The organism is Pseudomonas sp. R19M, assembly GCF_050312585.1.
Lineage (GTDB): Bacteria > Pseudomonadota > Gammaproteobacteria > Pseudomonadales > Pseudomonadaceae > Aquipseudomonas > Aquipseudomonas palleroniana.
Genome location: NZ_JBNPJV010000093.1, coordinates 56,113 through 113,783, shown reverse-complemented (window position 1 = coordinate 113,783; position 57,671 = coordinate 56,113). Strand labels below are relative to the sequence as shown.

44 protein-coding genes and 1 pseudogene (2 of these 45 only partly in view) are annotated in these 57,671 nt (G+C 61.4%); 21 read left to right on the top strand and 24 right to left on the bottom strand.

All coding sequences use genetic code 11. The annotated features are described in order from the left end of the window. Nucleotides 1-252 carry the 3' portion of an autotransporter outer membrane beta-barrel domain-containing protein gene (locus ACQRBT_RS24050; protein WP_060757075.1) on the top strand. Its footprint begins 2,013 nt before the window's first position, so the window shows 252 of its 2,265 coding nt (coding positions 2,014-2,265); the start codon falls outside the window, past its left edge; it ends in the stop codon at nt 250-252. A 63-nt stretch (nt 253-315) separates the two neighbouring features. Here ACQRBT_RS24050 and ACQRBT_RS24045 read toward each other — a convergent pair whose 3' ends face one another. From ACQRBT_RS24045 to ACQRBT_RS24030, 4 genes are all read right to left on the bottom strand, one after another. Next, complete coding sequence (locus ACQRBT_RS24045; protein WP_060757074.1) at nt 316-777, bottom strand: hypothetical protein; 462 nt, start codon at nt 775-777, stop codon at nt 316-318. A 264-nt stretch (nt 778-1,041) separates the two neighbouring features. Further along, nucleotides 1,042-1,683 (bottom strand): DUF1345 domain-containing protein, encoded by a 642-nt coding sequence (locus tag ACQRBT_RS24040; RefSeq protein ID WP_060757073.1) that lies wholly within the window; start codon nt 1,681-1,683, stop codon nt 1,042-1,044. Nucleotides 1,684-1,720: 37 nt separating this feature from the next. After that, nucleotides 1,721-4,819, bottom strand: coding sequence for a multidrug efflux RND transporter permease subunit (locus ACQRBT_RS24035; protein ID WP_412046828.1), 3,099 nt, complete (start codon nt 4,817-4,819; stop codon nt 1,721-1,723). A gap of 6 nt (nt 4,820-4,825) precedes the next feature. After that, nucleotides 4,826-6,376, bottom strand: a complete 1,551-nt coding sequence (locus tag ACQRBT_RS24030; RefSeq protein ID WP_412046829.1) for an efflux RND transporter periplasmic adaptor subunit — start codon at nt 6,374-6,376, stop codon at nt 4,826-4,828. Here ACQRBT_RS24030 and ACQRBT_RS24025 point away from each other — a divergent pair. The 4 genes from ACQRBT_RS24025 (at nt 6,269) to ACQRBT_RS24010 (ending at nt 9,961) form a co-directional block, all read left to right on the top strand. Then, on the top strand, nt 6,269-6,970 hold the full coding sequence (locus tag ACQRBT_RS24025; RefSeq protein ID WP_104993489.1) for a response regulator transcription factor: 702 nt from the start codon (nt 6,269-6,271) through the stop codon (nt 6,968-6,970). The genes ACQRBT_RS24030 and ACQRBT_RS24025 overlap by 108 nt on opposite strands. A 3-nt stretch (nt 6,971-6,973) precedes the next feature. After that, nucleotides 6,974-8,278, top strand: a complete 1,305-nt coding sequence (locus ACQRBT_RS24020; protein WP_090371414.1) for an ATP-binding protein — start codon at nt 6,974-6,976, stop codon at nt 8,276-8,278. A 35-nt stretch (nt 8,279-8,313) separates the two neighbouring features. Next, nucleotides 8,314-9,084, top strand: coding sequence for a class I SAM-dependent methyltransferase (locus ACQRBT_RS24015; protein ID WP_412046830.1), 771 nt, complete (start codon nt 8,314-8,316; stop codon nt 9,082-9,084). Nucleotides 9,085-9,175: 91 nt separating this feature from the next. Next, nucleotides 9,176-9,961: a sulfite exporter TauE/SafE family protein gene (locus ACQRBT_RS24010; protein ID WP_412046831.1), complete on the top strand. Its 786-nt coding sequence runs from the start codon at nt 9,176-9,178 to the stop codon at nt 9,959-9,961. Between the two features lie 88 nt (nt 9,962-10,049). Here the strand turns inward: ACQRBT_RS24010 and ACQRBT_RS24005 are convergent, their stop codons facing one another. Beyond that, a complete protein-coding gene (locus ACQRBT_RS24005) occupies nt 10,050-11,294 on the bottom strand; it encodes an acyl-CoA dehydrogenase family protein (protein ID WP_412046832.1) in 1,245 nt (414 codons plus the stop codon). A gap of 266 nt (nt 11,295-11,560) precedes the next feature. Between ACQRBT_RS24005 and sfnG the strand changes: the two genes are divergently transcribed. Beyond that, nucleotides 11,561-12,646: a dimethylsulfone monooxygenase SfnG gene (sfnG, locus tag ACQRBT_RS24000; RefSeq protein ID WP_161550238.1), complete on the top strand. Its 1,086-nt coding sequence runs from the start codon at nt 11,561-11,563 to the stop codon at nt 12,644-12,646. Here the strand turns inward: sfnG and ACQRBT_RS23995 are convergent. Next, nucleotides 12,642-13,091, bottom strand: a pseudogene (locus ACQRBT_RS23995) (GNAT family N-acetyltransferase); the annotation flags it as partial. The gene sfnG and the pseudogene ACQRBT_RS23995 sit on opposite strands and share 5 nt — an antisense overlap. 94 nt (nt 13,092-13,185) lie before the next feature. Here ACQRBT_RS23995 and ACQRBT_RS23990 point away from each other — a divergent pair. Then, complete coding sequence (locus tag ACQRBT_RS23990; protein WP_090371404.1) at nt 13,186-14,772, top strand: RimK family protein; 1,587 nt, start codon at nt 13,186-13,188, stop codon at nt 14,770-14,772. A 127-nt stretch (nt 14,773-14,899) separates the two neighbouring features. Here ACQRBT_RS23990 and map read toward each other — a convergent pair whose 3' ends face one another. Then, the gene (gene map, locus ACQRBT_RS23985) at nt 14,900-15,655 is read right to left on the bottom strand and encodes a type I methionyl aminopeptidase (RefSeq protein WP_060757062.1); all 756 of its coding nucleotides are present in this window, start codon (nt 15,653-15,655) and stop codon (nt 14,900-14,902) included. Beyond that, on the bottom strand, nt 15,655-15,855 hold the full coding sequence (locus ACQRBT_RS23980; RefSeq protein ID WP_060757061.1) for a ParD-like family protein: 201 nt from the start codon (nt 15,853-15,855) through the stop codon (nt 15,655-15,657). Before ACQRBT_RS23980 ends, map begins: the two co-directional genes overlap by 1 nt. Before the next feature lie 272 nt (nt 15,856-16,127). Here ACQRBT_RS23980 and ilvA point away from each other — a divergent pair, with 272 nt between their 5' ends. Both ilvA and ACQRBT_RS23970 read left to right on the top strand, forming a co-directional pair. Continuing rightward, a complete protein-coding gene (gene ilvA / locus ACQRBT_RS23975) occupies nt 16,128-17,150 on the top strand; it encodes a threonine ammonia-lyase, biosynthetic (protein ID WP_081087100.1) in 1,023 nt (340 codons plus the stop codon). A 250-nt stretch (nt 17,151-17,400) separates the two neighbouring features. Then, the gene (locus tag ACQRBT_RS23970; protein ID WP_060757060.1) at nt 17,401-17,670 is read left to right on the top strand and encodes a DUF1652 domain-containing protein; all 270 of its coding nucleotides are present in this window, start codon (nt 17,401-17,403) and stop codon (nt 17,668-17,670) included. 123 nt (nt 17,671-17,793) lie between these two features. Here ACQRBT_RS23970 and ACQRBT_RS23965 read toward each other — a convergent pair whose 3' ends face one another. From ACQRBT_RS23965 to ACQRBT_RS23920, 10 genes are all read right to left on the bottom strand, one after another. Beyond that, nucleotides 17,794-18,075, bottom strand: coding sequence for a DUF2790 domain-containing protein (locus ACQRBT_RS23965; RefSeq protein WP_060757059.1), 282 nt, complete (start codon nt 18,073-18,075; stop codon nt 17,794-17,796). A gap of 83 nt (nt 18,076-18,158) precedes the next feature. Then, nucleotides 18,159-19,100 carry a carbohydrate kinase family protein gene (locus tag ACQRBT_RS23960; protein ID WP_060757058.1) on the bottom strand — a complete coding sequence of 314 codons (942 nt, stop codon included), beginning with the start codon at nt 19,098-19,100 and terminating at the stop codon, nt 18,159-18,161. Nucleotides 19,101-19,112: 12 nt separating this feature from the next. After that, a complete protein-coding gene (xylB, locus tag ACQRBT_RS23955) occupies nt 19,113-20,594 on the bottom strand; it encodes a xylulokinase (protein ID WP_060757057.1) in 1,482 nt (493 codons plus the stop codon). Between the two features lie 135 nt (nt 20,595-20,729). Beyond that, nucleotides 20,730-22,211, bottom strand: coding sequence for a mannitol dehydrogenase family protein (locus tag ACQRBT_RS23950; protein WP_205343684.1), 1,482 nt, complete (start codon nt 22,209-22,211; stop codon nt 20,730-20,732). 16 nt (nt 22,212-22,227) lie between these two features. Further along, on the bottom strand, nt 22,228-23,331 hold the full coding sequence (locus tag ACQRBT_RS23945) for an ABC transporter ATP-binding protein (RefSeq protein WP_060757055.1): 1,104 nt from the start codon (nt 23,329-23,331) through the stop codon (nt 22,228-22,230). 37 nt (nt 23,332-23,368) lie between these two features. Next, on the bottom strand, nt 23,369-24,199 hold the full coding sequence (locus ACQRBT_RS23940; protein WP_060757054.1) for a carbohydrate ABC transporter permease: 831 nt from the start codon (nt 24,197-24,199) through the stop codon (nt 23,369-23,371). A 10-nt stretch (nt 24,200-24,209) separates the two neighbouring features. After that, on the bottom strand, nt 24,210-25,100 hold the full coding sequence (locus ACQRBT_RS23935) for a carbohydrate ABC transporter permease (protein WP_060757053.1): 891 nt from the start codon (nt 25,098-25,100) through the stop codon (nt 24,210-24,212). Between the two features lie 92 nt (nt 25,101-25,192). After that, nucleotides 25,193-26,476, bottom strand: a complete 1,284-nt coding sequence (locus tag ACQRBT_RS23930) for an ABC transporter substrate-binding protein (RefSeq protein ID WP_372241730.1) — start codon at nt 26,474-26,476, stop codon at nt 25,193-25,195. 216 nt (nt 26,477-26,692) lie between these two features. Further along, nucleotides 26,693-27,598, bottom strand: a complete 906-nt coding sequence (locus ACQRBT_RS23925) for an AraC family transcriptional regulator (protein WP_060757051.1) — start codon at nt 27,596-27,598, stop codon at nt 26,693-26,695. A gap of 72 nt (nt 27,599-27,670) precedes the next feature. Continuing rightward, entirely contained in the window at nt 27,671-28,960 is a 1,290-nt protein-coding gene (locus ACQRBT_RS23920) for a glycosyltransferase (RefSeq protein WP_412046833.1), read from the bottom strand. A gap of 156 nt (nt 28,961-29,116) precedes the next feature. Here ACQRBT_RS23920 and tpx point away from each other — a divergent pair, with 156 nt between their 5' ends. From tpx to ACQRBT_RS23885, 7 genes are all read left to right on the top strand, one after another. After that, nucleotides 29,117-29,617: a thiol peroxidase gene (gene tpx / locus ACQRBT_RS23915; protein WP_090371392.1), complete on the top strand. Its 501-nt coding sequence runs from the start codon at nt 29,117-29,119 to the stop codon at nt 29,615-29,617. A 231-nt stretch (nt 29,618-29,848) separates the two neighbouring features. Continuing rightward, the gene (locus ACQRBT_RS23910; RefSeq protein ID WP_412046834.1) at nt 29,849-31,156 is read left to right on the top strand and encodes an MdtA/MuxA family multidrug efflux RND transporter periplasmic adaptor subunit; all 1,308 of its coding nucleotides are present in this window, start codon (nt 29,849-29,851) and stop codon (nt 31,154-31,156) included. Continuing rightward, complete coding sequence (locus ACQRBT_RS23905; protein WP_412046835.1) at nt 31,153-34,254, top strand: MdtB/MuxB family multidrug efflux RND transporter permease subunit; 3,102 nt, start codon at nt 31,153-31,155, stop codon at nt 34,252-34,254. Before ACQRBT_RS23910 ends, ACQRBT_RS23905 begins: the two co-directional genes overlap by 4 nt. Then, nucleotides 34,251-37,358: an efflux RND transporter permease subunit gene (locus tag ACQRBT_RS23900; RefSeq protein WP_060757046.1), complete on the top strand. Its 3,108-nt coding sequence runs from the start codon at nt 34,251-34,253 to the stop codon at nt 37,356-37,358. The genes ACQRBT_RS23905 and ACQRBT_RS23900 overlap by 4 nt, the downstream gene beginning before the upstream one ends. Next, nucleotides 37,355-38,830: an efflux transporter outer membrane subunit gene (locus tag ACQRBT_RS23895; protein ID WP_060757045.1), complete on the top strand. Its 1,476-nt coding sequence runs from the start codon at nt 37,355-37,357 to the stop codon at nt 38,828-38,830. Before ACQRBT_RS23900 ends, ACQRBT_RS23895 begins: the two co-directional genes overlap by 4 nt. 287 nt (nt 38,831-39,117) lie before the next feature. Continuing rightward, on the top strand, nt 39,118-41,214 hold the full coding sequence (locus ACQRBT_RS23890; RefSeq protein ID WP_244383684.1) for a putative bifunctional diguanylate cyclase/phosphodiesterase: 2,097 nt from the start codon (nt 39,118-39,120) through the stop codon (nt 41,212-41,214). Between the two features lie 53 nt (nt 41,215-41,267). Beyond that, nucleotides 41,268-42,014, top strand: a complete 747-nt coding sequence (locus tag ACQRBT_RS23885; protein WP_412046836.1) for an SDR family oxidoreductase — start codon at nt 41,268-41,270, stop codon at nt 42,012-42,014. A 12-nt stretch (nt 42,015-42,026) separates the two neighbouring features. On the opposite strand, the gene ACQRBT_RS23880 is transcribed toward ACQRBT_RS23885, so the two are convergent. The 4 genes from ACQRBT_RS23880 to ACQRBT_RS23865 all read right to left on the bottom strand — a co-directional run bounded on the left by ACQRBT_RS23880 (nt 42,027) and on the right by ACQRBT_RS23865 (nt 46,111). Further along, the gene (locus ACQRBT_RS23880; protein ID WP_412046837.1) at nt 42,027-42,491 is read right to left on the bottom strand and encodes a hypothetical protein; all 465 of its coding nucleotides are present in this window, start codon (nt 42,489-42,491) and stop codon (nt 42,027-42,029) included. 93 nt (nt 42,492-42,584) lie between these two features. After that, nucleotides 42,585-43,994, bottom strand: a complete 1,410-nt coding sequence (gene mapR, locus ACQRBT_RS23875; RefSeq protein ID WP_412046838.1) for a GntR family transcriptional regulator MpaR — start codon at nt 43,992-43,994, stop codon at nt 42,585-42,587. A gap of 282 nt (nt 43,995-44,276) precedes the next feature. Next, nucleotides 44,277-45,686 carry a cytochrome c oxidase accessory protein CcoG gene (gene ccoG, locus ACQRBT_RS23870; protein WP_161550226.1) on the bottom strand — a complete coding sequence of 470 codons (1,410 nt, stop codon included), beginning with the start codon at nt 45,684-45,686 and terminating at the stop codon, nt 44,277-44,279. 185 nt (nt 45,687-45,871) lie between these two features. Next, entirely contained in the window at nt 45,872-46,111 is a 240-nt protein-coding gene (locus tag ACQRBT_RS23865) for a DUF3203 family protein (RefSeq protein WP_060757040.1), read from the bottom strand. 122 nt (nt 46,112-46,233) lie between these two features. On the opposite strand from ACQRBT_RS23865, the gene ACQRBT_RS23860 reads away from it, so the two are divergent. Then, a complete protein-coding gene (locus ACQRBT_RS23860) occupies nt 46,234-46,728 on the top strand; it encodes an MgtC/SapB family protein (protein WP_090371370.1) in 495 nt (164 codons plus the stop codon). On the opposite strand, the gene ACQRBT_RS23855 is transcribed toward ACQRBT_RS23860, so the two are convergent. Next, complete coding sequence (locus tag ACQRBT_RS23855) at nt 46,706-46,882, bottom strand: hypothetical protein (RefSeq protein ID WP_412046839.1); 177 nt, start codon at nt 46,880-46,882, stop codon at nt 46,706-46,708. The genes ACQRBT_RS23860 and ACQRBT_RS23855 overlap by 23 nt on opposite strands. Nucleotides 46,883-47,090: 208 nt before the next feature. Between ACQRBT_RS23855 and ACQRBT_RS23850 the strand changes: the two genes are divergently transcribed. Genes ACQRBT_RS23850 through ACQRBT_RS23835 form a run of 4 tightly spaced genes read left to right on the top strand, consistent with a single transcriptional unit; the run spans nt 47,091 to nt 55,950 of the window. After that, nucleotides 47,091-49,079, top strand: a complete 1,989-nt coding sequence (locus tag ACQRBT_RS23850; RefSeq protein ID WP_412046840.1) for an alpha-1,4-glucan--maltose-1-phosphate maltosyltransferase — start codon at nt 47,091-47,093, stop codon at nt 49,077-49,079. A gap of 47 nt (nt 49,080-49,126) precedes the next feature. Then, a complete protein-coding gene (gene treS, locus ACQRBT_RS23845; RefSeq protein ID WP_412046841.1) occupies nt 49,127-52,483 on the top strand; it encodes a maltose alpha-D-glucosyltransferase in 3,357 nt (1,118 codons plus the stop codon). Then, nucleotides 52,480-54,717 carry a 1,4-alpha-glucan branching protein GlgB gene (gene glgB / locus ACQRBT_RS23840; RefSeq protein WP_412046842.1) on the top strand — a complete coding sequence of 746 codons (2,238 nt, stop codon included), beginning with the start codon at nt 52,480-52,482 and terminating at the stop codon, nt 54,715-54,717. The genes treS and glgB overlap by 4 nt, the downstream gene beginning before the upstream one ends. Before the next feature lie 51 nt (nt 54,718-54,768). Continuing rightward, a complete protein-coding gene (locus ACQRBT_RS23835; RefSeq protein ID WP_104993508.1) occupies nt 54,769-55,950 on the top strand; it encodes a GGDEF domain-containing protein in 1,182 nt (393 codons plus the stop codon). Nucleotides 55,951-55,953: 3 nt separating this feature from the next. Here ACQRBT_RS23835 and ACQRBT_RS23830 read toward each other — a convergent pair whose 3' ends face one another. Further along, on the bottom strand, nt 55,954-57,671 hold the 3' portion of the coding sequence (locus ACQRBT_RS23830; RefSeq protein WP_412046843.1) for a GAF domain-containing protein. The gene runs 469 nt beyond the window's last position; only the last 1,718 of its 2,187 coding nucleotides appear in the window; its start codon lies beyond the right edge, outside the window; its stop codon occupies nt 55,954-55,956.

Sequence of the window (57,671 nt, the reverse complement as noted above, 5' to 3'; positions counted from 1 at the left end):
CTCGACAGCGGCAGTGTGCTACAGCCTTATTTACGGGCAGCGATGGTGCATGAGTTTGCCAATAACAATAAGGTTTCGGTCAATAACAATGTGTTCAACAACGATCTGTCCGGTTCCCGAGCAGAATTCGGTGCGGGTGTGGCTGTGAAGTTGTCGCAGAACCTTCAATTGCATGCCGATCTTGAGCACAGCAGCGGCGGTAAGGTTGAGCAGCCTTGGGGCGCCAACGTGGGGGTTCGTTACACCTGGTAATTACACGCTATGCAAAAACGCCCGTATCGAGAGATACGGGCGTTTTTGCATGTGGCATGACCATCAACTGGTCAGGTTGAAGTCGACTTCGACCAAATGTGGATTTCCGTTGGCATCGGCATCGGTAGTAGCATGCAATGTACCTCTGATTTTAATGACACCCGGGGCCAGCCCCATGATGATCAAATCGCCTTTAATGCCACTGACCGTATAGTGTGCCGTGGGCGATTTTACCGAGTACCAGACTTCAACGCTGGTAAATTCCTGCTCCTCCAATTTGATTACCTTGCCGACTTCAATACTATCGGGCACCTGAATAAATAGTTCTTTGATGGTGGCCGCGTTATCGGCATGCCGGGCATTGACTCTAAAGACCGCCAGCTCGTAATTGCGGGATAGGGTGGTGGTCTGAAAATGAACGGGAGCGGAATCGATACGTGCGTCGAAGGTACCCGACGCATTGATTCGTTTTGGGCCCAATGCCTTTTGTTGCTCGGGGGTTAAAATTTGCGCTTGTACAGTCATGATCGCTTCTCCATCGCGGGTGGTTGTGCGAATAACAGAGGCATCAGCGGCTCTGTCTGAAGCATGTAATAGCAGAGTGTCTAACCTGTAAACTGTCAGAAATAACAGTATACGTAGACCGTAATGTATGAGCGTTTCTCGACGGATCAAATAGTCTAAGTACACATTTTTAATTCGTTTGAGTACTAACTCAAACCGCTTCTGGCAGGTTCACATGGGGATACTCGGCCCAGTCCAACTCAGCGTCTAAAAGCAGGTGCGGTGTCAGCCGAACAGCCCGGCGGCGATATTGATCGAGAACCCCAGAATCGCCGTATTGAACAGAAACCCGATCAACGATTGCCCCAGCACCACCTTGCGCAGGCTGCGCGTGGCCACGCCCACATCGGATGTCTGCACCGCCACGCCGATGGTGAAGGAGAAATACAGGAAGTCCCAATAGTTCGGCGTGAGCAGCCCTTCGGCAAAGCGCAGTGCCGGTTCCTTGCCCTCCCAGGTGTAATAGAGGCGAGCGTAGTGCACGCTGAAAATCACCCCGATCAACAACCACGAGCCGATGACCGTCAACCCGGTGAAGCCGTAATGCAACAGGCGCTCGGTGGGGGCCAGGTCTTTACTGCCGATCAGCTCGAACGTGATGGCGGCGAGGCTGGCGATGGCCGCGATGCAGACCATGAACAGCACCAGGCCGGCGTTTTCATCCTCGATTTCCGCGATGCGTTTTACATCCTGCGCCTTGGCGCGGATGGTCAGCCACAGCATCAGGACCAGATAGGTCCACACGCCGGCGTTCCAGCCGATGAGGATTTTGCCCAGGAGGGTGTCGGACGGTGCCAGGATGCCCACCGCAATGCCCATTACAGCGGCGGTAGAGAGGCGAGGGTGGGTGCGGGCTAGAAAGGGCATAGGTGCTCACAACTCAGGGGTTGTGAGCACCATAGCATCACTCGGTCTTATGGCGCTTGCGCACCAACTTCATGACCACCACAAAGAACACCGGCACAAACACCACCGCCAATGTCGCCGTGATCATTCCGCCGATCACCCCCGTACCAATCGCCTGCTGGCTCGCCGAACTGGCACCGGTGGCAATCGCCAGCGGCACCACGCCGAGAATGAACGCCAGCGACGTCATGATGATCGGCCGCAGGCGCAACCGCGCAGCCTTCAAGGTGGCGTCGATCAGATCGTCGCCCTGCTGGTACAGGTCCTTGGCGAACTCGATGATCAAGATCGCGTTCTTCGCCGACAGGCCGATGATGGTGATCAGGCCCACCTTGAAGAACACATCGTTGGGCATGCCCCGCAAGGCCACGGCCACGACCGCGCCAAGCACACCCAGCGGCACCACCAGCAATACCGAGGTCGGGATCGACCAGCTTTCGTACAGCGCCGCCAGGCACAGGAACACGATCAGCAGCGACAGACCAAGCAACAGCGGCGCCTGGGAGCCGGACAAGCGCTCCTGCAACGACAGCCCCGTCCATTCCTGGCCCAGGCCCGCCGGCAGTTGGCTGACCAGGCGCTGGATCTCTTGCATGGCCTCGCCGGTACTGTGACCCGGCGCCGGTTCACCACTGATGGCGATGGCCGGGTAGCCGTTGTAGCGCGTCAACTGCGTCGGGCCCTGAGTCCATTTGGCTTCGACAAACGCCGACAGGGGCACCATCTTCCCGGCGTTGTTGCGTACGTTGATCTTCATCAAGTCCGCCACCTGGCTGCGCTGGTCGCCTTCGGCCTGCACCACCACCCGCTGCATGCGGCCCTGGTTGGGGAAGTCGTTGATATAGGCCGAGCCGACGGCCGAGGACAACACATTACCCACATCGGCGAACGAAACGCCTAGGGCGTTGGCTCGCTTGCGGTCTACCTGCAACTGCACTTGAGGCGCTTCGGCCAGGGCGCTTTCGCGTACGTTGGCCAGGATCGGGCTTTTTTCCGCCGCCGCCAGCAGCTCGGTGCGGGCTGCCATCAAGCCGGCATGGCCGACGCCACCGCGGTCCTGCAAACGGAACTCGAAACCGCTGGAGGTGCCCAGGCCATCGACCGGCGGGGGCAGGATCGCGTAGGCAACGGCGTCCTTGAGTTCGGTGAAGGCCATGTTGGCGCGCTCGGCAATCGATGCGGCAGCGTCATCGCTGCCACGTTCCGACCAATCCTTGAGCGTGGTAAACGCCAACGCCGCGTTCTGCCCGGAACCGGAGAAACTGAAACCCATGATCATGGTGGTATCACCCACCCCAGGTTCTTCGGCGTTGTGCGCTTCGATCTGCTCGGCCACCTGCACCGTGCGGTTCTTGCTCGCACCCGGCGGCAGTTGGATATCGGTGATGGTGTAGCCCTGGTCTTCCACCGGCAGGAACGAGGAGGGCAGGCGGCTGAACATCCACCCCAGGCCCACCAGCAATACCACGTAGATCAACAAATAGCGGCCGCTGCGCTTGAGCGCATAGGCCACCCAGCCTTCGTAGCGGTCGGTGAGGTTTTCAAAGCGACGGTTGAACCAGCCGAAAAAACCGCCCTTGGCGTGGTGTTCGCCCTTGGCAATCGGCTTGAGCAGGGTCGCGCACAAGGCGGGTGTCAAGGTCAGGGCCAGAAACGCCGAGAACAGGATCGAGGTGGCCATCGACAGCGAGAATTGCTGGTAGATCACCCCCACCGAACCCGGCATGAACGCCATCGGCAGGAACACCGCGACCAGCACCAGAGTGATGCCGACAATCGCGCCGGTGATCTGGCCCATGGCCTTGCGCGTTGCCTCCTTGGGCGACAGGCCCTCGGTGGCCATGATGCGCTCGACGTTCTCGACCACCACAATCGCATCGTCCACCAGGATGCCGATGGCCAGTACCATGCCGAACATGGTCAGCACGTTGATCGAGAACCCCAGCAACAGCATGGTCGCAAAAGTGCCCATCAAGGCAATCGGCACCACCAGGGTCGGGATCAAGGTGTAGCGCACGTTCTGCAGGAACAGGAACATCACCGCAAACACCAGCGCCATGGCTTCCAGCAGGGTGTAGACCACCTTGGTGATCGAGACCTTGACGAACGGCGAGGTGTCGTACGGGATCTTGTATTCCACGTTGGCCGGGAAGTAACGCGACAGCTCATCCATCTTCGCCCGCACCAGGGTCGCGGTGTTCAGGGCATTGGCGCCGGGTGACAGCTGCACACTGACCGCGGTGGACGGCTTGCCGTTCAGGCGGGTGGAAAACTGGTATTCCTGGCTGCCGATTTCCACCCGCGCCACATCACCGATGCGCACGGTGGAGCCGTCCGGGTTGGCTTTAAGCACGATGTCGGCGAATTCCGCCGGCGTCGACAGCTGGCCCTTGACCAGGATCGCTGCGGTGATTTCCTGGGTCCTGGTCCCCGGCAAATCGCCCAGGCTGCCCGCCGAAACCTGCGCGTTCTGCGCGCTGATCGCGGCGTTGACGTCGGCCGGCGTGAGGTTGAAGCCGATCAACTTCTGCGGGTCGATCCAGATCCGCATGGCGCGCTCGGCACCATACAGTTGGGCCTTGCCCACACCGTCCAGGCGCTTGAGTTCGTTCATCACGTTGCGCGCCAGGTAATCGCTGAGCGCCACGTCGTCGAGCTTGCCGTCGTTGGACGTCAGGGTCACCAGCAGCAGGAAGCCTGCGGAAACTTTCTCCACCTGCAAGCCTTGCTGGGTCACCGCCTGCGGCAGGCGCGATTCCACCGCCTTGAGACGGTTCTGCACGTCTACCTGGGCCATTTCCGGGTTGGTGCCCGGTTGGAAGGTCGCGGTGATCGTCGCCGAGCCGAGGCTGCTCTGGGATTCGAAGTACAGCAGGTGGTCGGCGCCGTTGAGCTCCTGCTCGATCAGGCTGACCACGCTTTCGTCCAGGGTCTGGGCCGAGGCGCCCGGGTACACCGCGTAGATTTCCACCTTCGGCGGTGCGACGTTGGGGTACTGCGCCACCGGCAACTGCGGGATGGCGATTGCGCCGGCCAGCAGGATGAACAGGGCGACCACCCAGGCGAAGATCGGGCGGTCAATAAAGAACTGCGGCATGGCGGGTTATTCCTTTACGAGACGGCCCGAGGCAGGGCTGTCATCCACTTCGACTTTTTCACCGGGGCGCGCATGTTGCAGCCCTTCGACGACGATGCGGTCGCCGGGCTTGAGGCCACTGCTGACGACCCAGCGGTCCTCGATCACGGCGCCCAACTCCACGGGTTGCTGGCTGACGGTCTGTTCGGCATCCAACAGCAGCACCATCGGTATGCCGGCGCTGTCACGGGTAATGGCGCGTTGCGGCACGCTGATACCTTGCTTGTCGACGGCCTGTTCCAGGCGCACCCGTACAAAGCTGCCGGGCAGCAGGTCGAGGTTCGGGTTGGGGAACTCACTGCGCAGGGTGATCTGCCCGGTGCCCGGGTCGACGCTGATGTCGGTAAACAGCAATTTGCCCGGCAACGGGTACGGGCTGCCGTCATCCTGGATCAGTGTGGCCTTGGCCTGGTCCTGGCCGACCTGCTTCAGACTGCCGGCGCGGAAGGCGCGGCGCAGGTCATTCAGCTCGCGGGTGGACTGCGTCAGGTCGGCGTGGATCGGGTCCAGTTGCTGGATGATCGCCAGTGGCGTGGCTTCGTTCTGGCCGACCAGTGCGCCTTCGGTCACCAATGCGCGGCCAATACGCCCGGAAATCGGCGCGGTCACGGTGGCGTAGCCCAGGTTCAGCCGGGCGCGTTCGACGGCCGCCTTGTTAGCGGCGACTTCGGCATTGGTCTGGCGCAGGTTGGCGCGGGCATTGTCGTAGTCCTGGGCGCTGATGGCGTTGCCGTCGACCAACTGGCTGTAGCGCTGTTCCTGCAAGCGAGCCTGGAAGGCATTGGCCTCGGCTTTGCTCAGGTTGGCCTGGGCACTGTCCAGGTCAGCCTTGAACGGTGCCGGATCGATGCGAAACAGCACGTCGCCCTGTTTGACGTCATGACCCTCCTTGAACACCCGTTGCATCACCACGCCGGCCACTCGCGCACGCACCTCGGCAATTCGCGGGGCGGCGATGCGCCCGCTCAACTCGCTGGTAATGGAGAGGGGCTTGGCCTGCAGGGTTTCGATGCGGACTTTGGCCAGGGGCATTTCCGGCGCTTCGTCCGCCGAGTTGCCGCAAGCGCTGAGGGCCAGCGTCAGGGCCAGCAGGCAAAACGGCGCAAACAGATTCTTCGACATGCTCTTATCCCAATAATGACGGCTGCATCCTAAGGTCACCTGCGCCGTGGTGCTGTGAAGCTGTGTAGCGTGTCTGTGAAGAAATGTAAGGTGCGGCGCGCTGGGCGCCGCGGGCGTATATCCTTGCACAACCTTGCCGGCACGGGAGATCCGATGTGGGAGGGGGCTTGCTCCCGATAGCGGTGTATCAGCTGAAATAGGCTGCGCTGAACCACTGCTATCGGGAGCAAGCCCCCTCCCACATGGGATTTTTGTTCGACCAATACTGTATTTTCTGGAAACACCTTTATGCCCAACATCCTTCTGGTGGAAGACGACGCCGCACTCTCGGAACTGATTGCCAGCTATCTGGAACGCAACGGCTACCACGTCAGCGTGCTCAGCCGGGGCGATCATGTACGCGAACGTGCACGTCTCAACCCGCCGGACCTGGTGATTCTCGACCTGATGCTGCCCGGCCTCGACGGCTTGCAAGTGTGCCGTCTGCTGCGCGCCGACTCGGCGGGCCTGCCGATCCTGATGCTGACCGCCCGCGACGACAGCCACGACCAGGTGCTGGGCCTGGAAATGGGCGCCGACGACTACGTCACCAAACCCTGCGAGCCGCGTGTACTGCTTGCCCGTGTGCGTACCTTGCTGCGCCGCAGCAGCCTGTCCGAACCGCAGATGGCCAATGACCAGATCATCATGGGCAACCTGTGCATCGACCTGTCCGAACGCACGGTGACCTGGCGCGAGCAGCCGGTGGAGCTGTCCAGCGGTGAATACAACCTGCTGGTGGTACTGGCCCGGCATGCCGGCGAAGTGCTCAGCCGCGACCAGATCCTGCAACGCCTGCGCGGTATCGAATTCAATGGCACCGACCGCTCGGTGGACGTGGCCATCTCCAAACTGCGTCGCAAGTTCGACGACCATGCCGGTGAGGCGCGCAAGATCAAGACGGTGTGGGGCAAGGGTTACCTGTTCAGCCGTTCCGAGTGGGAATGCTGATTCATGTTCCGTGTGCTGATTCGTCTCTACCTGATCACCATCGTCACCTACAGCGCGGCGATCTTCCTGATTCCCAAGCTGGTCATCCAGTTGTTCGAACATCGCTACATGGACTACAACGTCGAACAGACGCGTGGCCAGCAAGCACTGATCGTCAAGCAATACCTGCGGGCGCCGGTGGAGCGCTGGTCGCAGGTCACCGAGCAACTCGGCCGCGACTTTGCCCCGCTCAAGGTGCAATTGCTGTTGCGCCAGGACGCCAGCTACACGCCCGAGGAGGAGAAGCTGTTCGAGCAAGGCAAGCCGGTGATTCGCCTGGGGGAGTGGGGGTGGGTCGAGGACATCAGTTCACCGATCAACCAGCAGTTCGTGGTCAAGCTGACCGTTCCGCCCGACCCGATGGACATGAACCTGCTGTACTGGTCGATGAATGTGTTGATCGGCGCGGCGCTGCTGGCCTGCCTGCTGGTCTGGCTGCGCCCGCACTGGCGTGACCTGGAGCGCCTGAAAACCACGGCTGCGCACCTGGGCAGGGGGAACCTCAGTGAGCGAACGCACATCCCGCCCAGTTCCAACATCGGCAGCCTGGCGTCGGTGTTCGATACCATGGCCGATGACATCGAGCACTTGCTCAACCAGCAACGCGACCTGCTCAATGCGGTCTCCCACGAGCTGCGCACGCCGCTGACGCGCCTGGATTTCGGCTTGGCGCTGGCCTTGTCCGAAGACTTGCCCCAGGCCAGCCGCGAACGCTTGCAAAGCCTGGTGGCGCATATTCGCGAACTGGATGAGCTGGTGCTGGAATTGCTCTCCTACAGCCGCCTGCAAAACCCGGCGCACTTGCCGGAGCAGGTGGACGTGATGCTCGACGAGTTTATCGACAGCGTACTGGGCAGTGTCGATGACGAGATGGAAAACCCCGAGATCGTCATCGATGTGGCGCTTGACTGTGCTGTCGAGCGTTTCGCCCTTGACCCACGCCTCACCGCCCGCGCGTTGCAGAACCTGCTGCGCAACGCCACGCGTTATTGTGAAAAGCGCATTCAGGTGGGGGTGAAGGTGTGTCCCAAAGGCTGTGAGATCTGCGTGGACGATGACGGTATCGGCATCCCGCTGGACCAGCGCGAGCGCATTTTCGAACCGTTCTATCGCCTGGATCGCAGCCGCGACCGTGCCACCGGCGGCTTCGGCCTGGGGTTGGCCATCAGCCGGCGCGCCGTTGAAGCCCAGGGCGGAACATTGACCGCGTTGGCCTCACCCTTGGGCGGCGCACGGTTCAGGTTGTGGTTGCCGGCGGCAGGCGCATAATCAGGCTCCCCGATTCGACTGAGGAGCGTTCGACAATGACCGATGTTCACGCGTCTGCCCAGCAGGGCTTCTCGACCCAGGCCGCCACCTACGCCCAGGGCAGGCCCGACTACCCACGGCAACTCATCGGTTGGCTCGGTGAGGCGCTGGGGGTTGAGCCGCAGTCGACGGTGATCGACCTGGGCGCCGGTACCGGCAAGTTCACCCGCTTGCTCAGCACCTTGACGCCTGCGCTGATCGCCGTCGAGCCGATTGCGGCGATGGCCGCGCAATTGATCAGGTCGCTACCCGATGTGCGCCTGGTGGAAGGCACCGCCGAATCGATCCCGCTAGGGGATGCCACCGCCGACGCAGTGGTCTGCGCCCAAGCGTTTCATTGGTTCGCCACGCAAGCGGCACTCGCGCAGATCCACCGTGTACTTAAACCCGGAGGGCGCCTGGGGTTGGTGTGGAATGTGCGCGATGAGTCGGTGGACTGGGTCGCCGCCATCAGTGCAATCATTACGCCTTATGAAGGTGACACGCCGCGCTTTCATACCGGGCGCTGGCGCGAAGCGTTCACCGGCAAGTATTTTTCCGCGCCTGAACTCACCTGTTTTCCCTACCAGCATGTGGGCAGCCCGCAGGAAGTGATCATGGACCGTTTCCTGTCGGTGAGCTTTATCGCCGCGCTGCCCGATGCCGAAAAGGCCAAGGTCAGGGCGCAGTTGCAGGCGCTGATCGACACTCACCCCGCATTGCAAGGGCGCGATAGCGTGGCGTTCCCGTACCAGACTCAAGCGTACGTGTGCCACCGACTAAGCTAAAAGGCATAAAGTCAGATCATATTGGTATAAGTCGTTATAAGAAAAATCGCTATCCTGCCGCCAGAAATTTATAAGGCCATGGGTAGCTGTAATGGATGTGGGTAATCTGGGGTTTGTCGTCGCTGGCCTGATCGTCGGTTTTATCGTGGGCATGACCGGTGTCGGCGGTGGTTCGTTGATGACGCCGATCCTGCTGTGGTTCGGCATCAACCCGGCGACGGCCGTGGGCACTGACCTGCTGTACGCCGCCATTACCAAATCCGGTGGGGTGCTGGTCCACAGCAAGAACCGCAATATCGACTGGAGCATCACCGGCTGGCTGACCCTGGGCAGCGTACCGGCGGTGTTGCTGACCCTGTGGTTCCTTGCCAGCCTGCACACCGATCCCAGTGCGATGAACGCGGTGATCAAACAGGCTCTCGGCGTGGTGCTGCTGCTGACGGCCCTGGCGATTCTGTTCAAGAAAAGCCTGTTGGCCTTCGCTCAACGTCATGCCGGCGATGATTACCACATGAGCCCGCGCAACCTGAACGGGCTCACGGTGGTGACCGGCGCCATCCTCGGCACCATGGTTGCCCTGACCTCCATCGGCGCCGGCGCCCTGGGCACCGTTGCGCTGTTTATCCTCTATCCCCTCCTGGCCACGCGCCGCCTGGTGGGCACCGAGATCGCCCACGCCGTGCCGCTGACCCTGGTGGCGGGCCTGGGCCACGCCAGCATGGGCAACATGGACTGGCACCTGCTGGGCTTCCTGCTGATGGGCTCGCTGCCGGGCATTTACCTGGGTAGCCACATGACCGGCAAAGTCCCGGACGGCGTGCTGCGCCCGTGCCTGGCGATCATGTTGATGAGCATCGGCTACAAGCTGGCTTTTTAAGATAAGCACCGGTCAATGTGGGAGGGAGCAAGCCCCCTCCCACAGTGACAGCGTTAAGCCTTAACTGACTGGCATTAGGGCTTGCCCCTTACTTTTTAAGCCCCGCCGGGCCATTGCCGATCTGCCACACAAACGGCGGCTCGGTGCCATTGATCACCCAATCGCCGACAATCCGCGCCTTGTAGATCACCGGGTTGTGGGACGACACGGTGCGCGCATTGCGCCAGTGTCGGTCAAGGGCTTTGCCCTGGCGTACGTCCGACGCGCCCAGCGCGTTGAACAATTCAGTGGTGGCGCGCTGGATCAATGCCGACACCACCACCTGCGCCGTCGCCGACTCAATTTCAGCCGCCACATTGGCCTCGCGTTCTGCCGCATCATCTCCCGCAAAGCGCGCCAGGTAGGCCCGTTGTGCCGGTACGGCAGCTTTCAAGGCGCTGGCTTTGGCGGCATACACCCACGCGGCGACTTCGCCCACCACTTGCTGAACCTGTGCGTCCTGGCTGGCATGCGCGGCATTGCCATGGCTGTAGATACGCTTGCGGCTGCGCACTTGGTGAGCCACGTCATTGAGTGCCGCCTGGCCAATCCCGGCCAGGCTCGCCAGCAACACCAACTGGTAGAACGCCGTCTGGTATTTGAAGCGGGTGGAAAAGTCGATGACGTTTTCAGCTTCCACCTGCGCCTCAATAAACTGTGTGGTGCCACTGCCGGTGGTGCGCTGGCCAAAACCGTCCCAGTCGTCGCTTTGCACCACGCCGGGCTGGTGCGTGCGGGTGGCGGCGATCACATCGGCGCCGGTGTCGCTGCGCTGGGCGTAGACGTCGATCCAGTCCGAGAACAGGCTGCCGGTGCTGTAGAACTTTTCACCGTTGAGCCGCCACTTATCGCCGTCGGGGCTGACCTGCGTGACCACCTCTCCGATGGCGACATTGCCGATTTCGGTCCAGGCACAGCCGACGAGGTCGCCGTCGACAAAACGCTTGAACCACAGGTCGCGCCCGGCACTCGGTGCTGCATTCAAGCGGTCTTCGGCAAAGGCAAAATGCCCGCGCAGGGCTTGGGGGACGTTCGAATCGGCGGCGGCCAGCTCGATCAACAGCTCGAACAACTGGGGCAACGAGGCGCCGCCACCGCCGTATTCCAGCGGGACCCGCACGGCGCCAAAACCGGCTTGCTTGAGCCACTCGATCGGCTCGTGGGGCAGGGTGCGGGTATGTTCGCGTGCAACCGCGCCCTCGGCGATACGCTGGAAGATCGGCCGGAACCGTGCGGCCAAGGTGGCGTAGTCAACGCCGACGGACAGCGGGTTGATGATGTGTTGCTCAGTCATGGGGAACAGCTCCTCGGCAGTGATCAAGTCCTGAGGCAATTGCACAGTCCGTGCCGGGCCTGCGGGCCAGTGTTTACGGGGCAAGCGCGGCGGCGCACTGTTGCTCCAGCAACAGCGGATCGACAAATAGACAGGTTGCGCGCCAGCCGCCGCCCGGCGTGCCGACCCGCTTTATTCGCCGCAGCGCCTGTAGCACGGGCCTTTGCCTGAGCCTGGCATGCTTGCTGCTCAAGCCCTCGTACATCCCTTGTGTGAGGTACAGCCAGATGAGTCAGCAAGCCGTGAAATTCGCCTATTGGGTACCCAACGTCAGCGGTGGGCTGGTGGTCAGCAAAATCGAACAACGCACCCATTGGGGCATCGACTACAACCGCAAACTGGCGCAATTGGCCGAAGCGGCGGGCTTTGAATACGGCCTGACGCAAATTCGCTTTACCGCCGGTTACGGTGCGGAAAACCAGCATGAATCCGTGGCGTTCAGCCATGCACTATTGGCGGCGACCACCAAGCTCAAGGTCATCGCCGCGATCCTGCCGGGGCCCTGGCAACCGGCGCTGGCGGCCAAGCAGTTGGCGACCATCGACCAGCTCACCAACGGCCGTATCGCGGTGAACATCGTCAGCGGCTGGTTCAAGGGCGAATTCCAGGCCATTGGCGAGCCCTGGCTGGAGCACGATGAGCGCTACCGCCGTTCCGAGGAGTTTATCCGTGCCCTCAAAGGCATCTGGAGCCAGGACGACTTCACCTTCAAGGGCGACTTCTACCGTTTCAACAACTACACGCTCAAACCCAAGCCCCTCGGCCAGCCAGAAGTGTTCCAGGGCGGCAGCTCGCGGGCCGCGCGGGACATGGCGGCGCGGGTGTCGGACTGGTACTTCACCAACGGTAATACCCCCGAAGGCATCAAGGCCCAGGTCGATGATATTCGCGCCAAGGCCGCAGCCAATCACCATGCGGTTAAAATCGGCGTGAATGCCTTTGTGATCGCCCGCGACACCGAAGAAGAAGCCCAGGCGGTGCTGGCGGAGATAATCGACAAGGCCGATGCGCAAGCGGTGAATGCCTTTGGCGATGCAGCCCGACAGGCCGGCCAAGCGTCACCGGAAGGCGAGGGCAACTGGGCCAAGTCCAGCTTCGAGGACCTGGTGCAGTACAACGACGGCTTCAAGACCAACCTGATCGGCACACCGCAGCAAATCGCCGAGCGCATTGTTGCGCTCAAGGCCGTGGGAGTGGACCTGGTGCTGGCCGGCTTCCTGCACTTCCAGGAGGAAGTCGAGTACTTCGGCAAGCGGGTATTGCCGCTGGTACGCGAGCTGGAGGCCAGGGCCGGCGTCAAACAGGTGGCCTGAGCAGCGGTTTTTCCAGGCGCAGGGCGGCGGTGTGGTCGGCATAGTAGTCGTTGATCAGGGCGAAGCGCCGATAACCGTTGCGCTCATACAAGGTGAGGGCAACCGGGTTGTCGGTGCGCACCTCCAGGCGCAGGGCGGCGCAGCCCTGCTCCCGTGCGCGGGCCTCCATATGCGTCAGCAATTGCACACCCAGGCCGCAGCCGCGCGCAGCCTGGGTGATCGCAATCGAATACAGGCGGGCCAGGGCGCTGCCGCGCCGCAACAGCAGCAGCGCATAGCCGAGCAATTGCCCATCACGTTCAGCGACCCACAACTGTCCATGCGCTCGGCTGATCATCCACTGAAAACTGCGTAACGAAAGCCGATCGCTGGTGAAGCACTGCTGTTCCAGTGCCATCAATTCGGGCACGTCCGCCAAGGTTGCAATGCGCAAAGAAAGAGCCATATGACCGCCGTAAAAGTTGCGTAACGAAACGGGACTTCTCTAAAAGATCGTGCTTAATAGAAAAGGTCGAGTTCTCTAAAGCGGATCAAATATTATGTCGGCGGTAAACAGTCATTGGCGTGAAGTATCCGAGCAAACTGTCGCGGCGACAATAACCTCCGAGGGTTATTTTTCCAGCGTACCCAGACGTCCAAGCCAAGTTGTGATCATTGTCGAACGCAAGGAAGACTGGGCTTCCTACTTTCCCAGCGAAGACATCGTCACTGCCCAGGAATACCTGGAACAAACCCGCGAAAGCGAGCCGGGCAAGCGCGTGCAGGTCATCAACCTGTGCCGCAGCTACAAGTACCTGGGGCACGGTTACTATTGCTCGTTGCTGGCCGAGGCGCGCGGGCACAAGGTGATTCCGTCGGTGCGCACCATCAGTGAATTGACCAGGAAGTCGCTGTATGGCTTGTCCCTGGATAACTTGGATAAAACCCTCGATAAAGCCTTGAGTCATCATCTTTACAGCAATACCGAAGGGTTTACCCTGACCCTTTACTTTGGCCGAACGCATATAGACGCTTTGCAGGAATTGGCCCGCCAGTTATTTGAAACGTTCCCCTGTCCGATTTTGTTAGTTGAGTTTCGCAAACATAACGGTTGGCATATCGAAGGGGTCAAGTCCGGCGTATTGCATAAGTTGCGCGATGATCAGGAAGACCAGTTCGCCCATGCCCTCGACAACTACAGCCGCAAGATCTGGCGCCAACCGCGCTCCCGTCGATTGGCGCGTTATGACTTGGCCATCCTGCATGATCCCCAGGAGCAACTGCCACCGTCCAACGCCCGCGCACTGGAGAATTTCGTGCGGGTCGGCAGGGGCCTGGGGATTGATGTGGAACTCATCGAGCGCAAGGATTACTCACGCCTCGCCGAATATGACGCCTTGCTGATCCGCGAGACCACCAGCGTCGACAACCACACGTATCGCTTCGCCAAAAAGGCCGAGAGCGAAGGGCTGGTGGTGATGGACGATCCGGCATCGATCCTGCGCTGCACCAACAAGGTCTACCTCACCGACCTGCTCAACAGCCATCAACTGGGCATGCCCGCCACCGAAATCCTCTATAAGGAACGCCCGCAGGATTTCGAGCGAGTCGGCGAACGCCTGGGCTTCCCGCTGGTGTTGAAGATCCCCGACGGTTGTTTCTCCCGTGGCGTGATCAAGGTGGAAAGCCAGGCAGCCTTGCTCAAGGCCACTGCCGAATTGTTCGAACATTCCGTACTGTTATTGGCCCAGGAGTTTTTCTACACCGAGTACGACTGGCGCATCGGCGTTCTCAACCGCAAGCCGATTTTTGCCTGCCAGTACTTCATGTCCAAAGGCCATTGGCAAATCTACAACCACAAAGCCATCGGCCAGGACATCAACGGCGAGTGCCGCACCCTGGCCGTCCACGAAGCGCCCAAGGCGGTGGTGGAGCTGGCGGTGAAAACCGCCAACCTGATCGGCGACGGCCTCTACGGCGTGGACCTCAAGCAATCCGGCGACAAGGTGGTGGTGATCGAGGTGAACGACAACCCCAACCTTGATGCAGGCATCGAAGATGCCTACCTGCAAGATGACCTGTACGGCCTGGTGCTGGAGGAGTTTGTGCGGCGCCTGGAGTTGAAGCGCCAAGGGCAGGTCTGGTAATACCCGGCATTTGCCGCCTGTAGGAGCGAGCTTGCTCGCGAAAAACGTCAACGATAACGCGTGCTGCCTGAATGAACGCGGCGCCTGTGGGGTTTTCGCGAGCAAGCTTGCTCCTACAACAAGCGGGTCAAACGGCGGGCTGCAGCGTCAGCACCTCGAACCCGTCCGCCGTCACCGCCACGGTATGCTCCCACTGTGCCGACAAGCTATTGTCCCGGGTCACCACGGTCCATCCATCCTTCAGGCTGCGCACTTTCGAGCTGCCCTGATTGAGCATCGGCTCCACCGTGAACACCATCCCTTCACGCAACTCCATCCCGGTGCCGGGCCGGCCGAAGTGCAGGATCTGCGGTTCTTCGTGCATCTGGCGCCCAATCCCGTGGCCGCAATACTCACGCACCACACTGTACCCATTGGCCTGCGCATGGCTCTGGATCGCATGCCCGATATCCCCCAACCGTGCGCCGGGCCTGACCTGGCGGATGCCGGCCCACATCGCCTCAAAGGTCTTTTCCACCAGCCGCTGGGCTTTGGGGGCCACATTTCCGATCATGTACATCTTGCTGGAGTCAGCGATAAAGCCGCCTTTTTCCAGGGTGATGTCGATATTGATGATGTCGCCGTCCTTGAGGATATCCTTGGCGCTGGGCATGCCATGGCACACCACTTCATTGATCGAGGTGTTGATGCAGAACGGGTAGTCGTATTGCCCCAGGCTCGCCGGGCGGGCCTTGAGGTCGTTGCGGATGAACGCCTCGACGGCACTGTCCAGCTCCAGGGTTGAGCGGCCGGCGGCGACAAGGCCGTCGAGCAGGGTAAACACCTGGGCCAGCAGACGCCCGGCTTCACGCATCACGACCAGTTGTGCGGGTGTCTTGATCATCAACTGCGGCCTCGGATCAGATCGGGTTTGTCCAGCAACAGCTTGTTGATCAGTTCGTTGTAGGGCAGGTGCGGGTTGAGCTCGGCGAGCAGGCCGATCTTGATCCAGAATTCGGCCTGGGCGTTGATGGAGCGGTCCATGGCGGCGCTGGCCAGGCGTAGTTGTTCGTGCAACGGGTCGGTGATCTTGATGATGCCCATAGGGTTCACTGCGTAAATGGAATATACAAAGCGTATATGTTTCATATATCGCTCGTAAAGCCCGGCGGATAAATGGAGCGTGAGCATTGACTTGCCTGCGGGTCGCCGGTTAATTTCGTTGCATGACATTTCAAGCCTTCCGCAGCCAGCCAAGCATTATTACCGCCATTCCTCATTTGGCGGGATAGCACACGGCTGCACCCAAACCCGCCCTAGAGGCGGGTTTTGTTTTTCCGACTCCTGGGCGCCTCACACACCACCAGGAGCCACCCATGACTACCCGCCGCGCCGTCCAGGCCACCGACACGAGCCTGCTTGAGCACTACGTGAAAAAGATCCTCGCCGCGCCGGTTTATGACCTGGCGGTGCGCACCCCCTTGCAAGCCGCGCCGGCGCTGTCGGCGCTGCTGGGCAACCAGGTGTTGCTCAAGCGCGAAGATCTGCAACCGACGTTCTCCTTCAAGATCCGCGGGGCCTACAACCGCCTGGTGCAACTGACGGCCGAACAAAAGGCCCGAGGCGTAGTGACGGCGTCGGCGGGCAATCATGCCCAGGGGGTGGCACTGGCGGCGCGTGAGCTGGGGATCCGCGCGCGCATTGTCATGCCGTGTACCACGCCGGAGTTGAAGGTGTTGGGCGTGCGCTCGCGTGGCGCCGACGCGGTACTGCATGGGGAGAGCTTCCCGTTGGCCCTGGCCCACGCGCTGCAACTGGTCGAGACCTCGGGTTGCACGTTTGTCTCGCCCTTTGATGACCCGGATGTGATTGCCGGCCAAGGCACGGTTGCCATGGAAATACTGCGTCAGCAGCAGGGGCCGTTGGACGCGATCTTCGTGCCGGTGGGGGGCGGTGGTTTGATCGCTGGCATCGCGGCGTATGTCAAATACCTGCGGCCGCAAGTGCGCATCGTCGGGGTCGAGTCCGAAGGCTCCAGTTGCCTGTTGGCCGCCCTGCAAGCGGGCGAGCGGGTGGTGCTGCCCAGTGTCGATGGGTTTGCCGATGGCACGGCGGTGGCGCAGATCGGCGCGTACGGGTTTGAGATCTGCCGCAACTGGGTGGATGAAGTCATCACCGTAAGCAACGACGAATTGTGCAGTGCCATCAAGTTGATCTACGACGATACCCGCGCCATCACCGAGCCTTCCGGCGCACTGGCGGTGGCTGGGCTACGCCGTTATGTGGCGCAACGGGATGTGCGCGGGCAAACGTTGGTGGCGGTTAATTCAGGGGCCAATATCAACTTTGATAGTTTACGACATGTTGCTGAAAGGGTCGCCGCACAAGGTCCGGTTTAATACAAGTGCGTACGTTAAACGTTTAATCAGCGGGTTTCGACGAAAGTTCACTCGGTATAAACGGGGCATGCGTCAAGTTATATGAATCAGCGGTGTGCTTATGAGGAATGGTTACAACGCACCTTGAGTTTGCCGAGTAGGCTGATGGAGGTAAGCGTCTTCCAGGGTCGGCAAGACGTGGCAGGGCACATGCCTGCCGGACACACCATGATGTAGTTGGCAGTCTCATAAATATAAGGAGAGGTTGGTCATGCTTTCGGAATTAGAACTTCGCAGCATTATTGAAGGAAGTTTCCTGCCCAAACGGTGCGAATGCACCAAAGCCGAAGATGCTTCGCTGACGATCAAAGTCTTTGACGACCAGGATCGTGACCGGGTGGATTTGGAAGTCAAAGGGATAAACGCGGACACACTCGACAGCAGTCGAGCCATTTGCAACCTGATCACCGGGTTGCGTGAAGACCTCCGGCAAGCCCATGCACCCGTCCTGCAAAGAGTTGGCGGACGTGGCTATTACTAGGCCGACGCCTGAGGTTGAGTGACTGAAGACCGGTGGGCCTGGATAAATCCCAGGCCCAGTGCCGTTACCGTGGCCGCCGCGAGCAGGCGGGCGGGGTGTGCATTTTCCTGATGCTTCAACGCTTCAATTCTGAAAGTCGCAGGCTTCGGACATCTTCCGGTAGCCCACGTCTTCCACCTTGCCTGCCTTGTCCACGAATTTGATATCCGCATTGATGACCTTGCACTCGTCGGTATCGGTTTCGTGCATGGCGATCACTCTGTCGATGTTCAATGGCATCCCGTATTGATATTGCACGGGTTTGGCCGCAGCCGGCGAGGTATCGGCCTGGGCCATGCCCGAGCCTGCCGCCAGAGCCAATGTGCCGGTGAACAGGCCGGTAAACAGTAAGGTACGCAGTTTCATGATGGTGCTCCGCAAAGGGTTCGACTTCACTGTCGACCGGCGGGATTAACCATCGATTAATTTTTTCCTGGCTGACAAAACCTTCATGAACCCAACTGGTGGCGATACGGCAGGTCCGGTCCGGTCTTGCTGCAGGTCATGGCGGCGGCGCGGATGGCAAAGCCGAGCATGCTGTCCACCTGCGCGCGGGTCAGCTGCTGCAGGCCCTCCACCGAATCCAGCTGTTGCTCGGTCAACCAGGCAATCAGCGCAGCCTGGAAGGTGTCACCCGCCCCCACGGTATCGGCCATCACCACCTTGACTGCCGGTTGCGACCACGTGCCGTGCTGGCGGCTGAATACGCTGGCGCCATCGCCGCCGCGGGTGAGGAATACCAGCTGGCAACGGTGCTGCAGCCAACCTTGCAGCACGCTTTCCGGCGATTGCTCGGGGTAGAGCAGGTGCAGGTCTTCATCGCTGACCTTGATAAGGTCTGCATGCTTGACCAGCTCGGCCACGCGGTCGCGCCATAGCTGGATGTCCGGCTGCGGGTTGAGGCGCACGTTGGGGTCGAGGCTGATCAAACGCTTGCCGCTTTCGCGCTTGACCAGGCTCAGCAGGGTGTCGCCCACCGGCTGTACCACCAGTGAAAATGAGCCGATATGCAAGCCACGAATGTCTGCGCCCAGCTCGGGTAGATGGGCGATTTCCAGCAGTCGGTCGGCACAGCCTTCACCACGGAAGTTGTACTGCGGCGAGCCATTGGCACCCACGGCAACCATCGACAACGTGGTGGGCGCGGCAAACTCCACCAGGAATTGCTCATCTACGCCCTCGTCCTTGAGCACCTGCAGCAGGCGTCGCCCCAGGAAGTCGGTCGACAACCCGCCGAACAGACCGGCCGCGATACCGAGACGGCGCAGGCCCACCGCCACGTTGAACGGCGATCCCCCGGCAATCGCCTTGTAATTGACCTTGGAAGCCTGCCCGCTGGCATCTTCTTCGCTGAAAAAATCGAACAGCGCTTCGCCACACACCAGATACATAGTCGTTCGCTCTTAAAGGGTTGCCACGAGCTGCTGGTAGCGCTCGTAAGCCTGTTGATAGGCACTGACATTGCTTGCCACCGGCAGGGTACGGCTGGTGGGGTCGACACTCACACATTTGTCGCAGAGGCTGGCCAGGGATTCGCCGGACTGGCTCCACGCGGCCTGGATCGCCGCGCCCAGGGCGGCGGCTTCGCTTTGTTCGGTGCACACCACTTCGGTGTTCATGATATCGGCGACCATCTGCCGCCACACCGGGCTTTTCGAGCCACCGCCGATCAGTCGGATACTCTGGCTTTGCAGGCCGGTCTGGCGCAGCAGATCCAGGCCGTAGCGCAGGCCGAAGGTGGTGCCTTCGACCACGGCGCGACAGAGGTTGGCGCGGGTCAGGTTGGTCATGGTCAAGCCGTGCAGGCTGCCGGTGGCGTGGGGCAGGGCGGGCACGCGTTCGCCGTTGAGGAACGGCAGCATGCTCACGCCCTCGGCGCCGATCGGGGCTTGCGCGACCAGGCTGTTGAATGCCGCCAGGTCGAGCTCGAACAACTCGCGAACCACCCCGGTGGCATTGGTCAGGTTCATGGTGCAGATGAGCGGCAGCCAGCCGCCGCTGGATGAGCAGAAGGTCGCCACCGATGCCTGCGGGCTGACGCTGGGTGGGTCGGCAAAGGCATACACGGTGCCCGATGAGCCCAGGCTCATGGTGATGACGCCCGGTGCAATATTGCCGGTACCGATGGCGCCCATCATATTGTCGCCACCACCGCTGGAAACGACCGCGCCGGGATTGATGCCCAGGCGTTCGGCGATGGCCGGCAGCACGCTGCCCACCGTCTGGTTCGCCTCGATCAGCTGCGGCAACGCGGCCTCCAGGCGGCCGCTGGGGTCGATGTGCTGGAGCAGGTCCAGATCCCACCCGCGGGTGCGCACATTGAAGTAACCGGTGCCTGAAGCATCGCCGTATTCCGCGACGGCGCGGCCGGTCAGCCAATAGTTCAGGTAGTCGTGGGGCAACAGGATATGGGCGATGCGGGCGAATACATGCGGATGTTGTTCGCGGGTCCAGAGCAGTTTCGACACGGTGTAGCCCGGTGCGATCGCCACACCGAGACGTTCCAGCGAGCCTTGTTCGCCCCCCAGATACGCGAGCAGGCGCTCGTTTTCAGGCGTGGTTTCGGTGTCACACCACAGTTTGGCCGGGCGCAGTACCTGGCCCTGGTCATCGAGCAAGACCAGCCCGTGCTGTTGGCCGGAAACACCGATGCCGAGGATGTCCTGGCCATCCACACCAGCCTGTTGCAGGGCGCGGTGAGTGGCTTCGGTAAAGGCGTCGAGCCACTCCTGAGTGTGCTGCTCGCGCCGGCCGTTGGCACCGCTGATCAGTGTATGCGCGGCGGCGCCCAGGCCCAGGACTTTGCCGCTGGAAGCATCAAGGACGATGGCCTTGGTGCCCTGGGTGCCACAGTCGATGCCAAGGAACAGGTTTTGCCGGGTCATGGTGGGGTGCTCAGCATTATTGTTTGATGGTAAATGCGGTCAATGTGGGAGGGGGCTTGCTCCCGATAGCGGTGCACCAGTCAATACAGACTTAACTGACCCACCGCTATCGGGAGCAAGCCCCCTCCCACAGTTTCAAGCCGGTTTCTTCAGCAGGTGCTCCAGGGTTCGGGTGACGCCGTGATCGCGCAAGCTGGAAAAGCACCGCTCAAACGCTGCCACAAACTCAGGCGAATTGGGAATAGCCGTGCCGAAAATCTCTTCAACCGCGAGCAGGCGCCGGCTGATCAAGGCGTCATCGCTCACCAGCCCCTGGCAGAATTCGGCACGCGGGTCGGGGATCTTGTAGCTCACGCCATTCTCATCCACACCCTTCAAATACAGCGCCCAGGCGGCGACTACCAGTGCTGCGCGTTCAGTCTCCCGGCCGTCGGCAATCAGGCGATTGATCGTCGGTACGGTGAACTTGGGAAACTTCGACGAGCCGTCGGAACACACGCGCTCCAGCTGGTCGGCAATCGCCCGGTTGGAAAAGCGCTCCACCAGGCTCTGTTTATAGTCGCTCAGGTTGATGCCCGGCACCGGTGCCAGGTTCGGCGTGACGTCCAGGTCCATGTAGGCACGCATATAGGCCACAAACAGCGGGTCGTTCATGGTCTCGTGCACAAACCGGTAGCCCTTGAGAAAACCCAGGTAGGTCAGCGCCAGGTGGCTGCCATTGAGCAGGCCGATCTTCATTTCTTCATACGGTGTGACGTCGTCGGTGAACTGCACGCCGACCTTCTCCCACGCCGGGCGGCCGTTGACGAAGCGGTCTTCGAGTACCCACTGCACAAAGGGTTCGCACACCACTGGCCAGGCATCGTCGATGCCATGCTCATCATGCAGTTGCAGGCGATGGGCGGTGCTGGTCATCGGGGTGATGCGGTCGACCATGGCGTTGGGAAAACTCACGTTGGCCTTGATCCAGTCGTGCAGCTCGGCGTTGTGCAGGGCGGCAAATGCCAGCAGCGCTTTGCGGGTGACCGCGCCGTTGTGCGGCAGGTTATCGCAGGACATCACGGTAAATGCCGGAGTGCCCGCCGCACGGCGTTGGGTCAACGCCGCGCAGATGAACCCGAACACCGTTTTAGGTGCGTTCGGGTGGGCCAGGTCGTGCTGGATCTGCGGCAGATGGGCCATGAACTCGCCAGTGCTGTCGTCGATGCAGTAGCCGCCTTCGGTGATGGTCAGCGAAACAATGCGAATCTCGGGGCTGGCCAGTTTGTCGATCAGCGCCCGGGCACCGTCTTCGGCCAGCAGCATGTCGCTGATCGAGCCGATCACGCGCACTTCGGTGTCGTCGGTATCCCCCAGTTCATACAGGGTGAACAGGTAGTCCTGGCCGGCCAGGTCGTCGCGCGCCTTGCGATCCTCGCTGCGCAGGCCGACGCCGCAGATGCTCCAGTCCAGGCCCTCGCCGGTATTCATCAGGGCATCGGTGTAATACGCCTGATGCGCACGGTGGAAACCGCCGACGCCAATATGGGCGATGCCTTGGGTGGTGTCGGCAATCGCATAGGCCGGCAGTTTCACCTGCGGCGCCAGTTGAGTGAGGTGCTGTTTATTCAGTTTCATCACAAGTCTCGCGAAATCAGGCGGCGGCGCGCAGTGGGCGGGCCACGGCGACACCCTCGGTATCGAACAGATGGCAGTGCGCCGGGTCCAGGTGCAGGTGCAGCGTTTCGCCGTACTGGCTGGCCATGTCGCCGCGAATGCGCAGGGTCAAAGGCTCGCCGCTGGCGGTCACGACATGGCAGAAGGTGTCACTGCCCAGGCGTTCGCCGACGTCGGCGGTGACGGTCAGCGTGGTCTGGCCGGGTGCGGCGATTTCCAGGTGCTCCGGGCGAATCCCCAGGGTCACGGCACTGCCTACGCTCAAGCTGGCGCTGCTCAAGGGCAGGTTGATCAGGGTGCCGGCGTCCAGCTGCACGGCGCAGCCTTGGCTGTCGACGCGGGTGACCTGGCCTTTGAGGAAGCCCATTTTCGGCGTGCCGAGAAACCCTGCCACAAACAGGTTGGCCGGCCGGTGATACAGCTCCAGCGGCGAGCCGACTTGCTCGATGCGGCCGCTGTTGAGCACCACCACCTTGTCGGCCAGGGTCATGGCTTCGACCTGGTCATGGGTCACGTAGATCATGGTCGCTTGCAGTTCCTTGTGCAGGCGTGCCAGTTCCAGGCGCATCTGCACGCGCAGCGCGGCGTCGAGGTTGGACAGCGGCTCGTCGAACAGGAAGATCTTCGGATTGCGCACAATCGCGCGTCCAATCGCCACGCGTTGGCGTTGGCCGCCGGACAGTTGCTTGGGCTTGCGCTCCAGCAACGGGCCCAGTTCGAGAATGCGCGCCGCTTCGCTGACTTTGCTTTCAACCAGTTTTTTGTCGACACCGGCCAGGTCCAGGGCAAACGACATGTTCTTGCGCACACTCATGTGCGGGTACAGCGCATAGGTCTGGAACACCATCGCCAGGTCGCGCTTGGCCGGGGTCACTTCGGTGATGTCGCGGCCATCCAGTTCGATGGTGCCTTCGGTCACTTCCTCCAGGCCGGCGATCAGGCGCAGCAGCGTCGATTTACCGCAGCCCGATGGGCCGACGAACACCACGAATTCCTTGTCATTCACTTCCAGGTCGACGCCCTTGATGATCGAGAAGCCTTCGAAGCCTTTTTGCAGATTGTTGATTTTCAGGTTGGCCATGATGGGCCTCCATCTTCAAATTATTATCAGGAAACCGTTACTTCACGGCGCCGAAGGACAAACCGCGCACCAGCTGTTTCTGGCTGATCCAGCCAAAGATCAGGATCGGCGCACAGGCCAGCGTCGACACGGCCGACAGCTTGGCCCAGAACAAGCCTTCGGGGCTGGAGTACGAGGCGATCAGCGCGGTCAGCGGGGCGGCGCTGGACGAGGTCAGGTTCAGCGACCAGAACGCCTCGTTCCAGCACAGGATCAGCGACAGCAACACGGTGGAGGCCAGGCCGCCCTTGGCGATCGGCAGCAGCACGCGGACCATTTCCTGCCACAGGGTGGCGCCATCCAGGCGGGCGGCTTCGAGGATGTCCTTGGGGATGTCCTTGAAGTAGGTGTAAACCATCCAGACCACGATCGGCAGGTTGATCAGGGTGTAGATGATGATCAGCGCAATCCGCGTATCCAACAGGCCAAAGCTCTTGGCCAGCAGGTAGATCGGCATCAATACCCCCACCGGCGGCAGCATCTTGGTGGACAGCATCCACAGCAGCGTGCCTTTGGTGCGCTGTGTTTCGTAGAACGCCATGGAGTAGGCGGCCGGCACCGAGATCAGCAGGCACAGGGCGGTAGCGCTGAAGGAAATCACCACGGAGTTCCAGGCGTACGCAAAGTAATTGCTGCGCTCGTTGATGTGCAGGTAGTTCTCCAGCGTCGGCGTGAAGATGAACTGCGGCGGCGTGGCAAAGGCATCGATTTCAGTCTTGAAGCTGGTCAACACCATCCAAAAGATAGGGAAGAAAATCAGGATCGCGATGGCCCAGGCCAGCGTGCCGAGCAACACACTTTGCAGGCGGCGGGATTGTTGAAGCGTCATGGCGCGGCCCTCAAGGCTTGTCAGTCAGGTTTTTGCCGATCATCCGCACCAGGATGATCGCCGCGATATTGGCGATGACCACGGCGATCAAGCCGCCGGCCGAGGCCATGCCCACGTCGAACTGCACCAGCGCCTGGTTGTAGATCAGGTAGGCGAGGTTGGTCGAGGCGTAGCCCGGGCCACCGTTGGTGGTGGTGAAGATTTCGGCGAACACCGAGAGCAGGAAGATGGTTTCGATCATCACCACCACGGCAATCGGGCGCGCCAGGTGGGGCAGGGTCAGGTGCCAGAAGATCGCAATGGCGCCGGCACCGTCCAGGCGCGCCGCCTCCTTTTGTTCCTGGTCGAGGGATTGCATGGCGGTCATCAGCAGCAAAATGGCGAAGGGCAGCCATTGCCACGACACGATGATGATGATCGACAGCAACGGGTAGTGCGCCAGCCAGTCCACCGGCTCGGCTCCGAACAGCTTCCACACGGCGGCGAGAATCCCCGAGACCGGGTGGAAAATCAGGTTCTTCCAGATCAGTGCACCGACGGTGGGCATGATGAAGAACGGCGAGATCAGCATCACCCGCACCAGGCCGCGACCGAAGAACTCACTGGCTTCCAGCAGGGCACTGATCAGCACGCCGAACACCACGCTGATCAGCAGTACGCTGCCCACCAGTAGCAGGGTATTGGTCGCGCCGGGCAGGAAGCCCGAGTCGGTGATGAAGTAGGTGAAGTTTTCCAACCCCACGAATGAGTTTTCGCCGGGGTAGAGCAGGTTGTAGCGGATCAGCGAAAAGTACAGGGTCATGCCCAGCGGTACGATCATCCACAACAGCAGCAAGGCCACCGAAGGGCTGACGAGGAACCAGCCGGGGTTGGCCAGGCGGTTTTTGGCGGGTGTATTCATGGTATTCAAGGCCAGTACAGAGCGAGAATCGGAGTGCGGTCAGGGTGGGAGGGGGCAAACCCCCTCCCACATTTGACGGTGAGATGCCTGGGTTACTTGGGGTAACCGGCCCGCTTCATTTCACGCTCGGTGGTGGTCTGCGCTGCGGTCAAGGCCTGGTCCACCGTCTGCTGGCCCGTCAGCGCACCGGAGAAGAACTTGCCGACCTGGGTACCAATCGCCTGGAACTCAGGAATGGTCACCAACTGGATACCGATATACGGCACCGGCTTGAGCGTCGGTTTGGTCGGGTCGGCGACTTTCAGCGATTCCAGCGTCACCTTGGCGAACGGCGCGGCCTTCATGTATTCGTCGCTGTAGGTCGACTTGCGCGTGCCTGGCGGCACATTCGCGATGCCGTCGGTCTTGGCCACCAGTTGGCTGTATTCCTTGGAGGTGGCCCAACTGGTGAACACCTTGGCGGCGTCCTTGGCTTTGGAACTGGTCGGGATCGCCAGGCTCCACGAGTACAGCCAGGACGTGCCCTTATCGGTTTTCTCGTGGGGGGCGAAGGTGAAGCCGACGTGGTCAGCCACCTTGCTCTGGGTTTTGTCGGTGACGAATGAGCCGGCCACGCTGGCGTCGACCCAGATCGCGCATTTGCCACTGTTGAACAGCGCCAGGTTTTCGTTGAAACCGTTGCTGGACGCACCGGGCGGACCGGATTTCTTCATGTTGTCGACGTAGAAGGTCAGCGCGTCCTTCCACTCAGGCCCATTGAATTCCGGCTGCCACTTCTCATCGAACCAGCGTGCGCCGTAGCCGTTGGCCAGGGTGGTGATCAGCGCCATGTTCTCGCCCCAACCGGCTTTGCCACGCAGGCACAGGCCGTACTGCTCTTTGGTCTTGTCGGTGAGTTTGGCGGCGAATTCGCCGATCTGGGTCCAGGTGGGATGTTCGGGCATCGTCAGCCCGGCGTCCTTGAACAGGTCGGTGCGGTAATAGGTGATCGAGCTTTCGGCGTAGAAAGGCAACGCGTACAGCGAGCCTTTGACCGACAGGCCGTCACGCACCGAAGGGAATACGTCGTCGAGGTCGTAGGACGCCGGCAGATCCTTCATCGGCTCCAGCCAGCCTTTGGCGCCCCACAGTGCGGCTTCGTACATGCCGATGGTCAACACGTCGAACTGCCCGCCCTGGGTGGCGATGTCGGTGGTCAGGCGTTGGCGCAATACGTTTTCTTCGAGCACCACCCAGTTCAGCTTGATCTCCGGATGCTCGGTCTCGAAGGTTTTCGAGAGCTTTTGCATGCGGATCATATCGCTGTTGTTCACGGTGGCGATGGTCAGGGTTTGCGCGCCAAAGCTGACGGCGCTGAGGGTCATGCAGGTGGTCATGCAAGTAAAGGCAAGCAGAGATTTTGCTGTGAACTTCATCGCGCACTCCATTTCCGCGCCCAGAGGGCTACAGAAGGACAGTTATTGTTGTTGTGTCTTCCCACAGGGAGTCAGGAAGAGTGTGCGTTGATTACAGCCTTGAAATGGGGAGGTGACAAATCCTTGGGAGCACTTCGGCTGATACTTTTTTGCACTCGCGGCCGGTGACTGAAAGCTTCAGGCCAGGTTCTGCTCAGTCAACCGCTGCACCGCCAAACGCCGATAGTGGGACGGGGTCATGCCCTTGAGCTGCTGAAAGCGTCGGTTGAAGTTGGAGATGTTGTTGAACCCGGATTCAAAACATACATCCGTCACCGCTTTATCGCCGTCGGCCAGCAGTTCGCAGGATTTGCTGATGCGCAGTCGATTGACGAATTCGATAAACGTGCGCCCGGTGGCCTGTTTGAAGACCCGTGAAAAATAGGTCGGCTTCATCCCCAGGTAGTCCGCCACTTCTTCCAGCGGCAGCTCGCGTGCGTAGTGAGCAAAGATATAGTCCACCGCGCGGTTGGTGCGGTCGATGCTGTGTTCATCCGCCAGTTGCGGGGTGGTGACGCCCGAGAGCAACTGGTAGTCCTCGCAGGCGCTGAGCACCTCCAGCAGGATAAAGAAGTGCCCCAGGCGCGCCATGCCCTGGGCGTCTTCGATACGTTGCATCAAGGTCATGGCTTGGGCGATGGTCTTTTTGCAGCGAAATTCGATGCCGTACTGTGCCCGCTCCAACAGCGGCGCCAAGGTCTTGAGTTCGGTAAAGATCTGGCTGCCGTTCTCCAGCAACTCATCGGTGAAATTCACCAGCATGTCGCGCTTGGGCACCACCTCGTCTTCCTCCACCTGGCTGATCCAGTTGTGGGGCAGGTTAGGGCCGGTGAGGAACAGGCTTTCCGGGTAGAAATTGCCGATATAGTCCCCGATAAACACCTTGCCGGAGCTGGCGACGATCAGGTGCAGCTCGTATTCCTTGTGGAAGTGCCAGCGCACCAGAGGGCAGGGGAAACCATGCTGGCGATAGATGATGGACAGGCCGTTGTGGTCGTCCATCAGCTCGTAGGAAGGGTCGGTGATTCGCGTTGCTCGGGTCATGCTGCCGTCGCTTTATTGTGGTTGCTGCGTAGGATAATGCCCCGTTGCATGCAACCTCGCCAGCCTCGGCGTTTAAGGCAGGCGGTTTTTTGCCTCGATCCACTGGGACATGTACTGGGTGCTTTTATGGGCATGGTGACGCAGCATGCTGCCGGTGAAGTTATCCCGTCGATGGGCCGCAAGCCGGCTGCGGCACTCCTCCAGGCACGCCACCAACGCCGGGCCGTGGACGTTCTGATCATAGCGCCGGGCCAGTAGCTGGCGGCCGTTTTCCTGGGCCTGGGTCCAGCGCTCGCGGTCTTGATACAACGCCACGGCCGCCGCAGCCAGGGCGGATGCACTCTGCTCGATCATGCCGGGCCAGGGTTGCTCGTCGCCCATGGCTTCGGCGCCGATCGGCGTGGTGATGTTCGGGGTGCCGCAGAGCATGGCATCCGCCAGTTTGCCTTTGATGCCGGCACCGAAGCGCAAGGGCGCCAGGCAGATACGCGCTGCGGTCATCACCTGCAAGGCGTCTTCGGCCCAGTTCATCACATGGAAACCCTGGGCTGGGTTGTGCAGGGCCGTGGCTTTGGGCGGGGTGTAGGCGCCGTAGATATGCAGCTGGGCGCCGGGCAACTGCTGGCGGATCAGCGGCCAGAGGCTGTTTTTCATCCAGAGCACCGCATCCCAGTTCGGGGCGTGGCGGAAGTTGCCGATGCTGAGGAAGTGCGCACGGTCTTCAAAGGGCGCAAAGGGCTCGGTAGGGGGCACCATCATCAGCGGGCACCAATGGAGCAGGGCCGCCGGCACCTTGAACTGCTCGGTGAGCAGGCGGATTTCCAGGTCGGAGATCATCAGGCTGATGTCACAGCGGTAAATCGCGGCGATCTCGCGCTTGGCCAGGTCGGTGTCGGCCATGCCTTGGAACGCCGGTTGCAAATCGGCGCAGAACAGGGCGCTGAAGTCATCACCGTCGGGGTCGGCCTTGAGATGCTCCTTGAGGCGCTGATGGCGTGCGTCGCGCAGGCTTTGCAGGTCTGAGGTTTCCAGTACGCGCAGGGCATCCGGGCAGCATTTTTCCACGCGCCAGCCGAACTGTTCCTCCATCATGAAACGGTCGAACAGCACGATATCCGGGGCCAGTTCGCGGATAAAGTCATCGAAACTGCTGTTATTGAGTTCGATGGCGCGTTCGGCAATGCCCAGTGCCGGCAGGTCGGCCTTATGTTCGCCAATGGTGGCAGGGCTACTGAAGGTAATGTCCCAACCTTGCGCAAGAAAACTCTCCAGGATCTGCATCATGTGCCCGCCTGCGGCAGAAGAACGGGGTTCCGGCCAGACGTAACCAATGACCAGGACTTTGGTGGCGGGCTGATTCATCAACAACGAGTTCCTTGAAGGGCAGGCGAAAGCGCGCAATTAAACCACAACGGCGCGACATGACAATTTGTGTACGGCGGTAGGTAGCGACGGGACTTTGTGGTTAACTTCCGCCTCTCGAATTCGTTTCAATAAACCAGCATAAGGATTCTGTTCATGGCTCAAGTCACCCTTCGTGGTAACCCTGTGCAAGTTGAAGGCGAACTGCCGCAAGTCGGCTCCCAGGCCCCAGACTTCACCCTGACTGCCGCTGACCTGTCGGACGCCACCCTGGCGACCTTCGCCGGCAAGCGCAAAGTGCTGAATATCTTCCCAAGCGTCGACACGCCGACCTGCGCGACTTCGGTGCGCAAGTTCAACGCCCAGGCCAATGACCTGAGCAACGCCGTCGTGCTGTGCATCTCCTCGGACCTGCCATTCGCCCAAGCGCGCTTTTGCGGTTCCGAAGGCCTGGAAAACGTGAAGAACCTGTCGGACTTCCGCAGCGCTGCGTTCTCCGAAGACTACGGCGTAAACATCGTTGATGGCCCGCTGCGCAGCCTGACCGCGCGTGCCGTGGTGGTACTGGACGAAAACAACAACGTGCTGCACAGCGAGCTGGTTTCCGAAATCGGCCAGGAACCGAACTACGAAGCAGCCCTGGCTGTTTTGAAGTAACTGTTTCTGCGCGTGACTGTCGTTTTGCAGTAACACGCGTGATGCATGCTTGCGGCCTGGCCTAGTCCAGGCCGTTTTTATTTGCGTCTCAGATGCTTAGCGAAATAGCGGGCCGACTAAGCTCAGAAGTTAAAACTTGTAAGTCCAAGGTAAATAGCCGGTAAAGGCGCTTTTCTTAATGCGCCCCAGTGCTTATCTTTCAGCCTCCCAAAGAAGAAGCTCTCGCGCCCAATGGTTGATCAATCCATGCAATCCTCCCCCCGTAAGTCCCGCCGCTGGTTGTTCGGCCTGTTTGTGCTGCTGGTCATCGCCGGCCTGTGCTGGAAGTTCTGGCCTGGCAGCAGCCACAAGGACGCCGCCGCACCGAAGTCGGAAGGCCGCGCCGGCAAGTCGGGGATGATGCGGCCGGGCTTTGGCGGCTCCACCGGCCCGATCCCGGTGCGCGTGGCGCCGGCGGTGCAAGGGGAGTTCCCGGTGTACTACAAGGCATTGGGCACGGTCACCGCCCTCAATACCATCAATGTACGCAGTCGGGTGGGCGGTGAGTTGGTGAAGATCGCCTTTGAAGAAGGGCAGATGGTCAAGGCCGGCGACCTTTTGGCGGAAATCGACCCGCGCAGTTACCAGAACGCCTTGCTTCAGGCCCAGGGCACGCTGTTGCAGAACCAGGCCCAGTTGAAAAACGCCCAGGTCGATGTGCAGCGTTATCGCGACTTGTATGCCCAGGACAGTATTGCCAAGCAAACCCTGGACACTGCCGAAGCGCTGGTCCTGCAATACCAGGGCACGGTCAAGACCAACCAGGGCGCGGTAGACGACGCCAAACTCAACCTCGAATTCACCAAGATCCGCGCCCCCATCAGTGGGCGAGTGGGCTTGCGTCAGGTCGACGTGGGCAACCTGGTGTCCGCCAATGACACCACCTTCCTTGCAGTGATCACTCAAACCCAGCCGATCAGCGTGGTCTTCACCCTGCCGGAAAACACCCTCGACACCGTGCTCGCCCGCTTTCACGCCGGCAACCAGCTGCCCGTGGAAGCCTGGGACCGTGGCGACGTAAAGAAACAGGCCGTCGGTGTGTTGCAGAGCCTCGACAACCAGATCGACGTCACCACCGGCACCCTGAAGTTCAAGGCGCGCTTCGATAACAAGGATCAGGCGCTGTTCCCCAACCAGTTCGTCAATGTGCACCTGCTGGCCGATACCCTGCATAACGTGGTGCTGGCACCGTCCGCCGCGATCCAGTTCGGCAATAACGGCACCTTTGTCTACAAGCTCGACGGCGACAAGAAGGTCAAGATGCAGCCGTTGGTGGTCGGTGATTCCGATGGCGACAACACGGTGGTCAAGGAAGGTCTGGTCGCCGGTGACCGTGTGGTGCTGGAAGGCACCGACCGCTTGAAGGATGGCAGCGAAATCGAAGTGGTCAACGACAGCAGCGAAGTGCCGACGACCCCGACCGAGCACCTGCAAGGCAAACCCGCAGCAAAGGAGAAGACCGGTGCTGACGCCGGCAAGGCGCAAAAGGTCGATTCATGAACCTGTCGCGGCTGTTTATCCTTCGCCCGGTCGCCACCACCCTGAGCATGCTGGCCATTGTCCTGGCCGGCATCATCGCTTATCGCTTGCTGCCGGTATCGGCATTGCCCCAGGTGGACTACCCGACCATCCGGGTGATGACCCTGTACCCCGGCGCCAGCCCGGACGTGATGACCAGCGCCGTCACCGCGCCCCTGGAGCGCCAGTTCGGCCAGATGCCCGGCCTGACCCAGATGGCATCCACCAGCTCCGGCGGCGCGTCGGTGCTGACCCTGCGTTTCAACCTCGACATCAATATGGATGTCGCCGAGCAACAGGTACAGGCCGCGATCAACGCCGCCACCAACCTGCTGCCCAAGGATCTGCCGGCACCGCCGGTCTATAACAAGGTCAACCCGGCGGACACTCCGGTACTGACCCTGGCCATCACCTCCAAGACCATGTTGCTGCCCAAGCTCAATGACCTGGTCGATACGCGCATGGCGCAGAAAATTGCCCAGATCAGCGGCGTCGGCATGGTCAGCATCGCCGGTGGCCAGCGCCAGGCCGTGCGCATCAAGGTCAACCCTGAAGCGCTGGCGGCCAACGGGTTGAACCTGTCGGACGTGCGCACCCTGATCGCCGCGTCCAACGTCAACCAGCCCAAGGGTAACTTCGACGGGCCGACCCGTGTGTCGATGCTCGACGCCAACGACCAGTTGGTCTCGCCGCAGCAATATGCCGAACTGATCCTGGCCTACAACAATGGCGCGCCGCTGCGCCTGAAAGACGTGGCACAGATCGTCGACGGCGCCGAAAACGAGCGTCTGGCCGCCTGGGCCAACGAAAACCAGGCCGTGCTGTTGAATATCCAGCGCCAGCCGGGCGCCAACGTGATCGAAGTGGTGGACCGCATCAAGGCGCTGTTGCCGAGCATCACCGACAACCTGCCGGCCGGCCTCGATGTGACGGTGCTGACCGACCGCACCCAGACCATCCGTGCTTCCGTCACCGACGTGCAACATGAACTGCTCATCGCCATTGCCTTGGTGGTGATGGTGACCTTCCTGTTCCTGCGCCGGTTCAGCGCCACGATCATTCCGTCGATCGCCGTGCCGCTGTCGCTGGTCGGCACCTTTGGCGTGATGTACCTGGCGGGCTTCTCCATCAACAACCTGACGCTGATGGCCCTGACCATCGCCACCGGTTTCGTGGTGGACGATGCGATCGTGATGCTGGAGAACATTTCGCGTTATATCGAGGAGGGCGAGACGCCGCTGGCGGCGGCACTCAAGGGGGCCAAGCAGATCGGCTTCACCCTGGTCTCCCTGACCCTGTCGCTGATTGCGGTACTGATTCCGTTGCTGTTCATGGCCGATGTAGTCGGGCGGCTGTTCCGTGAATTCGCCATTACCCTGGCGGTGGCGATCCTGATTTCCCTGGTGGTGTCCCTGACCCTCACGCCGATGATGTGCGCGCGTTTGCTCAAGCGCGAACCCAAGGAAGCCGAGCAGGGCCGCTTCTACAAGGCCAGCGGCGCCTGGATCGACTGGCTGATCGAAGCCTATGGGCGCAAATTGCAGTGGGTGCTCAAGCATCAACCGCTGACCTTGCTGGTGGCCGTCGCCACCCTGGGCTTGACGGTATTCCTGTACCTAGTGGTGCCCAAAGGCTTCTTCCCGGTACAGGACACCGGAGTGATCCAGGGGATTTCCGAGGCACCGCAGTCGATTTCCTTTGCGGCCATGAGCCAGCGCCAGCAGGAATTGGCCAAAATCATCCTGGCTGACCCGGCGGTGCAAAGCCTGTCGTCCTACATTGGCGTGGATGGCGACAACGCCACCCTCAACAGCGGCCGCTTGCTGATCAACCTCAAGCCCCATGGGCAGCGCAACTTGAGCGCGGCCCAGGTGATTACCCGCCTGCAACCGCAAATCGACAAGTTGGTGGGGATCCGTCTGTTCATGCAGCCGGTGCAGGATCTGACCATCGAAGACCGCGTCAGCCGCACGCAATACCAGTTCAGCATGTCCTCACCGGACGCCGAGCTGCTGGCGTTGTGGAGCGACAAACTGGTGCACGCCCTCAGCCAACTGCCGGAGCTTACCGACGTCGCCAGTGACCTGCAGGACAAGGGTTTGCAGGTGTTCCTGGTGATCGACCGCGATGCGGCCTCGCGCCTGGGCGTCAGCGTGTCGACCATCACCGATGCGCTCTACGATGCGTTCGGCCAGCGGCAGATCTCCACCATCTACACCCAGGCCAGCCAATACCGCGTGGTCTTGCAGGCGCAATCCGGTGAAACCCTGGGCCCGGCGGCGCTGAACCAGATCTACGTGAAAACCACCGATGGCGGCCAGGTGCGGCTGTCGAGCCTGGCCCATGTGGAACAGCGCCAGGCCCAACTGGCGATTGCCCACATCGGCCAGTTCCCGGCGGTGATGATGTCGTTCAACCTGGCCCCTGGCGTCGCGTTGGGCAAAGGCGTGGAACTGATCAACCAGACCCAGAAGGACATCGGCATGCCGATCGGCGTGCAGACCCAGTTCCAGGGGGCGGCCCAGGCTTTCGAAGCGTCGCTGTCGAGCACCTTGCTGCTGATCCTGGCGGCGGTGGTCACCATGTATATCGTGCTGGGCGTGCTGTACGAGAGCTACATCCACCCGATCACCATTCTGTCGACCTTGCCGTCGGCCGCCGTGGGGGCCTTGCTGGCGTTGCTGCTCAGCGGCAATGACCTGGGCATGATCGCGATCATCGGCATCATCCTGCTGATCGGTATCGTGAAAAAGAACGCGATCATGATGATCGACTTCGCCCTCGACGCCGAACGCAACCAGGGCCTGGACCCAAAGACGGCGATCTATCAGGCGGCGCTCTTGCGTTTTCGGCCGATCCTGATGACCACCCTGGCTGCGTTGTTCGGCGCGGTGCCGCTGATGCTGGCCACCGGCTCCGGTGCAGAGTTGCGCCAGCCGCTCGGGCTGGTGATGGTCGGTGGTTTGCTGGTGAGCCAGGTCCTGACCCTGTTCACCACGCCGGTGATCTACCTGTACTTCGACCGCCTTGGCCGCCGCTGGCGCAAAGAGCCGCAAAGCCTGGAGCCGGTTGAGTCATGAACCTGTCCGGACCTTTCATCCTCAGGCCGGTCGCCACCATGCTGCTGAGCCTGGCGATCCTGTTGCTGGGCGGCGTGAGTTTCAACCTGTTGCCGGTGTCGCCGCTGCCGCAGATCGACTTCCCGGTGATCGTGGTGTCGGCCAGCTTGCCCGGTGCCAGCCCCGAGGTGATGGCATCGACCGTGGCGACGCCGCTGGAGCGTTCGTTCGGCGCGATTGCCGGCATTACCACCATGAGCAGTTCGTCGAGCCAGGGCTCTACGCGGGTGATCCTCGCATTCGACTCCGGGCGTGATATCAACGGCGCCGCACGGGAAGTGCAGGCGGCGATCAACGCCTCGCGCAACCTGCTGCCCAGCGGCATGCGCAGCATGCCGACCTACAAGAAGATCAACCCGTCGCAGGCACCCATCATGGTGCTGTCGCTGACCTCCGATGTGCTGCAAAAGGGCGAGCTGTACGACCTGGCTTCGACCATCCTGTCCCAGAGCCTGTCCCAGGTGCCGGGTGTGGGCGAAGTGCAGATCGGTGGCAGCTCCCTGCCTGCGGTGCGTATCGAGCTTGAGCCCAAGGCCCTCGACCAGTATGGCGTGGCCCTGGATGACGTGCGCAACACCATCGCCAATGCCAACCAGCGCCGGCCCAAGGGCTCCCTGGAAGACAGCGAACGCAACTGGCAGATCCAGGCCAACGACCAGTTGGAAAAGGCCAAGGACTACGAGCCGCTGCTGATCCGCTACCAGAATGGCGCTGCCCTGCGCCTGGGCGATGTGGCCAAGATCAGTGATGGCGTGGAAGACCGCTACAACAGCGGCTTCTTCAACAATGATGCGGCGGTGCTGCTGGTGATCAACCGCCAGTCCGGCGCGAACATCATCGAGACGGTGCGCCAGATCAAGGCCCAGTTGCCGGCCTTGCAAGCGGTGCTGCCGTCCAGCGTCAAGCTCAACCTGGCCATGGACCGCTCGCCGGTGATCACCGCCACCTTGCATGAAGCCGAGATGACCTTGCTGATTGCGGTGGCCCTGGTGGTGCTGGTGGTGTACCTGTTCCTGGGTAACTTCCGCGCCTCGCTGATCCCGACCCTGGCGGTGCCGGTGTCGTTGGTGGGGACCTTTGCGGTGATGTACCTGTTCGGCTTTTCGCTGAACAATTTCTCGCTGATGGCGCTGATCCTGGCCACCGGGCTGGTGGTGGACGATGCCATTGTGGTGCTGGAGAACATCTCCCGGCATATCGACGACGGCGTGCCGCCGATGAAGGCGGCCTACCTGGGCGCCCAGGAAGTCGGCTTTACGTTATTGTCGATGAACGTGTCGCTGGTGGCGGTGTTCCTGTCCATCCTGTTTATGGGCGGTATCGTCACCAGCCTGTTCCGTGAGTTTTCCATCACCTTGTCCTCGGCGATCATCGTGTCGCTGGTTGTGTCGCTGACCTTGACCCCGATGCTCTGCGCCCGTTGGCTCAAGCCCCATGTCAAAGGGCACATGACCGGTTTGCAGCGCTGGAGCCAGCGGGTCAACGACCGCATGGTCGCGGCGTATGCCACCAGCCTGGACTGGGTGTTGCGTCATCGGCGCCTCACGCTGCTGAGCCTGTTGATCACCGTCGGGGTGAACATTGCGCTGTACGTGGTCGTGCCCAAGACCTTCATGCCGCAACAGGACACCGGCCAGTTGATCGGTTTTGTGCGCGGTGACGACGGGCTGTCGTTCGGCGTGATGCAGCCGAAGATGGAGACCTTCCGCAAGGCCATCCTCAAGGACCCGGCCGTGCTCAGCGTGGCCGGGTTTATCGGCGGCAACAACGGTACCAATAACGCGGTGATGCTGGTGCGCCTCAAGCCTATTGCCGAGCGCAAGATCTCGGCCCAGGCGGTCATCGAGCGTTTGCGCAAGGATGTACCGTTGGTGCCGGGCGGGCGCCTGTTCCTGATGGCCGACCAGGACCTGCAATTTGGCGGCAGCCGTGACCAGAGCAGTGCGCAGTATTCCTACATCCTGCAAAGCGGGGATCTGGCCGCGTTGCGCACGTGGTTTCCGAAAGTGGTGGCGGCGTTCCACTCACTGCCGGAACTGACGGCCATCGACGCCCGTGAAGGCCGTGGCGCCGCGCAGGTGACGTTGATCGTCGACCGCGACCAGGCCAAGCGCCTGGGCATCGACATGAGCATGGTCACGGCGGTGCTGAATAACGCTTACAGCCAGCGGCAGATTTCCACCATCTACGACAGCCTCAACCAGTATCAGGTGGTGATGGAGGTCAACCCGAAATACGCCCAGGACCCGATCACCCTCAATCAGATGCAGGTGATCACCTCCACGGGCGCGCGGGTGCCGTTGTCCACCATCGCTCATTACGAAAACAGCCTGGCCGCCGATACCGTGCGGCATGAGGGCCAGTTCGCTTCGGAAAACATCGCCTTCGACCTGGCGCCTGGCGTGACGGTGGAGCAGGGCACTGCCGCCATCGAACGAGCGGTGGCCAAGGTCGGTTTGCCGGAAGATGTGATCGCCAAGATGGCCGGCACGGCCGATGCGTTTGCGGCGACCCAGAAGGGCCAGCCGTTCATGATCCTCGGCGCGTTGGTAGCGGTGTACCTGGTGTTGGGCATTCTGTATGAAAGCTACATTCACCCCCTGACGATCCTGTCGACCTTGCCGTCGGCGGGGGTGGGCGCATTGCTCTCCATCTATTTGCTGGGCGGCGAATTCAGCCTGATCTCCTTGCTGGGGCTGTTCCTGTTGATCGGGGTGGTGAAGAAAAACGCGATCCTGATGATCGACCTGGCCCTGCAACTGGAGCGCCATGACGGCATGAGCCCGCTGGAGTCGATTCGCAGCGCCTGCCTGTTGCGCCTACGGCCGATCCTGATGACCACGCTGGCCGCCATCCTCGGTGCCTTGCCGTTGCTGCTCGGCGCCGGCGATGGCGCGGAAATGCGCCAGCCTCTGGGCCTGACGATCATCGGCGGGCTGGTGTTCAGCCAGATCCTGACCCTTTACACCACTCCGGTGGTCTACCTCTATCTCGACCGCGCGCGCCACCGTTTCAACGCCTGGCGCGGCGTGCGTACCGATGCTGCCTTGGACACTGCGCTATGACCGATTCAACCTTTGCCCAATTGGCCATGAGCATGCCCCGTGGTTCCCGCCTGGCCGGCCTGGTGCTCTGCGGCGCTTTGCTCAGCGCCTGTGCCATCGGCCCGGACTACAAGCGCCCGGACGTTGCCGAGCCCGCGCAATTCAAGCAAGCCCAGGGCTGGCGCCAGGCGACCCCCAGCGACGCCCTGGCCCGTGGGGCCTGGTGGGAGTTGTACGGTGATCGCCAACTGAATGAGCTGGTGGAACGCCTGAATAATTCCAACCAGACCGTGGCCCAGGCCGAAGCGCGTTTTCGCCAGGCCCAGGCCCAGGTGCGCAGCGCCCGCGGTGCGTTTTTCCCCACGGTTGACTTGAGCGTCGGGAAAACCCGCGCCAGCCAGGGCACCGGCAGCAGCAGCGCCAGCCTCAGCAGCTCCAGCAGCGGCATCCGCGACACCCTCAACGCCCAACTGGGGGTGAGCTGGGAGGCGGATGTGTGGGGCAAGCTGCGCCGTGGCCTGGAGGCCAACGAAGCCACCGCCGAGGCCAGCTCGGCGGACCTGGCGGCGATGCGTTTGAGCCAGCAGTCAGAGCTGGTGCAGGACTACCTGCAACTGCGCGTCATGGATGAACAGACCCGTCTGTTGCAAGCCACGCTGGAGACTTACCAGCGCTCGCTGAAAATGACCGAAAACCAATACCGCGCCGGTGTGTCGGACAAGGCGGCCATCGCCCAGGCGCAAACCCAGCTCAAGACCACCCAGGCCAGCCTGATCGATCTGATCTGGCAGCGCGCGCAGCTGGAAAATGCCATCGCCGTATTGATCGGCGAAGCTCCGGCCAACTTCAACCTGGCGGTGAGCAAGAGCATTCCGACGCTGCCGCAGGTGCCGGTCAGCGTGCCTTCACAGTTGCTTGAGCGTCGCCCGGACATTGCCTCCGCTGAACGTTCGGTAATCGCCGCCAACGCCAATATCGGTGTGGCCAAAGCCGCTTACTACCCGGATTTGACGCTGAGTCTGGCGGGCGGTTATTCCAGCAGCACCTATGCTGACTGGATCAGCCTGCCTAACCGCTTCTGGTCGGTGGGGCCGAAACTGGCCATGACCCTGTTCGATGGCGGCCAGCGCTCGGCGGAAGTCGACCGTACCGTGGCCTCTTATGATGAGACCGTGGCCAAGTATCGCCAGACGGTGCTCGATGGTTTCCGTGAAGTCGAAAACTACATGGTGCAGTTGAAGGTGCTGGAAGACGAGGCGGTGGTCAGCAACGAAGCGCTGCAATCGGCCCGCGAATCGCTGCGCTTGACCGAGAACCAGTACAAGGCAGGGCTGATTGGTTATCTGGATGTGGTCACGGTGCAGGCGACAGCCTTGAGTAATGAACGCACCGTGTTGACCTTGCTGCAGACTCGGTTGGTGGCGAGTGTGCAGTTGATAGCGGCGTTGGGCGGGGGATGGGATGGGCATACGTCGGCAGAGGGCAAGGACTGATAGGGGCCGAACCGTTGTTGCGGTAACGGGGCCCCGGCGGCCGGCTTTTTGGAGCGACTGGAATGTAGAAGCGAGCTTGCTCGCGAAAAACCTCAACGATAACGCGGGTTGCCTGAATGAACGCGGTGCCTGTGAATTCTTCGCGAGCAAGCTCGCTCCTACAGGGGCAAATGCCACTAGTGGCATTTTGACGATTAAGCGAGCCGCCGATAATTTTTCTCGCTACAATCGCCGCCTTTTCCATCTGGTACGGGTTTTTTTCAGCCCCGTCGGTTCTGAGAAAACCCATGCTCATCGGTAGTTATTCTCCCTCTTTGGTGGTGATCTCCCTGTTCGTGGCGATCCTGGCGTCCTATACCGCACTGGACATGGCCGGCCGCATCGCGACCACCCAGGGCCGTGCGGTGTATTTATGGATGACCGGCGGCGCATTGGCGATGGGCGTGGGGGTGTGGTCCATGCATTTTATCGGCATGCTGGCTTTGCGCCTGCCGTTTGCATTGGGATTCGACGTCGAGATCACCGCGCTATCGTTGCTGATTGCGGTCTTGTCCAGCGGCTTTGCCCTGTGGCTGGTCAGCCAGCAACGCCTGCCTGTTTGGCAACTGGGGTTCGGTGCGTTGGTGATGGGCGCGGGCATCAGCAGCATGCACTACACCGGGATGGCGGCCATGCGCATGACCCCGGGTATCGACTACGACCCCAGCCTGTTTGGCGCGTCTTTGCTGATCGCCGTGGTGGCCTCGGGCGCTGCGTTGTGGATCGCCTTCAACCTGCGGCGCAATACGCCCTATGTCCGCTTGGCCCGCGCAGGCGCGGCGGTGGTCATGGGGGTGGCCATCGTCGGCATGCACTACACCGGAATGGCGGCCGCCCAGTTTCCCGAAGACAGTTATTGCGGCGCCGCATTGTCGGGGTTGAGTGGCAAAGGCCTGGATAATCTGGTGCTGGTCACCAGCCTCTCGGTACTGATCATCGCCTTGTTGACCTCCTTGCTAGATGCTCGCCTGGAGGCACGTACCGCCGTGCTGGCCGACTCCCTGACGCAGGCCAACCAGGAACTGACCCACCTGGCCTTGCACGACATGCTCACCGGGTTGCCCAACCGCATGTTGCTTTCCGACCGCATCCAGCAAGCGATGCAGACGGTGAACGAGCAAGGTGGCTGCTTCGCGTTGATGTTTATCGACCTGGACGGTTTCAAACCGGTCAACGATGCCTTCGGCCACCACATGGGGGACCAGTTGCTGCGCGAAGTGGGTGTACGCTTGCGCGAAGACCTGCGCAGCCAGGACACCCTGGCCCGTATCGGTGGCGATGAGTTCGTGCTGCTGGTGCAACTGATGCAACCGGACGACGCCATGAGCCTGGCCGCGCGCCAGGTCGACCTGATCAACCGGACGTTCAGGGTGGCCGAGCATGACCTGCAGATTTCCGCCAGCGTCGGTATCGCGTTGTTCCCGGGCAATGGCAATAGCCCCGAAGACCTGTTGATGAACGCCGATGCCGCCATGTATCACGCCAAGGGCATGGGCAAGAATGGCTACAGCTTCTTCGATGTCTCGATGAACACCAATGCGCGCAAACAACTGCAGTTGTTGCAGGACTTGCGCAACGCAATCGAACAGCAGCAGTTGCGCCTGCATTACCAGCCCAAATTCGATGCGCTCAGTGGTCGGGCGGTGGGTGCCGAAGCCTTGCTGCGTTGGGAGCATCCGCAACAGGGCTTGTTGTTGCCCGCCACCTTTATCGAATTGGCGGAAAAGACCGGCTTGATCATTCCCATCGGTGACTGGGTGCTCAATGAAGCCTGTCGGCAGATGGCCCTCTGGCGCGCCGAGGGCTATCAGGATTGGCGGATCGCGGTGAACCTGTCGGCATTGCAGTTCTGCCATGCCGGGTTGGTCAAGAGTGTGGCCGCCGCCCTGGCCCGTCACCAATTGCCGGCCAACAGCCTGACCCTGGAAATCACCGAGACCACCGCGATGAGCGACGCCGATGCCAGTATGGCGGTATTGCAGCAGCTCTCGGACATGGGCGTCGACCTGTCCATCGATGACTTCGGCACCGGCTATTCCAGCCTGATGTACCTCAAGCGCCTGCCGGCCAACGAGTTGAAGATCGACCGTGGGTTCGTGCGTGACCTGGAGCACGACAGCGACGATGCGGCGATCGTCTCGGCGATCGTCGCGCTGGGCCAGGCCCTGGGGCTGCGAATCGTTGCCGAAGGCGTGGAAACGGATGTTCAGCAAAGCTTTCTGACGCGCCTGGGCTGCAACGCTCTGCAGGGCTACTTTTTGGGCCACCCGTTACCGGCCGACAGGTTCATGGCGGATATCCGGCGGGCCGAAGACGCGGCAGCGCCTGACAAGAACGAGGTGTGACAGGTATTCTGGATTCAACCCTAAACGTTTGGTTGAATCAGGAGGCAGCACCCATGGATAAAGTCGTCATTATCACCGGAGGTAGCCGAGGGATCGGCGCCGAGACGGCACTGTTGGCTGCCCGGCAGGGTTATCGCATCTGCATCAACTATCAGTCGGATGAAGCCGCGGCCCTGCGCGTGCTGGAACAGGTCCGCGCGCTAGGGGTACAGGCGATCGCCGTGCGGGCGGATGTCAGCATTGAAGATGAGGTGATCGCGCTGTTTCATCGCGTGGATACCGAGCTGGGCCGTGTCACCGCGCTGGTCAACAACGCCGGTACCGTGGGGCACAAGTCGCGGGTCGATGAGATGTCCGAATTCCGCATCCTGAAAATCATGAAAACCAACGTGCTGGGCCCGATCCTGTGTGCCAAGCACGCGCTGCTGCGCATGTCGCCAAGGCACGGAGGGCAGGGCGGCAGTATCGTCAACGTGTCTTCGGTGGCGGCGCGGCTGGGTTCGCCGGGTGAGTATGTCGACTATGCGGCGTCCAAGGGCGCTCTGGATACCTTCACCATTGGCCTGTCAAAGGAAGTGGCGGGCGAGGGCATTCGCGTCAATGCGGTGCGCCCCGGCTACATTTTCACCGACTTCCATGCCCTCAGTGGCGACCCGGACCGCGTCAGCAAGCTGGAGTCCGGTATCCCGATGGCCCGTGGCGGGCGCCCGGATGAGGTGGCGGAGGCGATTATCTGGCTTTTGTCGGATAAAGCGTCCTACGCCACCGGTACGTTTCTCGATTTAGGCGGTGGCCGGTAAGGCCGCTCAACCTCAGGAATGTAAAGGCTTCAATACTGAATAGCCTTTGATGGAAAACTCTTTCAGTACGCTGGCTTCCGAGTTATCCACGGTGCTGAAGCCATTGCTGGAAAAGCCATCAATCTGCCCGTTGCGGCTATGGCTCTTGTTCAGTTGGCGGTCGTCCAGGTTATCGATGAACCGCAATACCTTGTCCAGGTCGTACGCCGCGTTAGCCCTGGCCTCAGGATCGGTGTTGGCGGCTGTCCAGTCGCCGACCTGCTGTTTCAGGTCATCGAGCAGGTGATAATTGTCGCGGTTGTCCAGAAAGTTCCTCAGTACAGGACTCCGATCGATGATGGTGTCCGCCGAGCGATGATCACCGTTGGGGCGTCCCATCGGGCCGGTCATTTCACGGACTTGTTTCTGTTCCTCTGCGCGCATGTAGTTGGGAGGAATCGGAAGTGACCTGAGGTAGCTAGGTGAAGAAACAGTCATGGGAAGTCTCAGCTTTCAATGAAGGATTACCCACCCTTTGATGTGGGATGGGCGTGCTTCCTTATGTGGTTCATTTCGCAATGTGGTTCCCGTTCAAAACGACCGCACAATCTTTCCCAACGTCTCCATGGCCTTCTCTGAAGCCTCGGTCCAGGGGCTGCCGTAATTCAAGCGGATACAATTTCTGAAACGCTGGGTTGCCGAAAAAATCGGGCCCGGCGCAATGCTGATGCCTTGGGCCAAGGCCATCTGGAACAGCTTGAGCGAATCGGTCTGCTCCGGCAGTTCCAGCCACAGGAAATACCCGCCGGCCGGTTGGCTGACCCGCGTCTGTGCGGGGAAGTAGCGGGCGATGGCGGCCAGCATGGCACTCTGCTGTTCTTCCAGGGCGTAGCGCAATTTACGCAGATGTCGATCATAGCCACCGTGTTGCAGGTAGTCGGCAATGGCCGCCTGCGCCGGCATGGAGGGGCACAGCGAGGTCATCAGCTTCAAGCGCTCGACCTTCTGTGCAAAGCGCCCGGCCGCCACCCAGCCGACGCGGTAGCCCGGCGCCAGGCTCTTGGCAAACGAGCCGCAGTGCATCACCAAGCCTTCGGTGTCGAAGGCTTTCGCCGGTTTGGGCGGCTGTTGCCCGTAGTACAACTCGGCGTAGACATCGTCTTCGATCAACGGCACCTGGTGGCTGCGCAACAGTTCCACCAACGCCTGTTTCTTGGCTTGCGGCAGTGTCGCGCCCATGGGGTTCTGAAAGCTGGTCATGGTCCAGCAGGCTTTGATCGGGTAGCGCTCCAGGCTTTGTGACAAGGCATTGAGGTCGATGCCGTCACGCGGGTGCACGGGGATTTCCACGGCCTTGAGTTTCAAGCGTTCCAGCACTTGCAGGCAGGCATAGAATGCGGGCGCCTCGATGGCTACCAGGTCGCCCGGTTCGGTCACGGCTTGCAGGCAGAGGTTCAGGGCTTCGAGGGCGCCGTTGGTGATCAGCAACTCCTCCATGGGCAGCATCAGGCCGCCGACCATGTAGCGCAGGGCAATTTGCCGACGCAGTTGCGGGTTGCCCGGCGACATGTCGGTGACCACCAGGCGCGGGTCCATTGCACGGCTGGCGCTGGTCAGGGAGCGCGCCAGGCGTGGCAGTGGAAACAGCATGGGGCTGGGGAAGGCCGAGCCGAAGGGCACGGTATTCGGGTCCTTGATGGAGTCGAGTACCGAAAATACCAGTTCGCTCACATCCACTTCGGTGGACTCGTGCACTTGTTCGCTCACGACCGGTTCGGAAAACGGGCGGGGGGCGTGGGTGTTGACGAAGTAGCCCGAACGCGGCCGTGCGCGGATCAGCCCGCGGCGCTCCAACAGGTAGTAGGCCTGGAACACGGTGGATGGGCTGACGCCGTAGGTCTGGCTGGCATAGCGCACCGATGGGACGCGCTGGCCGGGGCCGAGGACGCCGGTGCGGATCAGTTCTGCGATGTCGTCGGCGAATTTTTCGTAGCGTTTCATGGGGGCCTTGGGTGGTTTTTTAGAATGAGCACGGCTAAAGGTGTGGGACGGGGCTTGCTCCCGGTGCCAAGTTGAAACCTGTGGCGAGGGAGCTTGCTCCCGTGGCGGTCTGTCAGCCGACCGGGATGTGGGTCGTGTACATATCCATTGCTGCGGTAACGGCGGCTTAGGGTTCCGCCCTTACGGCGGGTCACTTTTGGAAGAGCGCCAAAAGTAACCAAAAACGCTTTGCCCCACCACTCGGCACCTCGCTCAGGCTCGGTGTGCCCGAACACTGGGTTTTCATCGGTTCATCGGCGCCACAAAGCGGCTATCGGCGGCGCTATGGATCCAGGGCTCGTCGATGTCCGTCACCTTGAAGCGCAGGGTCTGCGAGCTGGTTGTCGGTTTGTCCGCCAGCAGGACCACCGACACCGGTATATCGCTGATTTCCCCCGGTGCCAGGCTGATCTCGGTCTTGCCTTGCAGCTGGAAGCCTGCGGCGTCTTCCAGTTCCAGGCGGTAGTCCTGGCGCTGCTGGGTCTTGTTGATGACCTTGAGGCTGTAGATGTTCTCGATCAAGCCCTGGCTGTTCTCGCGGAACATGCCACGGTCCTTGGTGACATCCAGCGACACCATCGGCCGCCCCACCAGGGCCACCACCAGTGCGGCGATCATCACCAGCAGCACGGCACTGTAGCCGATCAGGCGCGGCCTGAGCAGGTGGGTTTTGCCGCCTTGCAGTTGATGTTCAGAGGTGTAGCTGACCAGGCCACGGGCATAGCCCATTTTGTCCATGATCGAGTCGCAGGCGTCGATGCACGCCGCGCAGCCGATGCATTCCATTTGCAAGCCGTCGCGGATGTCGATGCCGGTGGGGCAGACCTGTACGCACAGCTGGCAGTCGATGCAATCGCCCAGCCCGACGTCGGAGGGTTTGACCTCGCGTTTGCGCGGGCCACGGTGTTCGCCACGGGCCGAATCGTAGGAAATGGTCAGGGTGTCTTTGTCGAACATCACACTCTGGAACCGCGCATAGGGGCACATGTGCATGCACACCGCTTCGCGCAGCCAGCCCGCGTTGAGGTAGGTCGCGCCGGTAAAGAACAACACCCAGAACAGACTGACCCCGCCCATTTGCAGACTCAGCAGTTCGGCGGCCAGGGGGCGGATCGGTGTGAAATAGCCGACAAAGGTCAACCCGGTCAGCACACTGATGCCCAGCCATAAGGTGTGCTTGGCCGAGCGCCGCGCCAGTTTGTTGAGACTCCAGGGCGCCGCCTGCAGCTTGATGCGCTGGTTGCGTTCGCCTTCGGTGACCTTCTCGCACCACATGAACAGCCAGGTGAACGAACTCTGTGGGCAGGTATAGCCGCACCACACACGACCGGCGAATACGGTGATGGCAAACAGCCCAAAGGCGCAGATGATCAGCAACGCCGACAGCAGGATGAAGTCCTGGGGCCAGAAGGTCGCACCAAAAATGTGGAATTTACTCTCCGCCAAGTCCCATAGCACCGCCTGGCGCCCACCCCAGTTCAGCCACACGGTGCCGAAAAACGCCAGGAACAGAAAGCCCGCACCGGCCATGCGCAAGGTGCGGAACAGGCCGGTGAAGCTGCGGGTATGGATCAGGTTGTCGCTGGATTTGGCCTTCACCTTCTTTGGGTGGATGGGCTCAAAGGTTTCCACGGTAGGGATTCTTTCGCTCATGGTCGTTCGCTCATCAGCCTCCATCAGGCCAATGAACTATGCGCGTGGCGCTGTTTGCATAACAGACTCAGCTATGGCGATAAAAAGCGGATCAGATGGGCTGTGATGCAACGTCTGCGACAATCTGCTGCACCCAGTGCCATGCACAGTGCAGCGGTGATTCAGTGCAGCTGGATGCAGATCAGTCAAATCACCGAATCATCATCCGTCGCCTTCACATGCTTGCGACCATCCTGGGCGCCTGCGACGGTCAAGGCATCCGCCTCAGCTTCGGTGATGTAGAGGCGCCGGTCATCGAGTTGCACATAGGACATGGACTTTGCGCTGTCTGTGCTCACGGTCACGTCGGCGGCGTCGAGACGTTGCTCCTGGCCGCTTTCGTCGATCTTGAAGTAACAGGTCTGGTGTTCGATACGGACGGGCATGCTGATTTCCTTTTTTTACCCCGGATAACCTTTAGGGCTAGCGGTTTGCCTGGGGTTCAAGGCAACTGACTGGCGGTCGCTGCTGTCCATCCGGTAACCATCATAAAAAAAGGACAAGCTTAATGGACACGTGGTTGCACGAAGTGTGGCGCACCCTGTTGGCCGAGTTCGCCGATATCGGCGATGCCAGGCAGCTCACCCAAGTCACTGTACGGCTGGTGATTGCCGCGATCCTGGGGGGCATCCTCGGCTTTGAACGGGAACAAAAAGGCAAGGCGGCCGGGGTCCGCACTCACATGCTGGTGGCCTTGGGCGCGGCCTTGTTCGTGCTGGTGCCGCAGATGTCCGGCAGCCAGGCGGACGCCATGAGCCGGGTACTGCAGGGGGTCATTGCGGGGATTGGCTTTCTGGGGGCCGGCACCATTCTCAAGGGCAAGGAAGATGAGGAGGGCCAGCACGTCAAAGGGCTGACCACCGCCGCGGGCCTGTGGATGACCGCCGCGATTGGCGTGGCGGCGGGGATGGGGCGTGAGTCCACGGCGGTGCTCAGTACGCTGTTGGCCCTGGCGGTGTTCAGCATCATGCCGCGGATCGTCAAGCTGTTGGAGAAGGACTGACGATTACCGGCGGCATAATGGTCGGCGGTTCTTCCACCGGCGGCGGCTGGGTTTCCGGTGGTTCTTTCTCCGGGATCGGCTCCGGCTCTGTCGGTGGAAGCGTCGGTTTGTCGATATTCGGGTCCGGGGTTTCCGCTGGGATCGGGATAGTCATCGGTGTGGCCTCCTTTGTGCTTTGCTCTATCGGTGGACAGCCACCCGGGCGAATTGATTCCCCGCCCGATGGCGGCATATCCGCCTGAACTTTTAACCCAGGCCCAGGCTCGGACCTATGACGGCCCGATCCAGGCTGAGCACTGGGCGTCTGGCCATTAGGATCAAGCACACAAGCGCGTCCACAGGGCGTTAGGGGGAGAAGCTCGATGACTGCTGAAACACAGGCTCCAGAAGATTCCCGATTACCGCTGTCCCAGGCGCTGTTATTGCCCCGGATCGCCATTGAAAGCACCACGCCTGTGATCGACGGCGGCGAGTTTGCCGTGAAAGCCGTGGTCGGGCAGCGCGTCAACGTCACCAGCAAGGTGTTTGCCGACGGCCACGACCAGCTTGCGGTGCTGATCCGCTGGCGCGCCCTGGATGAGCAGAGTTGGCACAGCGTGGTGATGACGGATGTCGGCAACAACGGCTGGGAAGGCGCGTTCACCGTCACGACCCAAGGCCCCCACGAATTTTGCATCGAAGCCTGGATCGATACCTTCGCCAGCTTTTGCTATGAACTGCGCAAGAAGCATGAGGCCGGGGTGCCGGTCAGCCTCGAGTTGCAGGAGGGCCGCAGCCTGGTGCTGCAGGCCGCCGAACGCAGTGACAATGAGCTGCGTGACCGCCTGATGCTGCTGCATCACGAACTCTCCGGCTTGCTGGAAACCGAGCAGGTCGCGCAGTTCCTGCACGAAGACAGTGCACACCTGATGACCCAGGCCGACCATCGCGCCTACCTGAGCATCAGTAAGATCTACCCGATCGACGTGGAGCGCGAGCGGGCTCAATTCGCCAGCTGGTACGAGCTGTTTCCCCGCTCGATCACCGACGACCCGGCGCGTCACGGCACGTTCAACGATGTGCACTCACGCCTGGCGATGATCCAGGAAATGGGCTTTGACGTGCTGTACTTCCCGCCGATCCATCCGATTGGTCGCAGCCACCGCAAGGGTCGGAACAACGCGTTGACGGCAGGCCCCGATGACCCTGGCAGCCCCTACGCGATTGGCAGCGAAGATGGCGGCCACGAGGCGATTCACCCGCAATTGGGCAGCCGCGACGACTTCCGCCGCCTGGTCCAGGCGGCTGCCGAGCATGGGCTGGAGATTGCGCTGGACTTCGCCATCCAGTGCTCCCAGGACCATCCGTGGCTCAAGCAGCACCCGGGCTGGTTCAACTGGCGCCCGGACGGCACGATCAAATATGCCGAGAACCCACCGAAAAAATACCAGGACATCGTTAACGTCGACTTCTATGCCGCCGATGCGATCCCTAGCCTGTGGACCGAGCTGCGCGACATTGTGGTGGGCTGGGTGGAAGAGGGCGTGAAGACCTTTCGCGTGGATAACCCGCACACCAAGCCGCTGCCGTTCTGGCAATGGTTGATCAGCGACGTGCGCGCCCAGTACCCCGAGGTGATCTTCCTGGCTGAAGCGTTCACCACGCCGGCGATGATGGCGCGCCTGGGCAAGGTCGGTTATTCCCAGAGCTATACCTATTTCACATGGCGTAATACCAAGGCCGAGCTGAGCGAATACCTCACGCAGTTGGGTCAATCGCCATGGCGCGAGTGCTATCGGCCGAACTTCTTCGTCAACACGCCGGACATCAACCCCGGCTTTCTGCATGAGTCCGGCCGCCCCGGCTTTTTGATCCGCGCCGCGCTGGCCACCATGGGCTCGGGGCTTTGGGGCATGTATTCGGGCTTTGAGCTGTGTGAAGCCGCGCCGGTGCCGGGCAAGGAAGAGTACCTGGACTCCGAGAAGTACGAGATCCGCCCACGGGACTTCACCGCGCCCGGCAACATCATCGCCGAGATCGCCCAGCTCAACCGCATCCGTCGCCAGAACCCGGCATTGCATACGCACTTGGGTTTGAAACTTTACAACGCCTGGAACGACAACATCCTGTACTTCGGCAAGCGCACTGAGGAGGGCGACAACTTCATCCTGGTGGCGGTCAACCTTGACCCCTACAATGCCCAGGAAGCGCACTTCGAACTGCCGTTGTGGGAGCTGGGCCTGCCGGACGACGCCCAGACCCAGGGCGAAGACCTGATGAGCGGCCATCGCTGGACCTGGTATGGCAAGACCCAGTGGACGCGGCTTGAACCGCATATGCCGTTCGGCATCTGGCGCATCAGCGTTGCTTGAGTCCTGTGGGATCCGGCCTGCACAAATAGCCTATTCAGGAGTTTCCAATGGCGAAGAGACCCAGTTCCGCGACGTTCATCAAAGACCCACTGTGGTACAAGGACGCGGTGATCTACCAGGTTCACGTCAAATCCTTTTTCGACGCCAATAACGACGGCATCGGCGACTTTGCCGGGCTGATCGACAAGCTTGACTACATTGCCGAGCTGGGCGTCAACACGATCTGGCTGCTGCCGTTCTACCCCTCGCCACGCCGCGACGATGGCTACGATATCGCCGAGTACCAAGGCGTGCACAGTGACTACGGCACCCTGGCCGACGCCAAGCGTTTTATCGCTCAAGCGCATCAACGCGGGTTGCGGGTCATCACCGAGCTGGTGATCAACCACACCTCCGACCAGCATCCCTGGTTCCAGCGTGCGCGCAAGGCCAAGCCGGGTTCGGCGGCGCGGGATTTCTACGTATGGTCCGATGACGACCAGAAATACGATGGCACCCGGATTATTTTCCTCGACACCGAAAAGTCCAACTGGACCTGGGACCCGGTAGCAGGCCAGTATTTCTGGCACCGTTTTTACTCCCATCAGCCCGACCTGAACTTCGATAACCCGCAAGTCATGAAGGCGGTGCTGTCGGTGATGCGGTACTGGCTCGACATGGGTATCGATGGCTTGCGCTTGGATGCCATTCCCTACCTGATCGAGCGCGATGGCACCAACAATGAGAACCTCCCCGAAACCCACGCGGTGCTCAAGCAGATCCGTGCGGAAATCGACGCCCATTACCCTGACCGCATGCTGCTGGCGGAGGCCAACCAGTGGCCGGAAGACACGCAGCTTTACTTCGGCGAACAAACGGGCGATGACGGCGATGAATGCCATATGGCCTTTCACTTCCCACTGATGCCGCGCATGTACATGGCACTGGCCCAGGAAGACCGTTTCCCCATCACCGATATTCTGCGCCAGACCCCGGAGATCCCCGCCAATTGCCAATGGGCGATTTTCCTGCGCAATCATGATGAGCTGACCCTGGAAATGGTCACCGACAAAGAGCGTGACTACCTGTGGAATTACTACGCGGCCGACCGTCGTGCACGGATCAACCTGGGGATCCGTCGGCGCCTGGCGCCGCTGATGGAGCGCGACCGCCGCCGGATCGAGTTGCTCAACAGCCTGCTGCTGTCGATGCCCGGCACGCCGACCCTGTATTACGGCGACGAAATTGGTATGGGTGACAATATCTACCTCGGCGACCGCGACGGGGTGCGTACGCCCATGCAGTGGTCCATCGACCGTAACGGCGGGTTCTCGCGTGCCGACCCGGCCAGCCTGGTGTTGCCGCCGATCATGGACCCGCAATACGGCTACCTCTCGGTCAACGTCGAAACCCAGACCCAAGACCCGCATTCATTGCTGAACTGGACCCGGCGCATGTTGGCGGTGCGCAAGCAGTCCAAGGCGTTCGGCCGGGGCAGCTTGAAAATGCTCTCGCCGAGCAACCGCCGCATTCTGGCCTACACCCGTGAATACACGGGGGAAGACGGGCGTACCGAAATCATCCTGTGTGTGGCCAACGTGTCACGCAGCGCCCAGGCCGCCGAGCTGGACCTGTCGGCGTTCGCCGGCATGGTGCCGGTGGAGATGCTCGGGGGCAACGCGTTCCCGCCCATCGGCCAACTGCATTTCCTGCTGACCTTGGCGCCCTATGGTTTCTATTGGTTCGTGCTGGCGTCGCAGAACCAGATGCCCAGCTGGCATGTGGAACCTGCGCAAAGCATGCCCGACTTCACCACCCTGGTACTGAAAAAGCGCATGGAAGAATTACTCGAAGAACCGTGTCGCACCACCCTGGAACAGACCGCGTTGCCGACCTGGTTGCCCAAGCGGCGTTGGTTTGCCGGCAAGGACGCGACCATCGACCGTGTGCATATTGCCTATGGCGTACGTTTCGGCGATCCCGCGCACCCTGTACTCCTCAGCGAAATTGACGTGACCAGTGGCGGCCAGGTCAGCCGTTACCAGTTGCCGTTCGGCTTCTTGCCCGAAGACCAGTTCACCAGCGCCTTGCCCCAGCAACTGGCCATGGCCCGCGTACGCCGGGCGCGTCAGGTTGGGCTGGTGACCGACGCGTTCAGCCTTGAGCACTTTGTGCGCGCCGTGATCCAGGGGTTGCAGGCCGGTTCGGTGCTGAATACCGCAGAAGGCGATCTGCGGTTCGAAGCCACCGAGCATCTGGGCAGCCTGGGGCTGACGGAGAGCGCCGAGGTGCGCTATCTCTCGGCCGAGCAGTCCAACAGCTCGGTGGTGGTGGGTGAACACCTGGTGCTCAAGCTGATCCGCAAGGTCAGCAGCGGCGTGCACCCGGAACTGGAGATGAGTGCTTACCTGACGGCCGCCAACTACCCCAATATCTCGCCGCTGTTGGGCTCGGTGATCCGCCGCGATAGCCAAGGCCAGGACAACCTGTTGATGATCGCCCAAGGCTATTTGAGTAACCAGGGCGATGCCTGGGCCTGGACGCAAAACAACCTGGAGCGGGCGCTTCGCGATGAGCTGGCTCAGGCCGTGTCCGAACAGGAGCAGCATTACAACGCCCTCGGCGAACTCAAGGACTTCGCCGGTTTGCTGGGGCAACGCCTGGGTGAAATGCACCAGGTACTGGCCAAGCCGACCGCCAACCAAGACTTCAAGCCTGAAGCCACCACGCTCAAGCACACCCAGGCCTGGGCCAAGGATGTCGGCGCACAAATCGAGCGTGCGCTGCAATTGCTCAAGCTTCATCAACACCAGTTGAACCCCGCCGACCAGGCGTTGGTCAGTGAACTGCTGGCGCAGAAAAAGGCCATCGCCGGGCATGTCCAGGCGCTGGCGAAAGCCACGGCGGGCGGGCTGCGGATTCGCGTGCATGGCGATTTGCATCTGGGCCAGGTGCTGGTGGTCAAGGGGGATGCGTTCCTGATCGATTTTGAAGGGGAACCCGCGCGGCCGTTGCATGAACGGCGTGGCAAGCACAGCCCCTACAAAGATGTGAGCGGCGTGTTGCGCTCCTTTGATTACGCGGCGGCGATGGCCCTGAGTGTGCAGGGGCAAGGCGTGGATAACTCGCCTGAAGCCGAGCAGGCGCGCAAACGCGTGACCGATCGCTACCTCAAGGAGGCGAGGCAAGCGTTCACCGAGGCTTATCAGGTGGCGACGTCTACACTGGCGCATGACTGGCAGGATGCCGGTGGCCAGGATGCAGCGCTGACGTTGTTCAGCCTGGAGAAGGCCGCGTACGAAGTAGCCTACGAAGCGGAAAACCGCCCGAGCTGGTTGCCGGTGCCCTTGCAGGGGTTACACAGCTTGCTCAATGGGCTTGTACCTATATCGAAAAATGCACGCGGTGGAGAGATGATGTCATGAGTTATACGCACAAAGAACCGCTGCAGCCCAAGTTGACTGCAATGCCGGCGTCCAGGGACGTCGAAGCGCTGGTGCGCGCCGAGCACCCGGACCCGTTCTCGATCCTGGGACCGCACGATGACGAGCAAGGGGGTCAATTTATCCGCGCATTTTTGCCGCAGGCCCTGAGTGTCCAGGTACTGAGCCGTGATAGCGGCGAGCCGATCGGCAGCCTGGATCAGACCCAGGTGCCGGGGCTGTTTGTCGGGCAGTTCGGCACCCGCCAGGCCTACCTGCTGAAAATCCACTGGGCCGGTGGTGAACAGATCACCGAAGACCCCTACAGTTTCAGCCAGTTGCTCCTCGGGGAAATGGACCTGTACCTGTTTGCCGAAGGCAATCATCGTGACCTGGGCAGTTGCCTGGGCGCCCAGGTCACCACGGTCGATGGTGTGCAGGGCGTGCGTTTTGCCGTGTGGGCACCGAATGCCCGGCGCGTATCGGTGGTGGGCGATTTCAACATCTGGGACGGCCGCCGCCACCCGATGCGCCTGCGCCATCCCTCGGGCGTATGGGAAATCTTTATTCCACGCCTGCAACCGGGCGCGGCGTACAAGTTCGAGATACTCGGCGCCCACGGGATTCTGCCACTCAAGGCCGACCCCATGGCCCTGGCCACCCAGCTGCCGCCGGACACGGCATCCAAAGTCGCCGCCCCCTTGCAGGTGGACTGGCAGGACCAGGCGTGGATGCAGTCACGCAGCGAACGGCAGAAGAGCAGCGCCCCGTTGTCGATCTACGAACTGCATGTGGGCTCCTGGCAATGCGAGCTGGACGAGGCGGGCGAAGTAGCCCGCCAATACGGCTGGCGTGAACTGGCCGAGCGGTTGATTCCCTATGTACAGTCACTGGGCTTCACCCATGTCGAGTTGATGCCGATCATGGAGCATCCGTTCGGCGGCTCCTGGGGCTATCAGGCGTTGTCGCAGTTCGCACCGAGCGCCCGATTCGGTTCGCCGGAGGATTTCGGCTATTTCGTCAATGCCCTGCACCAGGCGGATATCGGGGTGATCCTGGATTGGGTGCCGGCGCATTTTCCTACCGATACACATGGCTTGGCGCAATTCGACGGCACGGCGCTGTACGAATACGCCAACCCCCTGGAAGGCTTCCACCAGGACTGGGACACCCTGATCTACAACCTGGGGCGTACCGAGGTCCATGGCTTCATGCTGGCTTCGGCCTTGCACTGGCTCAAGCACTTTCACGTCGATGGGCTGCGAGTGGATGCGGTGGCGTCGATGCTGTACCGCGACTATTCCCGCAAGGCCGGCGAATGGGTGCCCAACCGCCATGGCGGTCGGGAGAACCTGGAAGCCATCGACTTCCTGCGCCACTTGAACGATGTGGTCGCACTGGAGGCGCCAGGGGCGCTGGTGATCGCCGAGGAGTCCACCGCCTGGCCAGGCGTCAGCCAGCCCACCCAACAGGGCGGCCTGGGTTTCAGCTACAAATGGAACATGGGCTGGATGCACGATTCGCTGCATTACATCCAGCAAGACCCGGTGTACCGTGCCCACCATCACAACGAACTGAGTTTCGGCCTGGTGTATGCCTGGTCCGAGCGCTTTATCCTGCCGATCTCCCACGACGAAGTGGTGCACGGCAAACACTCGCTGATCGACAAGATGCCCGGCGATCGCTGGCAGAAGTTCGCCAACCTGCGGGCCTACCTGAGTTTCATGTGGATGCACCCGGGCAAGAAACTGCTGTTCATGGGCTGCGAGTTCGGCCAGTGGCGCGAGTGGAACCACGACCAGCAACTGGACTGGTACTTGTTGCAGTACGCCGAGCACAAAGGTGTGCAGAAACTGGTGGGTGACCTGAACCGCCTGTACCGCGAGGAGCCGGCGCTGCACGAACAGGACGATGTACCCCAGGGCTTCCAGTGGCTGATCGGCGACGACGCGGTCAACAGCGTCTATGCCTGGCTGCGCTGGAGCAAGGAGGGCCGGCCGGTCCTGGTAGTGGCTAACTTCACCCCGGTGCCGCGCGAAGCTTACAGCGTTGGCGTACCGTTTGCCGGGCGTTGGAGCGAGGTGATCAACAGTGACGCCGACACCTACGCCGGCTCCAACTACGGCAATGGGGGCACCGTGTTCACCCAGGAAGAACCGCGCCATGGGCAACCGGTGTCGCTGTCGCTGAATTTGCCGCCGCTGGGGGTGTTGATTTTGCGTCCTGAAGGGCTTTGAGGGCTCTGGCATCGGAGAGACGGTTGTCCCAGCTGCTGGCCGGATGCCACAATGCTGGCTCTATCATGGCAATCGAAGCAGGCTGACTTCATGAGCAACCTTGGGCATGGGCTGGACCCGGATTGCGTGATCGAAGAGCAGGTGCGAACGGACCGTTTGCACCAGCTGTTTCGCCAATCGTTCGCCGCGATCTTCGGCAGTTTCCTCGGCGCCGCCATGCTCTGCTGGCTGTGTTGGGACCGCTTCAACCACCAGGTCATGCTGATCTGGCTGGTGGCGTTGTCGGTGTCGTCACTGTTGCGCCTGAAAATGTTCATGGACTGGTTTCGTTGCCCTGATATCGACCGTACGCCCGCACGCTGGGAACGACGTTATGCGGTCACGTTGATGTTGTCGGCCGGGATCTGGGGCATGGGCGCGTTGGCGGTCATGCCCCCCGATGACCGTGTGTCCCAGGTGCTGGTGATGTTGTTTACGGTGGGCATGTCGGTCAGTGCGGTTTCGTGTTATTCGGCCTATCGCTACATGACCCTGGGCGCCATGGCCCTGGTGTTATTGCCATGTACGCTGTGGTTGCTGTTTCAGCCGACCCTGATGCAAGTGGGGGTGGCGATCGCAGTGCTGGTGTTTTCAACCTTCGTGGTCAGCGCGACGCGTAAATTTTCCGATGCCCTGGAAAAGGCCTTTCGCCTGACCCGGCAAATGGAACGCGCCCATAACGCCTCCACACGGGCCGCCCAGACTGATGAACTGACCGGGCTGATGAATCGCCGTGCGTTCTTCGAACACGCGCAGCAGCGGTATGCGCAATGTCGCGATAACCAGCAGCCGGTGTGCGCATTGATGATGGACATGGACCATTTCAAGAGCGTCAACGACACCTACGGCCACCAGGCTGGTGATCACGTGCTGCGGCAGATTGGTGGGGTGATCAGTGCATCGTTGCGCCATTCGGATGTGTATGGTCGCCTCGGCGGCGAAGAGTTTGCGGTGTTGCTGCCCAATACGTCGCTGGAAACCGCGCGCGATATCGCCGAGCAATTGGTCAAGACGATTTCCGGCCTGACGGTCGAGCCGGTGCAGGGCCTGACGGCCAGTCTCGGCGTGGCCCTTGTACGCAGCCCCGATCAGGATCTGCACAGCTTGATGAACAGCGCAGACAAGGCGCTGTATCGCGCCAAGGCCATGGGGCGTAACCAAGTGGCTGTGGCGGAGTGGGGCGTGGCGGAGTAGGGCTCAGTCCCGGCGCATCGATTTGGCCAGCGTCCATGCCACCTGATCGGCGGAATAGGGCTTGGCCAGGAATTCGAAGCCCTCATAGCCACTGTCGGCCAGCTCTTCGCTGTAGCCTGAGGTGAGCACCACCGGCAAGTCCGGCCGTCGCTGGCGCAGCAGCTTGGCCATGGCCACGCCGGTCATGCCGGGCATCACCACATCCGAAAAGATGCCGTCGAAGGCCATCGCGTCCTCACCCGCCAGCGCCAGTGCCTGTTCGGCATCGGTAGCCCAGGTGGTCCGGTAGCCCAGGTCCTGGAGGATCTGGTTGGCGAAACGGCCGACTTCGAGGTTGTCTTCGACGATCAGGATATGCCCCATGGCCATGTCCCGCAGTGGGCTGTGTGCCGGGTCCGGCGCCGTGTGCTGGGCGACCGGCGCTTCCACCTCGGGCAGGTAGAGGGTAAACACCGTGCCTTGGCCCAGGGTGCTGGCCACGTCGATGTTACCGCCGGACTGCTTGGCAAACCCGAACACCTGGGACAGGCCCAGCCCGGTGCCTTTGCCGACGGCCTTGGTGGTAAAGAACGGTTCGAAAATACGCTCGAACGTCTCACGCGGGATGCCCGTGCCCGTGTCGGTGAGGGACACCGTCACGAACGGCTGTTGGACTGGGGCATCGCCACGGATGCGCGGCAGCGCTGAGACGCACGCGACGCGCAGGGTCAGGGTGCCTTGGCCACCCATGGCATCGCGTGCGTTGAGGGCAATGTTGATCAGCGCAGTCTCGAACTGGCTGGCGTCGACACACACATGGCAGGGACGCGCAGGCACTTCGACCTGCACATGAATGCGTGAACCGGTGACGCTTTCGAGCATCTCGCCGATATTTTGCACGCGTCGGCTCAGGTCGAAGGCTTCCGGGTTCAGCGGCTGGCGGCGGGCGAACGCAAGCAACTGGCTGGTGAGCTTGCTGGCTCGCTCGACGGTGTCGGAGACGGCGCCGAGGTAGCGCCGGCGGCGTTCCTCGGACAGCCCTGGCTGGCGCAGAAAGTCCACGGACGAGCGAATGATCGTCAGCAAATTGTTGAAGTCGTGAGCCACACCACCGGTCAATTGGCCGATGGCTTCGAGCTTTTGCGATTGGTGCAGCGCGGCTTCAGCCTGGGTGAGTGCGAGGGTGCGCTCTTGCACCCGTTGTTCCAGGGTGGCGTTCAGTTCGGTGATGGCCGCCAACCCTTCGCGCACGGCAGCGTCGGCGCGTACGCGCTCGATATGTGCCCAGCAGCGTTCGGTGACTTCACCCACCAGCGCCAGGTCATACGGCGACCAGACGCGCTGGGTTTTGTGATGCACCGCCATCAGGGCCGTCAGGCGACCCTCCTTGATCAGCGGGAAGCACACCGTCGCTGTGGCGCCCAGGGCCTGGTAGCGGGCCGACTCCTCGGGCGTGAACTCTATCCTGTTGTCGCGAATCACCAGGGGTTCGCCCGAGTGCAGTTTGCGTACTGCGCGTGCCCCAAACGAGGCCAGGCGATAGCGCCCGACAATGCTGGGCGAACCGGGCGCGGCCCAGTTGCCGCGAATGGTGAAACCGTCTTCATCAGCATCCATATCGGCATAGGCGCAATTGGAGACCTGCAAGTGCTCGGCCAGCAGGCGCGTGGTGATGCTCATGATCGCCTGCGCGTCGGTGGCGCCGGCCACGGCATTGCCGATGGCATCCAGCGCGGCGAGGC

Excerpts from the sequence above, each read along its gene's own strand:
- ACQRBT_RS24045 (WP_060757074.1), bottom strand. The coding sequence starts at position 777 with ATGACTGTACAAGCGCAAATTTTAACCCCCGAGCAACAAAAGGCATTG.
- ACQRBT_RS24040 (WP_060757073.1), bottom strand. The coding sequence starts at position 1,683 with ATGCCCTTTCTAGCCCGCACCCACCCTCGCCTCTCTACCGCCGCTGTA.
- ACQRBT_RS24035 (WP_412046828.1), bottom strand. The coding sequence starts at position 4,819 with ATGCCGCAGTTCTTTATTGACCGCCCGATCTTCGCCTGGGTGGTCGCC.
- ACQRBT_RS24025 (WP_104993489.1), top strand. The coding sequence starts at position 6,269 with ATGCCCAACATCCTTCTGGTGGAAGACGACGCCGCACTCTCGGAACTG.
- ACQRBT_RS24030 (WP_412046829.1), bottom strand. The coding sequence starts at position 6,376 with ATGATCGCCCCGGCTGAGCACGCTGACGTGGTAGCCGTTGCGTTCCAG.
- ACQRBT_RS24020 (WP_090371414.1), top strand. The coding sequence starts at position 6,974 with ATGTTCCGTGTGCTGATTCGTCTCTACCTGATCACCATCGTCACCTAC.
- ACQRBT_RS24015 (WP_412046830.1), top strand. The coding sequence starts at position 8,314 with ATGACCGATGTTCACGCGTCTGCCCAGCAGGGCTTCTCGACCCAGGCC.
- ACQRBT_RS24010 (WP_412046831.1), top strand. The coding sequence starts at position 9,176 with ATGGATGTGGGTAATCTGGGGTTTGTCGTCGCTGGCCTGATCGTCGGT.
- ACQRBT_RS24005 (WP_412046832.1), bottom strand. The coding sequence starts at position 11,294 with ATGACTGAGCAACACATCATCAACCCGCTGTCCGTCGGCGTTGACTAC.
- sfnG (WP_161550238.1), top strand. The coding sequence starts at position 11,561 with ATGAGTCAGCAAGCCGTGAAATTCGCCTATTGGGTACCCAACGTCAGC.
- ACQRBT_RS23990 (WP_090371404.1), top strand. The coding sequence starts at position 13,186 with ATGTCGGCGGTAAACAGTCATTGGCGTGAAGTATCCGAGCAAACTGTC.
- map (WP_060757062.1), bottom strand. The coding sequence starts at position 15,655 with ATGATCAAGACACCCGCACAACTGGTCGTGATGCGTGAAGCCGGGCGT.
- ACQRBT_RS23980 (WP_060757061.1), bottom strand. The coding sequence starts at position 15,855 with ATGGGCATCATCAAGATCACCGACCCGTTGCACGAACAACTACGCCTG.
- ilvA (WP_081087100.1), top strand. The coding sequence starts at position 16,128 with ATGACTACCCGCCGCGCCGTCCAGGCCACCGACACGAGCCTGCTTGAG.
- ACQRBT_RS23970 (WP_060757060.1), top strand. The coding sequence starts at position 17,401 with ATGCTTTCGGAATTAGAACTTCGCAGCATTATTGAAGGAAGTTTCCTG.
- ACQRBT_RS23965 (WP_060757059.1), bottom strand. The coding sequence starts at position 18,075 with ATGAAACTGCGTACCTTACTGTTTACCGGCCTGTTCACCGGCACATTG.
- ACQRBT_RS23960 (WP_060757058.1), bottom strand. The coding sequence starts at position 19,100 with ATGTATCTGGTGTGTGGCGAAGCGCTGTTCGATTTTTTCAGCGAAGAA.
- xylB (WP_060757057.1), bottom strand. The coding sequence starts at position 20,594 with ATGACCCGGCAAAACCTGTTCCTTGGCATCGACTGTGGCACCCAGGGC.
- ACQRBT_RS23950 (WP_205343684.1), bottom strand. The coding sequence starts at position 22,211 with ATGAAACTGAATAAACAGCACCTCACTCAACTGGCGCCGCAGGTGAAA.
- ACQRBT_RS23945 (WP_060757055.1), bottom strand. The coding sequence starts at position 23,331 with ATGGCCAACCTGAAAATCAACAATCTGCAAAAAGGCTTCGAAGGCTTC.
- ACQRBT_RS23940 (WP_060757054.1), bottom strand. The coding sequence starts at position 24,199 with ATGACGCTTCAACAATCCCGCCGCCTGCAAAGTGTGTTGCTCGGCACG.
- ACQRBT_RS23935 (WP_060757053.1), bottom strand. The coding sequence starts at position 25,100 with ATGAATACACCCGCCAAAAACCGCCTGGCCAACCCCGGCTGGTTCCTC.
- ACQRBT_RS23930 (WP_372241730.1), bottom strand. The coding sequence starts at position 26,476 with ATGACCACCTGCATGACCCTCAGCGCCGTCAGCTTTGGCGCGCAAACC.
- ACQRBT_RS23925 (WP_060757051.1), bottom strand. The coding sequence starts at position 27,598 with ATGACCCGAGCAACGCGAATCACCGACCCTTCCTACGAGCTGATGGAC.
- ACQRBT_RS23920 (WP_412046833.1), bottom strand. The coding sequence starts at position 28,960 with ATGAATCAGCCCGCCACCAAAGTCCTGGTCATTGGTTACGTCTGGCCG.
- tpx (WP_090371392.1), top strand. The coding sequence starts at position 29,117 with ATGGCTCAAGTCACCCTTCGTGGTAACCCTGTGCAAGTTGAAGGCGAA.
- ACQRBT_RS23910 (WP_412046834.1), top strand. The coding sequence starts at position 29,849 with ATGGTTGATCAATCCATGCAATCCTCCCCCCGTAAGTCCCGCCGCTGG.
- ACQRBT_RS23905 (WP_412046835.1), top strand. The coding sequence starts at position 31,153 with ATGAACCTGTCGCGGCTGTTTATCCTTCGCCCGGTCGCCACCACCCTG.
- ACQRBT_RS23900 (WP_060757046.1), top strand. The coding sequence starts at position 34,251 with ATGAACCTGTCCGGACCTTTCATCCTCAGGCCGGTCGCCACCATGCTG.
- ACQRBT_RS23895 (WP_060757045.1), top strand. The coding sequence starts at position 37,355 with ATGACCGATTCAACCTTTGCCCAATTGGCCATGAGCATGCCCCGTGGT.
- ACQRBT_RS23890 (WP_244383684.1), top strand. The coding sequence starts at position 39,118 with ATGCTCATCGGTAGTTATTCTCCCTCTTTGGTGGTGATCTCCCTGTTC.
- ACQRBT_RS23885 (WP_412046836.1), top strand. The coding sequence starts at position 41,268 with ATGGATAAAGTCGTCATTATCACCGGAGGTAGCCGAGGGATCGGCGCC.
- ACQRBT_RS23880 (WP_412046837.1), bottom strand. The coding sequence starts at position 42,491 with ATGACTGTTTCTTCACCTAGCTACCTCAGGTCACTTCCGATTCCTCCC.
- mapR (WP_412046838.1), bottom strand. The coding sequence starts at position 43,994 with ATGAAACGCTACGAAAAATTCGCCGACGACATCGCAGAACTGATCCGC.
- ccoG (WP_161550226.1), bottom strand. The coding sequence starts at position 45,686 with ATGAGCGAAAGAATCCCTACCGTGGAAACCTTTGAGCCCATCCACCCA.
- ACQRBT_RS23865 (WP_060757040.1), bottom strand. The coding sequence starts at position 46,111 with ATGCCCGTCCGTATCGAACACCAGACCTGTTACTTCAAGATCGACGAA.
- ACQRBT_RS23860 (WP_090371370.1), top strand. The coding sequence starts at position 46,234 with ATGGACACGTGGTTGCACGAAGTGTGGCGCACCCTGTTGGCCGAGTTC.
- ACQRBT_RS23855 (WP_412046839.1), bottom strand. The coding sequence starts at position 46,882 with ATGACTATCCCGATCCCAGCGGAAACCCCGGACCCGAATATCGACAAA.
- ACQRBT_RS23850 (WP_412046840.1), top strand. The coding sequence starts at position 47,091 with ATGACTGCTGAAACACAGGCTCCAGAAGATTCCCGATTACCGCTGTCC.
- treS (WP_412046841.1), top strand. The coding sequence starts at position 49,127 with ATGGCGAAGAGACCCAGTTCCGCGACGTTCATCAAAGACCCACTGTGG.
- glgB (WP_412046842.1), top strand. The coding sequence starts at position 52,480 with ATGAGTTATACGCACAAAGAACCGCTGCAGCCCAAGTTGACTGCAATG.
- ACQRBT_RS23835 (WP_104993508.1), top strand. The coding sequence starts at position 54,769 with ATGCTGGCTCTATCATGGCAATCGAAGCAGGCTGACTTCATGAGCAAC.